Genomic DNA, 49,348 nt, shown 5'->3' with positions numbered 1-49,348 from the left:
AGGGCGAGCGAGGGCATCAGCACTCGCGGGATGCAGAGAGCCCTGTTCAGTCAGACGCGATGAGCGCATCAGCGCCGGAACATGTCAAACGTCCCCCTCTCCCCCCGGGAGAGGGCCGGGGTGAGGGCGAGCGAGGGCATCAGCACTCGCTCGACATTCGGGCATTCAACTTCCACGACGTGATGCAGTGGCCGGCGTCGACGTTGCGCGCGATGATGGACGCACTGCAGTTGCCGCCGCCGCTCGATACCGCGACCGAAGAGCTGCTGGCGGAAATCCGCACGCGGCTGGGTTATCTGTGCACCGTGGGTCTGGGCTACCTGAACCTCGATCGCCAGTCGCGCACACTGTCCGGCGGCGAAGTGCAGCGCATCAACCTCACGACGGCACTCGGCACCTCGCTGGTGAATACCCTGTTCGTGCTCGACGAGCCGTCGATCGGTCTGCACCCGCGTGACATGGAACGCGTGATCGGCGTGATGCGGCGCCTGAAGGACGCCGGCAATACGCTGGTCGTGGTCGAGCACGACCCGCAGATCATGCGCCATGCCGACCGCCTGCTGGACATCGGCCCGGGCGCCGGCAGCCGGGGCGGCGAGGTGGTGTTCGACGGCCCGCCGGCCGGCATCGCGACCGCCGACACGCTCACCGCCGACTACCTTGCCGGGCGTCGCACGGTCGATGCCGCGCTGGCCACCCGGCGTGCGGTGAAGAAGACCGGTCCGAAACTGCGGCTGGTGGGGGCCCGCGCGCACAACCTGAAACGGATCGACATCGCGATTCCGCTCGGCCATCTGGTCGCCGTGACCGGCGTGTCCGGTTCGGGCAAATCCACGCTGATCCAGGATGTGCTGTATCCGGTGCTGCTGAAGCACTTCGGCCGGCCGACCGAAAGCGCGGGCGAGCACGACGCGCTCGCAGGCGTCGAGCAGATCGCAGACGTCGTGATGGTTGACCAGTCCGCCATCGGCAAGAGCGCGCGCTCAAATCCGGTCACGCACGTCGGCGCCTTCGACCCGATGCGCGAACTGTTCGCACTGCAGGCCGAGGCGAAGCAGCGCGGCTACACCGCCGGCACCTTCTCTTTCAACGCCGGCAAGGGCCGCTGCGCGACCTGCGGCGGCACAGGATTCGAACACGTCGAAATGCAGTTCCTGTCCGACGTGTATCTGCGCTGCGCCGACTGCAACGGCACGCGCTACCGCGCCGAAGTGCGTGAAATCACGCTCGATGGGCGCAGCATTTCGGACCTGCTGGCGATGACGGTGCGTGATGCGCTGGACTGGCTGCGCGACCTCGCCGACCTTGAACCCAAACTCCGTCGATACGCGGACAGCGCGATGGCCGGCCTGCAAGCGCTGGTCGATGTCGGCCTGGATTACGTGACACTGGGCCAGCCGGTGCCGACCCTGTCCGGCGGCGAAGCGCAGCGGCTCAAGCTGGCCGGTTTCCTCGCCGAAGCGGCCACGAAGAAGAAGAACCAGGCCACCGGCAGCAAGCTGTTCCTGCTCGACGAACCCACCACCGGTCTGCATTTCGACGACATCGCACGCCTGCTTGGCGCCTTTTCGAAACTGCTGGATGCCGGCCACACGGTACTGGTGATCGAACACAATCTTGACGTGATCGCCGCCGCCGACTGGCTGATCGACCTCGGCCCGGAAGCGGGCGAGGACGGCGGCCAGCTCGTGTTCGAAGGCACGCCAGCGCAGATCGTGACCTGCGCAGCCTCGCACACGGGGCGGGCGCTGGCAGCGTACCGTCTGACGGAGGTCTTTGCCCCTCACGCCGACCCCCTCCCCGTGATCGGGGAGAGGGAGAGCAGCGGGGAGCCGGGCGAGGGTTTGCTCCCTCTCCCGCATCAGCGGGAGAGGGTCGGGGTGAGGGAAGAAAGGGCCTCCTTCGGCCAGACCCCCAGCCTGCGCGCCCGTGCCGCGCACTCGATCGTCGTGCACCGCGCGCGCGAGCACAATCTGAAGAATATCGAGGTCGACATCCCGCGCGACCGCTTCACGGTGGTGACCGGCGTATCCGGGTCGGGCAAATCGACGCTGGCGTTCGACATCGTGTTCGGCGAAGGCCAGCGTCGCTATCTTGAGTCGCTCAACGCGTACGCGCGCCAGTTCGTGCAGCCGGAAAGCAAGCCGGATGTCGACGGCGTGTTCGGCATTCCGCCGGCCGTGGCGATCGCCCAGCGCACCAGCCGCGGCGGCCGCAAGAGCACCGTGGCGACGCAGACCGAGATCTACCACTTCCTCCGGCTGTTGTATGTGAAGCTGGGCGTGCAGCACTGCCCCGACTGCGGCTGTGCGATCGCACCGCAGACCGAGGACGCGATGGTGGCGCGCATCCTGCGCGAGCGCCGAGGCCAGCACATCGGCCTGCTGGCGCCGCTGGTGATCGGCCGCAAGGGCTACTACACCGAACTGGCGCGCTGGGCGAAGTCGCACGGCCACACCCATCTGCGCGTGGACGGCGAATTCCTGCCGACCTCGCCCTGGCCGCGGCTGGATCGCTTCAAGGAACACACGATAGAGCTGCCAATCCGCGATTTCGTGGTCAGCGAGCGCGACGAAAAGACGCTGCGCGACGCGGTGCGACAGTCGCTCGAACACGGCAAGGGTGTGCTGCACCTGCTCGCGCCACTGGACCGGCTGGGCCAGCCGGACGCGCCGGCCCCGACGGTCGAGGTGTATTCGACCCAGCGCGCCTGCCCGAGCTGCGGCACCGGTTTTGCCGAGCTCGACCCGCGGCTTTTTTCGTTCAACTCGAAGCATGGCTGGTGTCCGAAATGTATGGGCACCGGTCTGCAGCTGACCGGTTTTGACGGCGATCAGACCGGCGAAGAAGCGACCTGGAACGAGTGGCAGCAGGACGAGCCTGAAGCCTGCCCGGCCTGCGAAGGCGAACGGCTCAATCCGGTGGCGCGCCATGTGAAGCTGTTCGGCCAGTCGATCGCACAGCTCACGGCGCAGCCGGTCAGCACGCTGTCGGCGGCGATCGGCAGCTGGTCACTGGCGGGACGCGATGCCGACATCGCCCGCGACGTCGTGAGCGAGCTGGGCAGCCGGCTGCACTTTCTGAGCGAAGTCGGACTCGGCTACCTGTCGCTGGATCGCGCCGCGCCCACGCTATCCGGTGGCGAGGCACAGCGCATACGGCTGGCCGCCCAACTGGGCTCGAACCTGCGCGGCGTGTGCTACGTACTCGATGAACCGACCATCGGCCTGCACCCGCGCGACAACCAGGTGCTGCTCGATACGCTGGTGAAGCTGCGCGACAAGGGCAATACGCTGCTGGTGGTCGAGCACGACGAAGACACCATCCTGCGCGCCGACCACGTGATCGACCTCGGCCCCGGCGCCGGCCGGCTGGGCGGAGAAGTGATCGCTCAAGGCCACGCGTCGGTGCTGGCGCAGCAGCCGAAGTCGATCACCGGCCAGTATCTGGCGCGCCCGCTGCCGCACAGTTTCGTGCCGCGGCGCCCGGTCGATGACGACACGCCGTCGCTCTGGGTGCGTGCGGCGACGCTGCACAACCTCAAGGGTATGGACGTCCGCGTGCCGCTCGGCCGGCTGGTCGTGATGACCGGTGTGTCGGGTTCCGGCAAGTCGTCACTGGCGCGCGACGTGCTGCGCGACAACGTGGCGGCCAAACTGGCGGGCCACGACGGCCATTTCATCGGCTGCGCAGACATCGAAGGCTGGGGTGCGCTCGGCCGCGTGATCGAGGTCGACCAGACGCCGATCGGCAAGACGCCGCGCTCCTGCCCGGCGACCTATATCGGCTTCTGGGACGGCATCCGCAAGATCTACGCCGAAACGCAGGACGCACGCGAACGCGGCTTCACCGCAGCACGCTTTTCGTTCAACACCGGCCCAGGCCGGTGCACGCTCTGTGAAGGCCAGGGACTGAGGCAGATCGAAATGTCCTTCCTGCCCGATGTGCGGGTGCCGTGCGAAGCCTGCGGCGGCGCGCGCTTCAACAGCGAAACGCGCGCCGTCATGTGGCGCGGCAAGTCGATTTCCGATGTGCTGGCGATGAGTGTGGACGAAGCGGTGGATTTCTTTGCCGCGCACCGCACGCTGTCGGCAACGCTCAGACTGATGCAGGAGGTGGGACTCGGCTATCTGACGCTGGGTCAGCACAGCCCGACACTGTCCGGCGGTGAGGCACAGCGCATGAAACTGGTGACCGAACTGGCCAAGTCACCAGCCAGTGCTGAAAACTCGAACGACCCGGCGAACGCCCGACGCGGCCGCGGCAATCCGCACACGCTTTATGTGCTGGACGAACCGACGACCGGACTGCACATGGCCGACATCGCAAAGCTGATCGGGGTACTGCACCGGCTGGTTGATGCCGGGCACAGTGTGGTGGTGATCGAGCACGATCTCGATCTGATGGCCGAAGCCGACTGGATCATCGACCTTGGGCCGGAAGGCGGCGGCGGCGGCGGTCAGGTCGTGACCGCCGGCTCACCGGAGGCGCTGGTCGCGCAGGCGGCGCAAGTGACTGATTCGCACACCGCCCACGCGCTGGCCCGGTTCAGCGTCAGACGGCAGCGCTGAAAGTCTTGCGACGACGCGCGGCAAACAGCGCACCGAATCCCAGCGCGGCCAGCGCCAGAGTGCCCGGTTCCGGAACACCCTGCGCGGGCTGCGGCAGGCGGGGCGGAAGCATGTCGAACACCACCAGATCCTGATGGGTGCTGCTCGTCCATACGTTGAAGCCGTAAAGCGACTCGGCAGGCAATGCATCGAGCCAGGTTTGTGCGAGCACCATGGCGTCGTTGGCATTGGAGGCCTTGAAGCTGCCGCCACCTACATTGAGCGTGCCGCTGGTTTCGTTGGTGATTTCCCAGATCGCAAGCTGGAAGGCGGCGGCGTGGGTGACACTGCTCAGTGCATCGGCGTAGGCCAACGTCGCCAGCTGACCGAGCTGATCGAAGCGAGTGGTCTGGACGCCGAAGAAGGCTTCACCGGTGACCTGCGAAAAGTTGGTCACGGTGGCGCCGATCTGCGTGCGCTGGAAGATGTCGATGCACCACGACGCGAAAGTGTTGCTGCCACTTTCCATTGTCGCGAAGGCGCCGGCATACACCCGCGAATCGACGGCCGGTACGGTATTGGAGATGCGCACCACAGCTGCCGGACCCGGCGAGGCCCAGCCGGTGACCAGAATGGGTTCGGCCTGTGCAGGCAGCGCTGCCATCAGCGCGAGGGCCAGCGACGTACGAAGGGTGTTGATGAGCGGTTGTTTCATGAAGGCCTCTGATCCGTAATCTGCATGGACCGAGAGTACGGACTTCGCGCATGAAGCAATGAGCGACAAATTCAACACTTGTCGTCGATACACACTTTGGCGCAAAGGTGTCGACGTGTTGCGGAATGCAGCGTCAGAGAACGCTGCACGGCTATCTCATCCTGTCCTACAGCCTGCGGCGAGCAACCGGAACAGACTGCCGGCCAACGCCTGCACACCGTGCCGCGCGCCACGGTTACGAATCGAAGCGGGCGATTAACAAACGCCGGCCAGCCCGCAAGACGGCACGATCGTTAACAGGATTCGATCACAACAGGACCTGCACACCATGAAGACATTATTGCTGGCTGCTGCATTCGCTGTCTCGGCCTCATCTGCCCTGGCGGCCGATGTCGGTGTTTCGGTCACGATCGGACAGCCCGGCTTTTACGGTCATATCGATATCGGCGACTACCCGAGACCGCGCCTGATCTATGCCGAACCGAGAATCATCGTGCGCGGGCCGACGATTGTGCCGCCTGTATACATGCACGTGCCGCCCGGTCACGCGAAAAACTGGCGCAAGCATTGCGGCCGCTACGATGCCTGCGGCCGGCCGGTGTATTTCGTGCAGGACAGCTGGTACAACACGGTGTATGTGCCGCGCTACCAGGAGCGGGAACGCAGTCGCGGCAAGGATGGGCGCCACGACGACCGGCGCGGGGATCGCCACGACCATGATGACGACCGCCGCGGCGGCAAGCCCGACAAGGGCTCGAACGGCCACGGTAAAGGGAACGGTCGCGGCAACTGATTGCTGCTTCGCATCAGCAGTTGATGGAATACATCAGCCGCGTTGATACAGGGATTTTTTCCCGTTTCTTACGGGATAATTTCCCATTTTCTCCACCTTTCCGGGAATTCCTCCCGGCCTTGGGTAGACTTCGGTTGTCGCAGCGCAACATGCTGGCCGGCTTTACCCATCCTCCAGGAGACATCCATGAAACTGACTGCTCTAGCCGTCACCCTGCTGGCATTTGCCGGCATCACCCAGGCTGCTGACATGCCGAAAACCACTGCCGGTTTCGAAAAATGCATGAAGTCGGCCCTGAAGGCCAAGGACGGCACCATCGTCAAGGTCGAGCTGAAGAAGGAAGAAGGCGAAGGCCATGTCTACGAGTTCGATATCGAAACTGCCGATGGCAAGGCTTGGGACGTTGAATGCAGTGGCAAGACCGGCAAGGTCGTCGAAATCGAAGAGGAAGTGACCAAGGACCACCCGAAGTTCTCCGGCGCCAAGGTAACCGAAGCGCAAGCACGCGAAATTGCGCTGAAGAAGGTGCCGGGCGAGATTGTCGAAGTCGAGTATGAAATCGAGCCGGACGGCAAGGCGTCGTACGAATTCGACATCAAGTCCGCCGACGGCAAGGAAGTGAAACTGGAAGTCGATACCGAGAGCGGCGCCATCGTGTCGCAGGCGGTCGAAGTCTGGCAGATCGGCAAGGAGTAATTCGGCAGTGGCGGACCGGCGCTCGCCGGCCGTCGCACCGACAGGCCGCTGGCCGCGTCAGCCCCGCTGGCGCGGCCAGCGGCACCACAGGTCGGCGACGTGCGCCACGCCTGACAGCGCGACGAAAAGCGCGACCCACAGCCACGATGCGTCGGTCAGTGCCGAGCGCAGCGCCAGCATCAGACACAGCCCGGCCGCGAGATTGGGCAGCAGCTTGCCACCCGACAGGCCCTTCCCGGTGCGGCGATGCCAGGCAGCGAACGCGAGCCACTCGATCAGCACGAGCACCACGATCAGATCGATCAATCGTCCATCGGACATCCACTCAGCCATTTTTCCTCCGCTGCTGTGCCGGCCGCGCACGTTATCATTTCCGGATGCATGGAGCTCTTGTCACCGCCGGTCTCGCAGCGCGACTTCGTACGGATACCGCACAACTGCATCGGATTGCCGAACGCAGCGGCCTGATGGCCCGGTTGTTGCAGGGTCGCATCGAGACGCGCGCCTACTGCAGCCTTCTGCGCAGCCTTCACCTTCTGTACGACGCACTCGAAAGCGGGCTGGCACGGCACGCCCGACGACCGGACATCGCGCCGCTGTGCCTGCCTGAATTGCCGCGCACCGCGGCGCTGCACGACGACCTGTGCGCGTTGCATGGCAGCAGTTGGTCGGACGACATCCTGCCCAGCTTGGCGGCGGTCGAATACGCGGCCCATCTGAAGGCGCTGTCGACCGACCAGCCGGCGCTGCTCGCCGCGCATTCCTATGTGCGTCATCTGGGTGACCTGCACGGCGGTCAGGTGCTAGGGCGTGTGGTGTCCGGTGCACTGCATCTACAGGATGACCGTGGCACACGCTTTTACGCGTTCCACGGCGAGTTGGGGAGTCTGATCCGTCGTTACCGCGACGGGCTCGACGCACTGCCGCAGGACTCGGCGCGCATCGATGCGCTGGTGGCGGAGGCGCAATCGGGATTTCGGCGGCACATCGCGATGTTCGATGAACTGGCTGCGGCGCAGCCCGGCTGACTTTCACCGTTCGCCAAACGCGGTCAGTGCTCCCGAGTGAAGGCGCGCAACTTGCCGTACAGCGCGGCGGCGCGGGTAGCGGACGCTTCCAGTTCCTCGATGAGCGTCGCCACCGGCATCGAAGCAGCCGTGTCGGTCAGCTCCATGGCAGCCACACTGGCATTGGCAAGAATGGCGCCCACCACCTCGTCCGGCTCGCGCCGCAGCGGCATGGACGGATCGCGCCCGATGCCGGCACGGCCGGCTTCGCTGAGTGACTGTTCGAGATGCCGCCGTGCGGCTTCCGTGCGCTTGGTGTCGGTCAGGTCGGTGAAGATGATGATGTAGCCCAGGACCGATCCACCGGCGCCGGGAATCGCGTCTGCCCTGACCCCCAGCGCCACGGTCTGGCCGGCGCCGGCGCGCAGTTGCCATTCGCCACGCCAGGCGTCGCGCTCGCGGATGAGGTTGCCGACGACTTCGCGCACCTGGGCCGGTACGACAAACAGGGCGCACATTTCGTCGAGTGTGCGTACACGAGGCGGCGAGGTATTGAACAGTGCCGCGAAAGCCACGCTCTGGAACAGCACGCGCCCCTGAGCGTTTGCGACCAGCACCGGCTCATCCGACGTTTCGACGGCTCCGCGGAATTGATCGAGCTGGTGCTGCGCGATCAACAGGCTCACGGCCTGCGTCTGCAGGATGACGTCGCGCAGCGTGGTACCGATGGCGCGCGCCAGCGCCAGATCAGCGCGGCTCCAGGACGCACCCGTGCCACGCACGATCTCCGACCAGGCGGCAAAGGAACGCCGTGGCGAAAGCGTGAGCGGATCGTTGTCGACGAAGGGTTTGGCAGGATCTCCCGCCCAGACGATCGTGGCCGACTGTTCGCGCCGGAACCACATCAGGAAATCCTGCCCGGACGACGACAGTTCGATCGCGAGCACCCCGCATACCACCGGTGTCAGGGATGCCAGCGGCGGATACACGCGAGCGATCGACGCACAGCTGAACAGCGACTGCCGCATTTCGCCGGCAACCCAGCGCGACAGTGCACGCAACTCGGCGGTCGACGGCACGTCACCCACAGTCAGCAATTCACCTTCATGGAACAGTGCGGCGCCGCTTGCATCGAGCGGCTGCAGCAAGGTGCGCGGGTTGCGAACCAGCGCGAGGCGCCAGTCGCCTTCGGTCGAAGTGGCTTCGATCAAGCGCAGTTCAAGGCTGCGCACCAGCACATCGACCTGAGTGCGCACGTAATTTTCGATCGCGGCGATCCGGGTGGACACCACCTCGGCCAGCAGATCGACCGCCGCACGCTGTGCATAGCGGATGTGCCGTGGCGAGTAGTGATGACAGGCGATCAGCCCCCACAGCTTGCCCTCGCGCACGAGCGAAACCACGAGGGTGGCGGTCACGCCCATGTTCCGCAGATACTGGATGTGCAGCGGCGACATGCTGCGCAGATGGCAGCTCGACATGTCGAGCTCTTCGCCAGTGTCCGGCGCGCAGCGCGGCAGTACGGCCGCAGGGTTGTAGCCCGCATCGACGAGTACCCGCACCCGGTTGCGGACATACAGCTCGCGCGCGCGCTGCGGAATATCGGTCGCCGGGTAGCGATGTCCGAGCAGGGATTCAAGTTTTGCCTCGCGCGCCTCGGCGACGATCTCGCCGTGGCCCTCGTCGTCGAAGCGGTACACCATCACACGGTCGTAGCCGGTCAGGTCGCGGACTGACTGAACCACGGCGTCGGACAGCGCAGCAATGCTGAGCGCCTCGCTGAAGCGCCGCACTGACGCCGCAAGCAAAGCCTGCGCTTCCTCGTCGATCGATTCAGTATCGGACTCGGCGGATTCCAGTTCGACGATCACCGTGTCGGACTGGCCGAGATGGGCCATGCCTTCGAACACACTCCAAGCATTCGTCCCGGCTCCGCCGATGTCGCAGTGAAAGGCGGTCAGTTCATCCGTAACGAGCGTGTCCGCGAGTTCGGCAACACGCCGGGCAAGCGAGCCGCCCAGCACATCGAGCGAACAGCCCAGCAGCTGGTCATGGGCCACACCCAGCCAGAGCGCGACGTTGTCGCTCGCCTGTACGATGACGCCATCCGTGCGGCGGACGACCAGCAGCACACCGTGCGGCTGGATCGATCCGGCCAGGTGGATGAGTTCACGTTCGCAATTGGTCAGGTCTGCCTGACCGAAAGCAGGGCTGAATGTCGGATCGTTCAACACTGATCTCCCGCCACCGCGGGCTGAGCGGTGTTCAGTGCACGCTGCCCGGGTGCGGCGCACCCGGACCACGCGGCTGCACCGCGCGAATGATGAAACCGATACTGTTCGAATCTCCGTTATGGATCAATACGGCCGACAGTTCAATATCCGTGGCCATGCCCTTCTCGTCCCACAGACGCGCGCCCATGCGTTTTACGCCTGAGCGGCACACACTGGCGAGAAGATTCGTGAATCCACCGCCGTCACGTTCCAGCCAATCACCGAGGGAACGGCTCTGGACGCCCTTTTCAGCCGAAATCTTGACCAGTTCGGCAAACGCGGCGTTCATGCTCAGCAACATGCCCTGTTCGTTGGTGAACACGATGGCGTCAGGGGTGAGGCGCATCAGTTCGGGCAGCAACGGGTCGTCAGGCGCAATGAGCGACGAGCTGCCATCGGGTGTGGCGCGCAGCAGCAAGAGGCTCTGTCCTTCGCCACGCAGCGGCGATACCCATACGTGGATGGCGCCGCCAAGCCCCGACAACGTGATGTGAGCCTCGCCCGGGCGGCCTGAAACACGCACCGTGCCCAGCAGTTCTTCCAGCGTTCCGAGTGAAGCCGGTGCGACACCATCCGTGGCCTGACGTCCCGGCATGTCCTGCACCGAGCAGCCGAACATGCGTGCTGCGGCGCGGTTGGCGTCGATCACGTGCAAGGTATCGGCGTCGATGATGAGCACTGCATCCGTCGCAATCTGGAACAGCAAGCGATAGCGGGTTTCCGCCTGGCGCATGCGCCAGTAGTCGCGTTCCATCGATTGCTGCGCGTCGACCAGACGTTGCTGCATGACGGACACGGCGCGCAGGTCACGTCCGGCGACCAGAAGCGGGCCGGATTGACCGAGCCGCACCGCCGTATACGCAACCGGAATGTCGGCGCCGGCAGCGGAGGGATGATTGATGTGACGTGTGCGCGATACGCCTGCCACATTGGCTTCGCGCAACAGTTCCTCGACCTTGCGACGGGTGTCGCGCGTCACCGTATCCACCAGCTGGCGGCCCAGCCACTCGCTGGCAGTCGCGCTGACAGGTTCTGCACCACCCAGCGCGACGCTGCGGATGAAGCCCTTGTCGTCGAGCACGAGTGCAATGTCACTGGTGACCGACACCAGCATGTCGGCCAGTTCGGGGGCGACCTCCGAAAACGCGCTCAGATCGCCCGGGTCGTTCGGTAGCTTGTTCATGATACGGAACCGGATGAACGCAGTCGCAAAGCACAGCGTGCGAACCTGCATGAATTGCAAAACCCGGCGCCTACCGGGGGGCACGGCATGTCACATGGACGGGGCGCAAAAGTCTGCACAGGAGCACCCTCGCACTGCATCAGCATTCTCCGCACGCGGCGCGCGTCATTGCGCAGCCTCGCCAGCGGCCTGATGTCATGTCCGACAAGACGGTGCTCCTTACTTCTTCACACCACATCCCCGCATGCTACGGTAACTCATCAAAAAATACATGTCAGCGTGTATGAACGATCGAAAACATCGATATTGATCCGGTCAATTTGCCTCGAACGGCGCATTCAGCTCGACCACCGCGAGGTTGAGCAATGCCGCGAATGCCACCCACGCGAGGTAAGGCAACAAAAGGCTGGCCGCCGTACGTGATGACGCGCGCAGATGAAGCGCCAGCCAGGCCACCGACAGCCAGAGCAGGCCGACTTCATAGAGCGCCCAGTCAGGCCGCTTGAAATGAAAGAACAGCGCACTCCACAACACGTTGAGCCCGCCATTGAGCGCAAACAAGGAAATCATCCGGCGCCGCGCGCTGGCATCGGGCGCATGCACCCATCCCAACACACCGGCCATTGCGGCAAGTCCGAAAATCAGCGTCCAGGCCGGGCCGAACAACCAGGCTGGCGGCTGCCAGGCCGGCTTGTGCAACGCTTCGTACCAAGGGCTCAGATCGGTCGCAGCAGCACCCAGACCGGCCACCAGCATCGCCGCCACAGCGGCCGCAACAACCGGCTGCCAACGCGGGGCGGCGATCGTGTTCACGGCGATACGATGCCGCACAAGTGAGCCAGATCCTTGAAGAAGATGCGCGCATGCGCCATCGGCTTCGCCTTGACCAGCTTCTTGTGCATGTAGGCCTGCCACGTCAGGTGCTGCACATCCGGATCACGGCAGATGCTGACGAAGCGTTCGCGCCGCTTGTCGCTGGCGTACCAGAAGCGCTGCATGATGCCGAGAATCATGAACACCCGGCCGTGCGCCTTCATGAAGCGCTTGCGGGCCGTTGCCAGCGCGCGCGCATCACCCGTTTCGAGAAAGCTGCCGACGGCATCGGCGGCCAGCCGGCCACCGGTCATCGCGTAATACAGCCCCTCGCCGGAGGCCGGCGCCACGACGCCCGCCGCATCGCCGGCGAGCACGACATCGCGGCCGTTGTCCCACTTGCGCAGCGGCTTCATCGGAATCGGCGCGCCTTCGCGGCGGATGGTTTCGGCACCGGTAAGGCCGGCCGCCTCGCGCAGCGCGGTGGTGCCCTGACGGATCGAAAAACCCTTGGTCGCCGTGCCGGTGCCTATGCTGGTTGTGTCGCCGTGCGGGAAAACCCAGCCGTAGAAATCGGGTGACAGGACGCCCTGGTAATACACGTCGCAACGGCTGCCGTCGAAGTCCTGCTTCGGCGAACGGACGATTTCGTGATACGCATATACGCATTGAACCTCGTCGGCACCGGGCACGCACTGGCGACCGACCGCCGACAAGGCGCCGTCTGCGCCGATGATGGCTCGGGCGCGCACACCCACCGTTCCGCCTTCCGCTTCATGGCTGCGGAAATGAACGATGGCCCGGCCGTCGTCATCGCGTTCGACCCGGTCGAAGGTGCCCGTGCGGCGATGCGCACCCGCCAGACTGGCGCGGCAGCGCAGGTATTCGTCGAACTGCTCTCGATCGACCATGCCGACGAAGCCTCCCTCGATCGGCATGTCGGCTTTGCGGCCGGACGGTGAAATCATCCGCGCCGAACGCGCTTTAGCGACCAGTTGCTCGTCGGGAATCGCGAATTCCTCGATCAGACGCGGCGGAATCGCCCCGCCACAGGGTTTGATGCGCCCGGCGCGATCGAGCAGCAGCACCGTGTGACCCAGACGGGCCAGATCCGTTGCTGCGGTCGACCCTGCGGGTCCGCCGCCCACCACCACCACATCGAAACTTTCCATGCTTGCCATGACTAAGCCTTCCCTTCGATACCGGACATGAATGGCGGATCTGCCAACAGCGGATCACGCGCCGCACGCCTGACCGGCGCACCGGCGATGCGCAGCGCCATGACGGCAGACACGACGAACAGCACGCCTTCGCAGGCAAATACCAGCGCGTAGGCAAAACCCGGAGATTCAATGAACGCGCGCGTGACGTCGATCGCCACCGTGCCGGCAAAACCGCCGAGGCCGAATGCGATCGCCTGCGCAGCCCCCCACAAACCCATCCGCACGCCTTCGCGTCCGGCACCGCCGGCACCGGCCAGACTCATCATTGATGCGATGGCCGCGACGGCAAAGGCGCCATTGGCCACACCGAGAACGAATACCGTTTCGCGCAGCGGCCAGTCGCCACTCATGAAACCGCCGGCCGCCAGACCGAACAGGGCAAGCGCGGAGGCAATGCAGCCTCCGACCGTCCATACCTTCAACGATCCGATCTGCCGACCGCCGAATACGCTGCCCATCAGGGCGACCAGCAGCATGCCGGCGAACACGCCGCCATGCTGCAATCCGGCGAGCTGGGTGGATTCACCGGGCGTGTAGCCGAAGACCGTGCCGGCGAACGGCTCGAGTATCAGATCCTGCGCGCTGTAGGCGAGCATCGATACGAATACGAATATTGTAAAAAGACGCGCTTGCGACTCGCCCCAGACCTGGGCGAGCGCAGCGCGAAATGGGGTTCGGGACGGTGCACCGGTCTGGTTGGGTGACACAACATCGGTGGCAGCGCGAGGCGCCGTCGGACGGCCTTCGACACCGCGCACTGCAAGCAGCGCAACGACGAAGGCGATCAGCGAAGTGGCTGCTACGACCTGAACCAGTCGCTGCGTGGTGAAGGGATCCAGCAGTTTTCCGGTGACGCCGGCTGTCAAGGCAAAGCCGAGGATCATCATCATCCACACCACGGTTGCCGCGGCGGCTCGACGGGTCGGGTCGACCCGCTTGGCGAGCAGCACCAGCAGCGAGGTGCCGGCGCAGCCGACGCCGGCACCGATCAGCAGGAAGGCAAACACTGCCAGCGCGATGCCGGCGACCTGATCGGTCGCCATCCAGGCGGTCGCTACGGCGGCCAGTGTGCCCCCGGAAGCGAGCACCGCCATGCCACCGATGATCCACGGTGTGCGCCGACCGCCGACGTCGGACCCATGCCCCATGCGCGGACGCAGCATCTGCACCATGTAGTGCAACGCGACCAGCACACCGGGCAGCATCGCCGGCAAGGCCAGCTCGACCACCATGACGCGGTTCAACGTCGACGTGGTCAGCACCACGATGGCGCCGAGCGCCGTCTGGACCAGACCGAGACGAAAGATGCCGAGCCAGCCGAGTTGGGTCATGTCAGATCTCCGCCACCGCACGCAGCGCAAACGCGCTGACAAGCATGCCGGCGACGTAAAGCGTGATGCCGGTTCCGTTGTACCAGGGGGCGAGTTCGCGCGGACTGTCGAGCAGGCGCACCATCAACATCACTTGCAGCGCTAGCAGCAGGCCGACCACCATCGCATGGCCCATGGCGCCCCAATGTGAAAGCAGGGCGACGACGAACAGCTGTGGCACCACCATGACCAGACACGCAACGCGTCCGGCATTCACCACACCAAGCTTGACCGGCAGCGAGCCGATGCCCATGCGGGTATCACCCTCGACCGACTTGAAATCATTCAGCGTCATGATGCCGTGCGCACCCGCGCTGTACAGACCGGCGAGCAGCAGGCTGCGCATGTCCGGCATGGCGCCGCCAGCCATCACGGCTGCACCGGTGACCCAGGCCAGTCCTTCGTAACAAATGGCGCACGCGGTATTGCCCCACCAGCCGTTCTGTTTCAGACGGAATGGCGGTGCGCTGTAGGCCCAGGCCAGCAGCAGGCCGATCACCGCAGCACCGAAACCCCATACGCCCAGTGTTGCGGCGACCATCAGCGACAGTACGGTCCAGCCGATGGCGATGTATAGACCCCAATAGCCGGGCATGCGACCGGACGGTATGGGGCGATTGGGTTCGTTGATCGCATCGACGTGGCGGTCGAACCAGTCGTTGACCGCCTGACTGGTGGCGCAGACCAGCGGCCCGGCGAGCAGAATGCCGACCACGACGACCTGCCAGCGTTCGGAAGCGGGCAACCCGGATGCAACGACACCACAACCGAAAGCCCACATCGGCGGAAACCAGGTGATGGGCTTGAGGAATTCGGCGACTACGGAAAGGGATGGGCGACTCATGCAGTAACAGTAGGCTGGACGCTTGAATGCGTCAAGTCAAACTTACACTGCAGTGTCAGCCCAGATTGACTCAGGGGTTTTTGAGGTCAAACCCCTGGCCGGGCTGCCGCGCACGCCCCACCAAGGTGCATGCCTTGTCGAGACGGCGGGTCTCGACAAGGCATGCACCGCGGCAAGAGGGTGGGCAGGCTGCGAACAAGAAGTACGCGAGCCCGCTGAGCCACATCACGCACCGGATCTTCCGGCTTGAGCGCACGTCAGCCGCCGTGTGTCCGACTTGATCCAGACGCAGCAGGCCTGGCGAGCGGTCCGCCAGTGCCAACAGACGCTAATCTTCAGTTTCGATGTCTTCGTGCTCGGCGTTGAGATCGCCGATGCTGTAGCGGCGCAGTTTCACGTACAGACTTTGCCGGCTCAGACCGAGCATTTCGGCTGCCGATGCTCGATTGTCATGCGTCAGTTCGAGGGCTGCCTCGATGCACAGCTTCTCGATCAGGTCGGTGGATTCACGCACCAGTTCCTTCAGCGACACGCGGCCGACCAGCCCGGTCAGTTGTTCGACCGACCTGGGCAGTTCGCGGCCCATTCGCGGATCGGCCTCGATGCGCCGACTGATGCCACGCACCGTGAAGCCGAGACATGGCGTTTCGCCATGCGGTACCGACACAGCCGAGATTTCGACTTCGACATCCGAACCATGTTCGCCGCGAACCAGGGTGGAAAACAGTCTGACCGATCCGTGCTGGCGGAGGTTGACCATCAACACCTTGAAATCGACGCCGGGGCGACCCAGCCAGCGTTCGAGCGGCTCGCCGCGCGCCTGCTCGACCGAAGCGAGCTGGGAAAGATCGAGAAACGCGTGATTGGCCGTCAGGATGCGGCCCGAATCATCCGTCAGGACAAATCCGTCCGGCACGTTCTCCATCACGTCAAGCAAGGCCTGATGAAGTCCCGAGGTCGTGTGTTCGACGGCACGTTGCGAAAGGCGCACGAGGAAAAGCGCGGCGTTGTCCTGTCTCACCAGCGAAGCTGCAACCTGCAGCTCGCGTCCATCGTCGGCCAGTCGCACGCGAACGTCGTCGGCACGCCCTGCCGCCCTGACACTGGCCAGAAGATCCTGCGCCGACTGCATGCCTGCTTCGTCGAATCCTTCCGGGAAGGTACGCCCGACCAGTCCCTTGGGTGACGGGCCGAGCAGGCGGAGCGCGGCCGGATTGGCTTCCATGACGCGCTGACTGCCGGCCTCGACGATGAGCACCGCTTCCGATGTCATCTGGAACAGCAGGCGATAGCGGGTTTCAAGTTGCCGTAGCTTGGCGTAGTCACGCTCGATCGACTGCTGCGCGTCAACCAGCCGCTGCTGCAGCGACGACAGGGAGCGCAGATCGCGGCCGAACGCGACAACCCGGCCTTCGTGCCCGACCTTGATGGCCGAATAAAGCACCGGCATGTCGATGCCGCCGGACACCGGATGATTCACGTGCCGCCACTTCTGGGCGGCCTCGGCCGAAGCATCGATGAGCAGGGCTTCGACCTTGGCGCGGCTTTCGACCGTCACGATATCGGTCCAGCGTCTGCCGACCCAGCCCTCGTAACCATCGGGTACGAGTTCATCGTTGCCGAAGGCTACATCGCGGATGATGCCCTGCTTGTCCACCACCAGCGCCAGATCCGACGCGGCGGCGATGAGTTTTGCTGTGGAGTTGGCATCGACGCCTCCAAACGATAGGAGGGGCGATTCAAACGGCTTCACGTTGGCAGCCCCCCACTTCGCGTCGATTCTCGAAAACTCACTGCGCTCCTGCTCCGATCCCAATCGATCACCTCGTCAAACCAGTTCAGCCCTGCGTACATCGCAGTGGCACCAAGGCGTCAGCGCGCCGCACAGCGTCTTTTGCATCACTTGCGGTCGCGTCCGCACCCACCAGTGCCACCCACTCAGGGTGTTCGACAAAGATGGGGCCTCCCACCATCACGATGAGGTCGCGATTGCGGGACGCCAGACGCACGGCTTCAATCAGCCGCTTCAAAGGTTCGATGCGTGCTTCGCTACCGACCGAAAAACCCAGCACATCGAACCACTCATTCTGCGCCGCCAGCACCAGGTCGAGGCTGCGACCGGATGCTTCGGCACAGACCTCCCAGCCACTGTTGCGGAAAAACTCACCGACCATCAACAGGCCCAGCGTGTGCTGATCCCCCGGCGCCGCAGACAGTAGCACCCTGCGGCCATTCGGCGCGAACGGGGCATCCGAGCGGAAGCTCGGCCCCAACTCATGCACCACCTGCTGGATCCGCCAGAGACCCAGCGTGACCTGCGTGAAATCGCACAGGTCCGCTTCCCACAATTCCCCGAGTCGCCGTGCGGCCGGCGCCAGCAACTCAAGAAAAATCGTGTCAGGCGACGCGCCGCGCGCGCGCACCGCCTCCACCCACGTGCGCGCGACGCGCGCGTCCTGCGCGAGAACCAGATTCGCGAACTCGACCACTTCCGGTGAAGACGGTGCCCGGACTTCACAGGCGACCTGCGGTGCCGACGGATCAGCGCCACCGTGCGCGAGCATGAGGCGCGGAATGATTTCGGCTTCGATGGTACGGGCGAGATCACCCATCCAGTCGTCCACCGGAAAAACCAGCTCCCCGCCGTTGTGATTCCCGGACTGCGGATGGCTTCGCTGAAGCGCGTCCGTGTCGGACCAGTATTCTCCTGTCGTGCGCGCCTTGCCGGCGTCTTCCTGCGCTCTTCCGGCCATCTCTCGTCCTTTGGTGTTTGTGTGTGCCGGCTCCGACTCAGGCTTCCCGCGGCACTGCTGGGAAGCAAGGAACGGCCGTGCTTTTTATAACTTCGTACAGCGCTTACCCCAGCGCGCAGCCCATGAAGGCACCAATCACAAGAGCAACCAGCTTATAGAGATAGTTCGCGGCAAGGGCAACTGTCAAGTTTACTTGTCAGTATCGAGAGCCATCATTGCTTTGCGGCGACCATTCACCTCGCGTTATGACAAATTAGCTGCAGCGCTCTTCGCGTGTCAACCATGATGTACGTCAATTTATATTGACACTCCGTCTCCAGACGTCTAGATTTTCAGTCAAAGAAGAAAGACCAAGGAGACGTCACCAATGCACCCGCAGCAGGCCAGACCGCAGCCTCCGCTTTACACGGCAGAAGAACGCCGCCGTCGCGATGCATCACCGTGGACCCTGCTTCAGGGTGTGCTCGCACCCGTGCAGTTCCTCGCCTTTCTGATCAGTCTGGTGCTGGTGGTGCGTTTCCTGATGACCGGCGAGGGGTTGCAGGCCGCCTCGGTGTCCGTGGTGATCAAGACGGTGCTGCTGTACACGATCATGATCACCGGATCGATCTGGGAAAAAGAGGTGTTCGGCGTCTGGTTGTTCGCCCGCCCGTTTTTCTGGGAAGACGTTTTCAGCTTCGCCGTCCTGGCGTTGCACACCTGGTACCTGATCGCGCTGGCAACCGACAACCTCAGCGCGAATGGCCTGATGTGGCTCGCCCTCGCCGCCTATTTCACTTACGTCATCAACGCCGGCCAGTTCATCCTGAAACTGCGTGCCGCGCGTCTGCAGCAGTCGGCCACCACGGCCTTCGGCGACGAACAGCTGGTGCCGTGCAAATGAGCAACCTCCAGGACATTCCGGTCGTAATCACTCAGCGCACCGGCGGCGACCTGCCGGTGCTGCGCGAACGCGGTCAGCGCGAGGTGTTCTGCGGGCTGACCGGCATCGTATGGCTGCACCGCAAATTGCAGGACGCCTTCTTCCTCGTCGTCGGTTCGCGCACCTGTGCGCATCTGGTGCAATCGGCCGCCGGCGTGATGATTTTCGCCGAACCCCGCTTCGGTACGGCCATCCTGACCGACCGGGACCTCGCCGGCATCGCCGACGCCAACGACGAACTCGACCGGGTGTGCATTTCGCTGCTGGAACGCCGGCCGGAAATCAAGGCGCTGTTCCTGGTCGGCTCCTGCCCGTCGGAAGTCATCAAGCTTGATCTCGCCCGCGCGGCGGAACGGCTGAACGAACGGCTGTTGCCGCAGGTGCGGGTGCTCAGCTATTCGGGTTCCGGCATCGAAACGACCTTCACGCAGGGCGAAGACAACGCATTGAAGGCCTTCGTGCCGATCATGCCGCAGACCGATGCCCGCCAGTTGCTGGTCGTCGGTTGCCTGCCGGACGTGGTGGAAGACCAGTTCCGCCGCCAGTTCGAACAACTGGGCATCGGTCCGGTGAATTTCTTCCCGGGCCGCCGCGCCGAAGATGTGCCGTCGATCGGCCCGAATACCCATTTGCTGCTGGCTCAGCCGTTCAACGGCGAAACCGTTCGCGCGCTCACTGCGCGCGGCGCCACCGTACTGGCTGCGCCCTACCCGTTCGGCGTCGAAGGCACGACGGCCTGGCTGCGCGCAGCCGCCCGCGCCTGGCAGACGCCCGAAGCACAGTTCGATGCCGTCACCGCGCCGCTGATCAAGCGCGCACGCGCTGCGCTCGAACGTTACCGCCCGCAGCTGGCCGGCAAACGCCTGTTCATGCTGCCCGATTCCCAACTCGAAATTCCGCTCGCGCGCTTCCTGAATCGCGAAATGGGCATGGAACTGGTGGAGGTCGGCACGCCTTACCTCGACCGCCAGATGGTCAGCGAGGAACTGGCCTTGCTGCCGCCGGACGTCGTGCTCAGCGAAGGTCAGCATCTGGAACGCCAGCTCGACCGCGTGCGCGCCGCGCGCCCCGACCTGACGGTGTGCGGCCTGGGCCTTGCCAATCCGCTGGAAGCGGAAGGCCTGGCCACCAAATGGTCGATCGAACTGGTGTTCTCGCCGATCCACGGCTACGACCAGGCCGCCGATCTTGCCGAACTGTTTGTACGCCCGCTCGCTCGCCGCGAACGGCTGGCGGTCTGAGGAGCAACTGATGCAACTGACCTTGTGGACCTACGAAGGACCGCCTCACGTGGGCGCCATGCGGATTGCCACCTCAATGCGCGACGTGCATTACGTGCTGCACGCCCCGCAGGGCGACACCTACGCAGACCTGTTGTTCACCATGATCGAACGTCAGGACCGCCGCCCGCCGGTGACTTACACCACCTTCCAGGCGCGTGACCTGGGCGGCAGTACCGCGGATCTGGTCAAGACCGCCGTTGCCGAAGCGTACGAACGTTTCAAACCCAAGGCACTGCTGGTCGGCGAGTCCTGTACTGCCGAACTGATCCAGGATCAGTCGGGCTCTCTGGCCTGCGGCATGAACCTGCCGATCCCGGTCATCCCGCTCGAACTGCCGTCCTATTCGAAGAAGGAAAACTGGGGTGCCGCCGAAACCTTCTATCACGTCGTGCGCGCACTGCTCGCCGATCAGGTGCCGCCGCCGGGCACACCGCACCCGGTGCGCGCCGAAGGTCGCCGCCCGCGCGCCAACCTTCTCGGCCCGACGGTGCTTGGCTTCCGCTGCCGCGACGACGTGCAGGAAATCCGCCGGCTGCTCGACCTGCTGGACATCGACGTCCATGTGATTGCGCCGCTCGGTGCCTCGCCGGACGACATCCGTCGCCTGCCTGAGGCCGACTTCAACATCGACCTTTACCCCGAAGTGTCACGCACGACGGCATCCTGGCTGCAACGCAATTTCGGCATGCCTTCCACCCGTGTCATTCCGATGGGCGTCGGCGCCACGCGCGACTTCATCGCCGAGGTCGCACAACTGGCCGGAATCGATGCATCGGCCGTACTGGCTTCGGAACAGCCGGGTGTCGCAGGTTTTTCGTCGTCGCTGTCACGCATGCCCTGGTATGCCCGCTCGGTCGATTCGACCTACCTGACGGGCAAGCGGGTGTTCATCTTCGGTGATGCGACACACGCCATCGCGGCCGCGCGCATCGCCAAGGAGGAAATGGGTTTCACCGTTGTCGGCCTGGGCACCTACAGCCGCGAATTCGCGCGCGATGTGCGCGATGCCGCCAAGCTCTACGGTGTCGAGGCGCTGATCAGCGACGACTACCTCGAAGTGGAACAGGCCATCGGCGCTGCGGCACCGGAACTGGTGCTCGGCACCCAGATGGAGCGCCATATCGCCAAACGCCTCGGCGTGGCGTGTGCGGTGATTTCGATCCCGATCCACGTGCAGGACGTACCGGCGCGCTACAGCCCGGTGTACGGTTTCGAAGGCGCGAACGTCATTTTCGATACCTGGGTCCATCCGCTTGTGATGGGCCTTGAAGAGCATCTGCTGCAGATGTTCCGCGACGACTTTGAATTCCATGATGACGCCGCCGCGTCCCATCTTCCGGCCGTCGCCCGCGATGCACGGCACGCTGCCGCATCTGATGCCGTCGCTGCCGTCGAACCGGTTGCGGCCGCCGTCGAAATCCCTGAACCCGTCATCGCCGCGTCGGGCGAACCGACCTGGAGCGAAGACGGCGAACGCGAGCTGAAAAAGATTCCGTTCTTCGTGCGAGGCAAGGCCAAACGCAATACCGAAGCCTTCGCGCGCGAACACGGCCTGGCAACGATCACGGTGGAGACGCTCTACGATGCCAAAGCTCACTATGGACGCTGAATCCGTGTCCGCCGAATCCGTGCTCGCCGCACGTCACGACAGGGTGATCGAAGCATGACCTCCATCGGACTTCCATCGATGCTGAGAAAACGCGCAGTCGATACGAGTACTGCTTCGGCGGTCACCCATCAGCCCATCAGCATCGTGATCGTCACGATGGACACCCATCTGGCGAGCGCGGTCGAACGCGCCCGGCCGCGTCTGTCGCGCGAATTTCCGGGGCTGACCGTCAGCCTGCACGCCGCGTCGGAATACGCCGGCAACGAATCGGCGATCGCCCGCGTCAAGGCAGACATCGCCAGCGCACACATCATCGTCTGCGGCATGCTGTTTCTCGAAGACCACTTCCTGCCCATCCTCGATGACCTGCGCGCGCGCCGCGACAACTGCGACGCAATGATCTGCATGGCCTCCGCGAGCGAAGTCGTGAAGCTGACCCGCCTCGGCCAGTTCGACATGGACAAGCCGGCCAGCGGCCCGATGGCGCTGCTCAAGCGCCTGCGCGGCAACAAGAGCAAGACCGCCACCGGCGGCGCGGCCCAGATGAAGACGCTGCGCCGCATCCCGCAGATGCTGCGCTTCATTCCCGGCACCGCACAGGACGTGCGCGCCTACTTCGTCACGCTGCAGTACTGGCTCGGCGGCTCGGACGAGAACGTGCTGAACCTGCTGCGTCACGTCGTCGACCGCGGGGCCGATGGCCCGCGCAAGGGGCTGCGCGGCCAGATCAAGGTGCAGCCGCCGATCGAATATCCGGAAGTCGGGGTCTATCACCCCCGCATGCCGGGTCGCTTTGCTTACGAAGCGTCCGCGCTGCCCGACCCGATCGGCCGCGAACTGCGCGGCACAGTCGGCGTGCTCGTCCTGCGTTCCTACCTGCTGTCGGGCAATGCCGGTCACTACGACGGTGTGATCGCCGCGCTCGAAGCGCGCGACCTGCGCGTGGTACCCGCCTTCGCCGCCGGGCTCGATTCGCGCCCGGCCATCGACCAGTTTTTCCTGAAGGACGGCCACAGCATCGTCGACGCGGTGGTATCGCTGACCGGCTTTTCACTGGTCGGAGGGCCTGCCTACAACGACGCCAAGGCGGCCGAGGAAATTCTGGCGCAGCTCGACGTGCCGTACGTCGCGGCACACCCGGTCGAGTTCCAGACACTTGATCAGTGGGGCGAGTCGGAGCGCGGCCTGCTGCCGGTTGAAAGCACCATCATGGTCGCCATCCCGGAGCTCGATGGCGCAACCAGCCCGATGGTGTTCGGCGGCCGCCCGGGTGCGCCCGGCGTCACCTGCACCGGTTGCCACCACGCCTGCACCTTCACTGCATCGGACAACAAGCAGGACATGCACAGCTGCCCCGAACGCGCGCAAACACTGGCCGCGCGGGTCGACAAGCTGGTCGCCCTCAAGCGCAGCGAACGCGCCCACCGCAAGGTCGCCATCGTCATTTTCAACTTCCCGCCGAATGCGGGCAGTGTCGGCACCGCAGCCTATCTGTCGGTGTTCGAATCGCTGCTCCACACGCTGACTGGAATGAAGCAGCAGGGTTACGACGTGGATCTGCCGGACAGCGTCGATGCACTGCGTGACAGCGTGCTGTTCGGCAATGCGTCGAAATACGGCGCCGATGCGAACGTGCATACGCTCATCAGCGCCGAAGATCACGTGCGGCGCGAACCCTGGCTGAAGGAGATCGAGGCACAGTGGGGCCCGGCGCCCGGCAAGCAGCTGAGCAACGGCAGTTCCATCCTGGTGCTGGGCAGGCAGTTCGGCAACATCCTGATCGCCGTGCAGCCCGCTTTCGGTTACGAAGGTGACCCGATGCGGCTGCTGTTCGAAAAGGGCCTGTCGCCGACGCACGCTTTCTCGGCGTTCTACCGCTACCTGCGCGAAGACTTCAAGGCGCACGCCGTGCTGCATTTCGGCACCCACGGCGCGCTCGAATTCATGCCAGGCAAGCAGAGCGGCATGGGTGGCAATTGCTGGCCGGACCGCCTGATCGGCGACATGCCGAACGTCTATCTTTACGCTTCCAACAATCCGTCGGAAGGCGCGATCGCCAAACGCCGCTGTGGCGCCACGCTGATCAGCTACCTCACGCCGCCGATCGCCCAGGCCGGGCTGTACAAGGGCCTGAACGAACTGAAGATGTCCATCGAGCGCTGGCGCACGATGGAACCCGCATCGCCGGAACGCGGTGACCTCGCTGTCGTGCTGCAGGCGCAGGCTGCTGCGCTCGACCTCGCCGCGGCCGAGCCGCTGTGGGACAGCTCGCTCACCGGCGATACCGACACGCGCGTGCTCAAGCTGGCAGAACAGATGCTGGAACTCGAATACACGCTCATCCCGCACGGGCTTCACGTGGCAGGGCGCGCGCCGTCGGAAGCGGAACGCGTCGACATGCTGCTGTCGATGGCCGATGCCTCGCACGGACAGCAGCTGGAACGCGCTTCGATCGAAGCACTGGTGGCCGGACTGAGCATCGACCGGGTACTCAAGCTGTCCGGCCTGCCGCGCGACGACAGCACGGTCGAGCTGTTCAACGAACTGGTCGACATCAACGGCAAGCTGGCCGAAGACACCGAAGTGGCCGCGATGCTGCAGGCGCTCGACGGACGCTACATCCGTCCCGCACCGGGCGGCGACATCCTGCGCACGCCGGCGGTGCTGCCGACCGGCCGCAACATCCACGGCTTCGACCCGTTCCGCATTCCGAGTGCGTTTGCGGTGAAGGACGGTGCTGCGCAGGCGCAGCGCCTGCTCGACCGCTACACCGAAGACGGCTTTCCGCTGCCCGAATCGATCGCCATGGTCATGTGGGGCAGCGACAACCTGAAGAACGAGGGCGCACCGATCGCCCAGGCGCTCGCCCTGATGGGCGCGCTGCCGCGTTTCGACAGCTACGGCCGCATCGCCGGTGCCACGCTGATGCCGCTGCAAGAGCTGGGCCGCCCGCGCGTCGATGTGGTGATCACGCTGTCCGGCATCTTCCGCGACCTGATGCCTCTGCAGATCAAGCTGCTGGCCGAAGCGGCATGGCTGGCCGCCGCCGCCGACGAACCGCTGGAGATGAACTGGATCCGCCGGCACGCGCTGGCCTATCAGCAGGAACACGGCTGCACGCTGGAGATCGCTGCGCTGCGCGTCTATGGCAATGCCGAAGGCGCCTACGGCTCGAACGTGAACAACCTGGTGGAAAGCAGCCGCTGGTCGGACGAAGACGAAATCGCCGAAACCTACACGCGCCGCAAAGGCTTCGCCTACGGTCGCACCGGCCGCGCGTCGCAGCAGACCGCGTTGCTGCAGAGCGCGCTCGCCAACGTGCAGCTGACCTACCAGAACCTCGACTCGGTCGAACTCGGTGTCACCACGGTCGATAACTACTTCGACACGCTGGGCGGCATCACGCAGGCCGTCAAGGTGGCGCGCAACGGCCATACGCCGCCGGTCTACATCGGCGACCAGACCAAGGGCGACGGCGCCGTGCGCTCGCTGCAGGAACAGGTCGCACTGGAAACGCGCACCCGCATGCTCAACCCGAAGTGGTACGAGGGCATGCTCGCGCACGGCTACGAAGGCGTGCGCCAGATCGAAACCCACATTACCAACACCATGGGCTGGTCGGCCACGACGGGTCAGGTTGCGCCGTGGGTCTATCAGCAGCTGACACAGACCTTCGTGCTCGACGACGGCATGCGCAACCGGCTCGCCAGCCTGAATCCGACGGCTGCGGCCAAGCTCGCGAATCGGCTGATCGAAGCGCACGACCGCGACTACTGGCAACCGGACCCGGCCATGCTGGCCAAACTGCGCGCAGCCGGCGAAGAACTGGAAGACCGCCTGGAGGGTGTATTCCAGCCCGCCGGCGCATGAAAACCCATACACCCACGTCCGCCCGTGCGGACACACCCGAGGTCTCAGAGTGAACACAGTCACCACCACCCACGTCCCGCTGTCAGCGCTGAAAACGCGCAACTCGGGCTCGTCACGCAATGACGGAGAGGGCAGCGTGCAGGTCCACCTTGACCCCTCGCTGAAGCTCGGTACCGCGAAGGTTTTCGCGGTGTATGGCAAGGGCGGCATCGGCAAGAGCACGACCTCGTCCAATCTGTCGGTCGCCTTTTCCAAGCTCGGCAAGCGCGTGCTGCAGATCGGCTGCGACCCGAAACACGACTCGACCTTCACATTGACCAAGTGTCTGGTTCCGACAGTGATCGACATTCTCGAAACGGTCGACTTCCATTCGGAAGAACTGCGCACAGAAGATTTCGTATTCCCCGGCTACAACGGCGTCATGTGTGTCGAGGCAGGCGGCCCGCCGGCCGGCACCGGCTGCGGCGGCTATGTGGTCGGCCAGACGGTCAAGCTGCTGAAGGAACATCACCTGCTCGAAGACACCGACGTGGTCATCTTCGACGTGCTGGGCGACGTGGTGTGCGGCGGTTTTGCTGCCCCGCTGCAGCACGCCGATCGCGCACTCATCGTCACGGCGAACGACTTCGATTCCATCTTCGCGATGAACCGCATCGTGGCTGCCATCCAGGCCAAATCGAAGAACTACAAGGTGCGTCTCGGCGGCGTCATTGCGAACCGAAGCGCAGCCACCGACCAGATCGACCGCTTCAACGAACGGGTCGGCCTGAAAACCATGGCGCAGTTCCGCGACCTCGACGTGATCCGCCGCAGTCGCCTGAAGAAATCGACGCTGTTCGAGATGGATGACAGTCCGGAAGTGCTTGAGGTGCAGCAGGAGTACATGCGGCTGGCCGCCTCGCTGTGGGCCGGCACTGATCCGCTGATCGCCGAGCCGATGAAGGACCGCGACATTTTCGACCTGCTCGGTTTTGACTGAGTTTTCGAACGGGACCGATGACACCATGAACAGCTCATACATAGATCGGCGCAGCCAGATCCAGACCTATTTCGATCGCACCGCGGTCGACGCCTGGAAGCGCCTGACCTCCGACGCACCGGTCGGCCGCGTGCGCGCCACGGTGCGCGCCGGACGTGACCGCATGCGCGCCACATTGCTCGACTGGCTACCGCAGGACCTGCGTGGCCGCAAAGTGCTGGACGCCGGCTGCGGTACCGGCGCACTGGCGGTCGAGGCGGCACGGCGCGGCGCCCATGTGGTGGCCATCGACCTGTCGCCCACGCTGGTGCAGCTGGCGCGCGAACGCATGCCGGAAGACCTGAACGGCGGCAAGATCGACTTCCGTTCCGGCGACATGCTCGATCCCGCGCTGGGCTGGTTCGACCACGTGGTCGCAATGGATTCGCTGATCCACTACCAGGCGGGTGACGCGGTGCGCGTGCTGTCCGGGCTTGCAGCGCGCACGGAACATTCGATCCAGTTCACGTTTCCCCCGAGCACGCATGCACTCGAAGCGATGCGCTTCATCGGCAAGTTCTTCCCGCGCGGTGATCGCGCGCCCTCGATCGAACCGGTACGCGAAACACTGCTGCACCGGCTGATCGGCGAAGAACCGGCGCTCGACTGCATGACGGTCGGCCGATCGCAGCATGTGTCGAGCGGTTTCTACAAATCGAAGGCACTGGAGCTTTGCCGCAGATGAAGACGCTGTCCGCCCGCTCGCTCAACGACCGCGCTGCAAAGCTGTGGACCGGTGTGGGCACGCGCTTTTTGCCGTTCGCCGATGTGGCGACGGCAGAGTTGCCGCTCGGGCGTCTGCTGCGTCTGTCGCTGTTCCAGGTGTCGGTCGGCATGGCGACCGTGCTGCTGATCGGCACGCTGAACCGCGTGATGATCGTCGAGATGGGCATGGCGGCCTGGCTGGTCGCGCTGATGGTGGCGCTGCCGCTGCTGTTCTCACCGTTCCGCGCGCTGATCGGCTACCGCTCGGACACGCACCGTTCGGTGCTGGGCTGGAAGCGCGTCCCATACATCTGGATGGGTTCGCTGATCCAGTTCGGCGGCCTGGCCATCATGCCGTTCTCGCTCATCCTGCTGTCCGGCGACACCCAGGGTCCGGCTTGGATCGGGCAGGCCGGCGCCGCACTGGCCTTCCTGATGGTCGGTGCCGGCATGCAGACCGCGCAGACCGCAGGGCTTGCACTGGCCACCGACCTCGCTGCGCCGGCCAACCGGCCGCGTGTGGTGGCCATGATGTACCTGATGCTGCTGGTCGGCATGGTGGTCAGCGGCATTGTGTTCGGTCTGTTGCTGGCCGACTTCACGCAGATGAAACTGATCCAGGTGGTACAGGGCTCGGCCATGCTCACGATGGTGCTCAATGTCATCGCGCTGTGGAAGCAGGAGCCGCGCGGCATGCGCACGACGGCGCAGCAGGCGCCGCGGCTGCCGTTCCGCGAGGTATGGCGCAGCTTTTCGCAGCACGCCCGTGCCACACGCTACCTGTGCGCGGTAGGTCTGGGCAGCGCGGCCTTCAGCATGCAGGACATCATTCTCGAACCGTACGGCGGCGAAATCCTCGGCATGGGCGTCGGCGCCACCACGTCGCTGACCGCCCTGATGGCGCTGGGCGCGATCGCCGCCTTTGCACTGGCCGCGCGCGTGCTGGCGCGCGGCTTCGACTCCTACCGGCTGGCGGCGCTTGGCGCGCTGACCGGCATCATCGCCTTTTCGGCCGTCGTGTTCGCCGAACCGCTGCATTCGGTTCCGCTGTTCCGCATCGGCGTGGCACTGATCGGCTTCGGCGGTGGACTGTTCTCGGTCGGCACGCTGACGGCCGCCATGGGACTGGAAAGTGGCGGGCTGAACGGCCTCGCACTTGGCGCCTGGGGCGCGGTGCATGCCACCTGCACCGGTCTGGCGATTGCACTGGGCGGCGCGCTCCGCGACGTCGTATCGGGACTGGCCACGTCGGGCGCACTGGGTTCGGCGCTGAGCAGTCCCGCAATCGGGTACAGCTTCGTTTATCACTGCGAGATTTACATGTTGTTCGCTAGCCTGATCGCGATCGGCCCTCTGGTCCGCTCTGCGCATCAATCCTCCACACCAAGCAGCACGAAGTTCGGACTGGCCGAGTTTCCCGGCTGATCGTCATTCCAAGAAGGAGAGCAAAATGGGTACTGGTGCCATCACTGCATACATCGACGTCGCGCAGATCACGCTCTACGTTTTCTGGGTCTTTTTCGCCGGCCTGATCTACTACCTGCACCAGGAAAGCAAGCGGGAAGGCTACCCGCTCGAATCCGATCGATCGGGCAGCATCAAGGTCCAGGGCTTCCCGGCCATTCCGGATCCGAAGACCTACAAGCTGCAGGATGGCCGTACCGTGACGGCTCCGAATTTCGCTGTGTCACCGCAGACGCTGAAGGCTGTGCCAAGCGCCAGGTTCCCGGGTGCGCCGCTGAATCCGACCGGCAATCCGATGCTCGATGGGGTCGGGCCGGGTGCGTATGCAGATCGTGCCGACATCCCTGACGTGACCTACGACGGTCGCCTGCGCATCGTGCCGCTGCGCGCGGATACCGCCTACGGCGTGGCGCACCAGGACGCCGATCCGCGCGGCCTCCCGGTGGTCGGTGCCGACGGCAAGGTGGGTGGTGTGGTGCGCGACCTGTGGGTCGACCGCTCGGAAGCGATGTTCCGCTACCTCGAACTCGACGTACCGGTCGGGGGCGGCACGCGCCGCGTGATGCTGCCGATCAACTTCAGTCGCATCGGTGCCCGCCAGGTCAAGGTGGCGTCCATCCTCGGCCACCATTTCTCGAGCGTGCCCGGCCTCGCATCGCCTGACCAGATCACCTTCCTCGAGGAAGAAAAGGTCATGGCCTATTACGGTGGCGGCACGTTGTACGCCGAACCCGGCCGCAAGGAGCCCCTGCTGTGAGCACGCTCAAAGCCGTGCCCAATACCGGGCACGAACACGAGTTCGAACCGCAGCTCGGGCTGCCGGAACGACTGCCGCAGGATGAACGCGTGCTGTGGCAGGGCGCACCGGACTGGAAGCGCATGGCACGCGAGCGCTTCCATCTGCCGGCGCTTACCGGCTACTTCGCCGCCATCCTGATCCTGCGCGCCGGTTTCGTCATGTCCGGCGAGGGCAGCATCGGCGATGCGGCGATGGCCATCGTCATGCTGCTGCCGCTGGTGGTGTTCGCCCTCGGCTCGCTGGCCTTGCTGGCCTGGCTGTCGGCGCGCACCACGGTCTATACGATCACCGACAAGCGCGTCGTCATGCGCGTGGGAATCGTATTGAGCCTCACGTTCAACCTGCCGCTGCGGCGCATCGAATCGGCCGGGCTCAAGCTGCACAAGGACGGTCACGGCAACATTCCGCTGACGCTGGGCGGCACCGAACGCATCGCCGTGCTGCACCTGTGGCCGCATGCCCGCCCGTGGCGCGTGACGAAGCCGGAGCCCATGCTGTGCTGCGTGCCGGACGCTGCTCATGTGGCGCAGGTTCTGCAGAGCGCATGGACGGCCGCTGCCGGCGAAGCCGCTGCATCGGCGGCATTGGCGGCAACGCCCCTGCGTGCCGCCGGCAGCGAAAGTCCGCAGCCCGCCCGCAGCCTGAACGGCGGCACCCCGCAACTCGCGATCGACTGAGGTCAGGACCATGGAAGCCCAAGTTGTCTCGCATCACCCGCTGTCGCGCGGCCCGCTCATTGCCATCGGCGCCATGCTGCTGGTCGTGCTGCTGGCAGTCACCACGGTCAGGCTGTCGGGCGTGAACATCAGCGTGCCCGACGCCGCCGCCGTGGCAACACGCGATCTGCGCTTCGAAGACAGGGCCGACGGCAGCATCGCCGTTATCGATGCGCGAAGCGGCGCCGAGATCGAATCCATCGTCGGAGAACAGGGCTTCATCCGCGGCACGCTGCGCGGGCTCGCGCGCGAACGCAAGCGCCAGGGCATCGGCGCCGATGTGGCCTTCCAGCTGATCGGGCGCGCCGACGGCCGGCTGACCCTGATCGATCCCGCCACCAGCCGACGCGTAGACCTCGATTCGTTCGGCCCGACCAATGCCGGCGCCTTCGTCAAGCTGCTCGACGTTGCGCGCTCGCCCGAAATGCACGCCTCAGGAGCACCGCAATGACTACCGCCACCCACACCGCCGCTGCGGCTGCCGTATCCGAGGAATCGACCGCCAAGGCGCGCGTGAGCACCATGCTCAGCCCGCGCTTCTACACCACCGATTTCGAGGCGATGGACCGCATCGACGTCAGCGCCGTGCGCGCGGAATGGGACGTGATGATGGCCGAGTACGAAGGCGACAACAATCACGACCACTTCCAGCGCACGGAAGACTTCGGCGAGCAGATCAGGCAACTGCCGCCGGAACTGCACCAGGAGTTCATGGACTTCCTGATCAGCTCGATCACGTCGGAGTTCTCCGGCTGCGTGCTGTACAACGAAATCAAGAAGAACGTCGAAAATCCGGACATCAAGGAATTGATGTCCTACATGGCGCGCGATGAAGCCCGGCACGCCAACTTCCTGAACATGTCGCTGAAGGACTACGGTCTGGGCGTCGATCTGGGCGGCCTGAAGCGCACGAAGAAGTACACCTACTTCAAGCCGAAATACATCTTCTACGCAACCTACCTGTCGGAGAAGATCGGCTACGCCCGCTACATCACGATTTACCGTCAGCTGGAACGGCACCCGGAGCTGCGCTTCCATCCGATATTCCGGTGGTTCGAGCGCTGGTGCAATGACGAATTCCGCCACGGCGAGTCGTTTGCGCTGATCATGCGCGCCAACCCGCACCTGCTGCGCGGCGGCAACCTCCTCTGGGTCAGGTTCTTCCTGCTCGCCGTGTACGCCACGATGTACGTGCGCGATCACATGCGTCCGCAACTGCATCAGGCCATGGGTCTGGATGCCGACAACTACGATTACGAAGTTTTCCGCATCACCTCGGAAATTTCCAAGCAGGTCTTCCCGCTCACGCTGGACACCGACAGCGCCGTGTTCCGCGCCGGCTTCGAGCGCCTGTTCGCGCTGGCCCAGGCGAACGAACGCGCCAAGGCGCAGGGCGGCTTAATCGGACTGGTCAAGCGCGGCGCTTGCGCAGTGGCGGCTTTCGGCACCTTTGCCCGGCTCTACCTGCATCCGGTGAAGCGCAACGACATTCCCCAGTCCGTGCGCATGCAACCGGCCTGGTGATGTCGATGAGCGACTGGATGACACCGGCGCTGTTTGCACTCGGCCTGTGGTGGTTTGCCACCGGCGCCATCCTTTATCTGGACGGTCTGCCGCGGCACACCTTCCGCCAGAGTCTGCTGGCGGCCAGCCTGCTGATGGTGGCTGCGCTGTTTGCGCTGAATCACAGCGCAGCCGACACGTCGGTCGCGATGACGTACTGCAGCTTCACCAGTGCGCTGATCGTTTGGGGCTGGCTGGAAATGACCTTCCTGATGGGTTTCATCACCGGCCCGCGCAAGCACGGCTGCCCGGACGGCTGCGGCGGGCCGGCACATTTCTGGCACGCCACGGAAGCCATCATCCATCATGAACTGTCGATTCTGGTCGCCGCCATCGTCATCACCGCCATCACCTGGGGCGACCCGAACCAGACCGGTACGTGGACCTTCATGCTGCTGTGGGGGATGCGGCTCAGCGCCAAACTGAACCTGCATTTCGGCGTGCGCAATTTCAGCGAGGAATTCCTGCCGCCGCACCTGACCTATCTGAAGAGCTTCTTCCGGCGCCGGCGCATGAACCTGCTGTTTCCGTTCTCGGTGACCACCGGAACCATCGTGACCGTGCTGCTGATCCAGCAGATAGGCGCGGCCGGCAACAGCGAGGCGACAACCGTGTGCTTCACGCTGCTGGCCACGATGTCAGGCCTCGCGGTGATCGAGCACTGGTTCATGGTGCTGCCGCTGCCCTTCAATGCGCTGTGGAAGTGGGGCCTGAAGTCACGCGAACTGAAAGCCGCTCCGGCCTTGAAGCCGGGTCATCAATGTTCGACGGCCGTGCACACGCACCGCATCGCCACCATCGACGCCGCCAAACCCTGATCTGCAACAAGGCACCCGTTCGGGCACAGCTCGAACGGGTGCCTTGTCGATGTCTCACTACTCGACCTTCGCCTTGCCCAGCAGCGTCGTGACGTGTTCCTGCACAGCCTGCTGCTGCAGGTGCTGGACCATGCGCTCCTTCACCTGTTCGAGCGGCGGCGGGCCCTTCTTGCGCACGTCATCGAGCAGGATGACGTGAAAGCCGAACTGCGTCTTCACCGGTTCAGTCGTGTACTTGCCCTTTTCCAGCTTGGTCATCGCCTCGCTGAACTCCTTGACGTAGGTCGCCGCATCCGCCCAGCCGAGATCGCCGCCCCGTTCCTGGCTGCCGGTGTCCTTCGAGTACACAACCAGCGCACTGAACTCGATGCCGCTGTTCAGGTTGTCGATGATGGATTTCGCCGCGCCCTCCTGGTCAACCAGGATGTGCCGCGCCTTGTATTCCGTGCCGGTGCCCATCTTGGCCGCTGCGCGGTCATATTCCGCCGTGATCTGTGCGTCGGTGATCGGGTGCTCCTTCGACCAGCCGTCGAGGTAGGCGTTGATCACCATTTCGTCGCGTGCGTACTCGATGCGCTGCAGCAGCGCGGGATCCTTGTCCACCTTGCCTTCGCGCGCCGCCTGCAGCAGCACCTCGCGACGCACCAGGTGATCGCGCACGCGCGAGCGCAGATCCGGGCTGTCGAGCGCCCCCTGGGCCACCTGTTCCTTGATGAATACATTGCCAAGTTCCGACGGGATCGGCACGCCGTTGACCCTGGCAACCTTGTCGGTGAACGCTGGGGTCGTCGCGGCCGCTTCCTGCGCCGAAGCGGGGAGTGCTGTGCCGATCGCGATCGCGGCGGCCAGACAGCTCAAAGTGTGGTTCATCGATGGATCCTTCTGTTTTCAGGTATGGGCTCTGGCCGCAGCGCTGCGGGCACTGGCGAAGCCATGGATTGGCGGGATCACGGGACGCAGCGGTTGCAACCCGGCGATGCGCTTCGGAAACGGATTCTCTCAGGTTCGTGGTCAGCCGCGAACCCCTGCAGCGATGTCCGCGGCGAAGTGCGCAGACTGCTGCCGCGCAGCAGCTCACTTGAAGCAAACGTGCGACAGCACTGCGTGAACGGCTCAGGGCCCCGAAGGGCCCCAAGTGTACTGCCAGGGTCGGGATCCGCCCCCGCAAACGCCGTCTGGCACGGCGGGGGTGATGCAGGAGCGGCCGGACGATCTGTGCCAATCGCCGGCACGCGGCCGGCGATCGAACTTACGGCTTTTCGGCTTCAGCCGGCATTTCGGCAGCTGGCTCGGCCGGCGCCTCGGGTGCGGCTGCAGCCGGCATCGCTGCCAGCGCGCCCGCTGCACTGAGCGCCATGTAGTCCTTGAGCATCGGCGCACCGTACAGCGGCTTGTAGGCCCCTTGGTGGCAGGTTGCACAATTCACCTTGGCCACATCACCCAAGGCGCCGAGGCGATGGACCGGGAAGGTCTGCGTCAGCGGTTCCATATAGGTGTTGTTCAGGTCACGCGACATCCGGATGCCGTGCCAGGCGGTCACGCGCTGCGGCGTGCTGGTTTCCCACGACGAGAAAGCACGCGTGTTGTGGCAGTAGGTGCAATTCACGCCGAGACCATCCGACATGTGCATCATCAGCGCGTAGGTGTCCTCTGTCGCCTGGATCGATCCCACCCGTACATTCGGCAACGCGGTCGTCGCATTCACGGCGATCGTGTTGGCCTTGCTCAGATACGGGGTGAAAGGATCGTAGGGCAACGATGCATAGGCCACCGACTCGGCCGGCGTGTTCTGCCCGCCCTTGCTGCCGACCATGCGCGTTGCGTGCTTCTGCGGCTCAGGTGCGAACCACACATTGGCCGGTACCGGCATGCCGCGGTGGCAGGTGTAGCAGGTGACGCCGGTATCCGCTACGTGCGTCTTGTAGTCGCTGTTGATGGTCTGCGTCATCTGGATCATGCGCCTCGCCACGACCTTGGTGTAGAGCGAATCATCGGCCAGATTCTGCAGGTTGTGGCAGTAACCGCAACCCTGCTCCGGCGAAACCCACTGCGTCATGGCAACCATGATGCGGGTGAATTCCGCCACGCTGACGTCGCCCAGCACCTTGACGTTCTGATACACCTCGGACGCCTTCTGCCCTTCCTGCGGCGCGACGGGAAGCGCCGCCGGTACGGCATGGATTCCTGCCTGCTCGGCGACAATGCGCGGGTTGGCGACCTTGACCATCGCGGTGCCGCGGAAGCCGTGCTGCTCGGTGGTGATCGGCGGCCTTTCGCATGCCGACACCAGAACGCCGGCCGCCAGCAACAGTGCGATGCGTATCGCTGTATAGGACTTCATCATTGTTGCGCTCCTTGCAGCATTGCGGGATCGACAACAGTGCCGAATACCGCCGGGTACATCGGTGCGACGTGGTGCTTGACCGCCCACAGATACCAGTTGTCGACCACGGTGCCGGTGAGCAGGATGCCGATGCCGCCGGTCAGCGGGCACAGCACTGCGAACCACCACGCCCAGCGGTGAATGGATTCCATCGACGCGTTGAAGCCCATCGTCCAGCGCCAGAACAGTGCTGCACGTTCCGATGCCGTACCACGATCGACGATCTGTTCGATTTCGCGTTCGCCACCGAAGCGGCTGACCGCAAGGATGGTTGCACCGTGCATGGCGAACAGCAGCGCCGATCCGTACAGGAAGGCGATCGACAGCATGTGGAACGGGTTGTAGAACAGATTGCCGTAGCGGATCGAGAACGCGGCCGTCCAGTCCAGATGCGGGAAGATGCCGAATGGAACTGCCTCCGACCAGGAACCCATCAGCAGCGGACGGATGAAGCCGAGCACGAGGTAGAGCCAGATCGCCGCGGCGAATGCCCAGGCCACGTGGGTGCCCATGCCGAGCGCCTTGGCGCGGCGGTACATGCGCAGCCACCACAGCATGATCGACAATGTCAGGAAGAAGCCGGCCATCAGCCACCAGCCACCCTGATTGAGCGGCGGCAACTTCAATCCATATTCCGGCGGCGGCGGTTCGAGCCCCAGCCAGAAAAGCTGCCGCACGAATTCGATCGGACTCCAGTTCACCGACGCCAGCATGTTGAGGCCGATGATTTCGAACGCGACCAGGAAGCAGATGATCGATGCTATTCCCAGCCAGCCCAGATAGATCGGGCCGATCTGTGCATCGCCCAGCCTGCCGAACAGATGCACGTCTGTGGGTTTGCCCATCCGCTCACGGTCGTCGCGACCGATCGAGACGCCCGGGAAGGCGGGTCCATGCACCTGGACCTGGGTGAAAATATTCTGGTATTCCGCCATGACTCTACCCTCTCTTTCTTCTGTTAGCGCCACACGGGGAGGTTGAGCCACCAGCTCCACCATTCGGGCCAGCCGCGCGTCCAGAACGGGCCGCTGATGATGATGCACACGGCACTCCAGAAGACCGCCGACAGCGCAAGGAACAGCCCGAGACGGTGCACACCGAGCGTGCCGATCGAGTAGCCGATCGCATCGCGGAAGAAAGTGTTTTCATGATCCGGCGTCTTGACCACTTCGCCCTTGGCAGGGTTGGTCGAGGACAGGATGAGCGCGCCGTGCAGCGACAGTGCGAGGGTGGTGGCAAAGAAGAAGCTCACCGCCAGCATGTGCGCCGGGTTGTAATGGAAGTGCAGATACTGGTAACCGGTATTCGAAACCCAGTCCAGGTGACTCATGATGCCGTAAGGGAATCCGTGGCCCCACGCACCCATCAGGATGGGCCGGAACACGACCAGGGTCACGTAAGCCAGAATCGCGAAACCGAATGCCACCGGAACGTGATAACCGATGCCAAGCTTGCGACATATTTCAACTTCTCGCAGCGCCCAGGACACAAAGGCACCGATTGCACACACCGTGATCAACTGCCAGAGCCCGCCTTCCATCAGCGGAGCCATGCCCAGCCCGTAACTCAGGTCAGGCGGCGCAACGTTGATCTGCCACAGATTCCAGGTCGGCCCCTGCGAGGCACTCCAGACGATGAGCAGCGTTCCCACGAGGGAAAAGAACATCGTGGTGACGCCGAAGAATCCTACATAGAAGGGGCCTACCCAGAAATCGAACAGGTCTCCGCCTATCAGCGTGCCACCGCGGACGCGGTACTTTCTTTCAAAACTGAGCATGGACATGCCAACCCCCTTTTGGGAAGCCTTCGGGCTCCCACTTTTCAAACTTGGCTTCGCAACAAGCGAGGCCGGGCAGGCCCGGTCCTCGCCAGACTTGCGCCTTCCTCTTTACTGCACCTGATTCAGTGCAACCGGTGCCGGCATCGCGACACTCGCCGCAGCCATCGGCTTCTTGCTCGGTCCTTCGATCCAGTTGAAGCGATCGGTACTGAGAAGAATGAAATGAATCACGATCGCGAGCACAAACAGAAAGACGGCCAGAGCCACCAGTGATCTGCGCGGATCGAACAACATCCATATACGCCACATATTTATGCTCCTATGCCTGATAGATGTAAGGGATGACTGAGTACGTCGCTGCCCGGACGCCTTCAATCAGTGACGCATAACCTTCCGAACCCGGCAGCCACGGACGCCAGTTCCAGACTAGGATGTGTGCAACGATTGCGACGACGAGAAACACGATGAAACTCGTCATGAAAATGGCGTGGAATTCACGCGCTTCGGAAGCTGTCAATCCTGACAGGGATCCGCTATTGGCATCAGCCATAACATTTACCTCCTGATGGGCCTTTCGGCCGTATTACCACCGCGCAAATCCCGCGCGGCAGGGACTTTCGAGGCAGGCTGCACCCCGGAAGATCGTGTTCCGGTCAGACCGGACGCATCTTTCGATTTCGGTTACTGCGCCTTGTCGGCCGGCCGGACTCATGTCGGCTCGAGCGCAAGGCGCGCATTCATTACCCGTTCCGCCGTGATGCGTGCTTCATCGGCGCGGCGGGCGTCTTCTTCCGCCCGGTCACGCAGGCGTTTGGCTGCCGAAATGCGGACCAGAAAGGGTTTTTCATTCACGTACTGATCGAGCAGGCGCTGCGCCTCGTCATCCCACGGACGCGTATCGGCGCGCGTGATGCGCGCGGGCGTCGGGTCGACCCGGTCCATGTCGGTGGCCAGCGGCAGGATGTGGAACAGTGCGTCGAACAGCGCGTTGCACACTTCCTGCACCACATACGTCGCACCGGCGTAGCCCATGAAGGGCGTGCCCGTGTGGCGGCGGATGATGGCGCCCGGAAAGGACGACGGGATATAGCTCGCACGTGCGCCGCATTCGGCCATGTACATGCGCTCGTTGTAGCTGCCGAACATCACCAGCGGGGTCTTCTCGCGCACCAGACGGCGCACGTCGTCGTTGTCGGTCTTCTGGCCAGGGCAGCGCGACACCGCGAAGTTGCACGGCAGACCCATGTCTTCTTCGAGGAAGTGGCGCAGACCACGTGCGTAGGTTTCGTTGGCGACCACCGCAAAGCTGGCGGTGCCGAAGAAATCCTGCGTGACCGAGCGCCACAGGTCCCAGATCGGCTTGATCGTGGTGTGCTTTTCGCGCTCGATGAACGGTTCCGGATCGACACCGGTCAGTTCGCCCAGTTTGCGCAGGAAAAGCGTCGTGCTGTGCAGGCCGATCGGCGCCTGCAGGTAGGGACGTTCCAGTGTTTCGCACAGCAGCCGCCCGAACTCGCGGTACATGCAGACATTGACGTCGGCATTGACCAGCTTCGGTATGTCGGCCAGGTGGCTCCCGAGCGGGAACACCATATTGATTTCGCAGCCGATGCCTTCGACCAGGCGGCGTATTTCGGCCAGATCGCTCGGCGTATTGAAGGTGCCGTAGATCGGCCCGATGATGTTCACCCGCGGCTTGTCGCCTTCGGCGCGCGCCTTGCGCTCCGGAATCTTCTTTGTGCCGTACTGCGTCCAGAGCCAGTTGATGGCGCGGTTCGCGCACTGCCACTGGTCCTCATCGATGGTGCGCGGCAGGAAGCGCTGGATGTTCGTGCCTTCGGGGGTCACGCCGCCGCCGATCATTTCGGCGATCGAACCGGTCACCACCACGGCGGGCATGTCGGGATCGAGCACTGCGTGAGCGCGCTTCATCGCCCCTTCAGTGCCTTCGCGCCCGAGCTGCTCTTCGGCCAGTCCGGTCACCACGATGGGCAGTTCATGCGGCGGCAGGCCGTCGGTGTAGTGCAGCACCGAGGTGACCGGCAGGTTTTCGCAACCGACCGGACCATCGATGACCACCTGCAGTCCCTTGACGGCGGTAAACACATACACCGCACCCCAGTAGCCGCCTGCGCGATCGTGATCGAGGACCAACATCAGATGGCCTCCTCTACGCTGCGCGCCTTGGCCAGCTTGGCCATTTTCGCCTTGTAGGCGGTGCGGAACTCGGGATGGTCCTTCGGCGATTCCTGCCACACACCGGCGGTATGCCCGGTGCCCACGCCTTCGAAGAAGTCACTCATGGTGTCGAAACGCGCTTTGTTGCCGATGGCGCTGTTGACCACCGTCGCCAGCGAGCCGGCACCGGCCGGTCCCATCAGCGGGCGGGCGGAAATCAGGTTCGTGAAGTACAGACCCGGAATGCGGGCCTCCTTCGCCGCCTGGACGATGGGCGTCGTGCCGATCGCGAGGTCGGGCTTGAATTCGTGCATCGCCGCCAGATCCTGTTCCAGCGACGCGCGGTACTGAACATGCACGCCGTGCGCGTTCAACCAGTCGAGGTCGGCCGCGCTGTGCACCGTCTGCGGGCAGGCCGTGCCGACGTAGCGCAGATCGGCGCCGCTTTCGACCAGCAGGCGGGCGACCAGCAGTTCGGACCCTTCGTAGCCGCTCAGCGTGATGCGGCCCTTGATCGGATTGGCCGACAGCGCGCCCCGGATGGCCGGCAGGAAGCGGTTTCTGGCCGCATCGATCTGCGCCTGTCCGACATTGCATGCGTTGCCGATGGCCTGCAGCCAGGCGTCAGTGCCGTCGTGCCCGACCGGCGCCGAGCCGACAATGGCGCGCCCTGCGGTTTCGAATTCACGGAAACTCGCGGTGTAGAAAGGGTGGATACCCGCCACCACGGCGCAATCGAGGGCGGCATACAGCTCGCGCCACTCACGCGTCGGGACCACCGGACCAGCCGCCAGGCCAAGGGGTTCCAGCATTGCACCGATGCCGACCGGATCCACCGGAAACATTTCGCCCACCAGGGCGACCGTGGGCTTGTCGCTGATGCCGTTGCGCGGCGCCTGCACCGGACCCTGCTCCGCTTCGGTGCGTGCGTAACGCAGCATCGCACCGGCCAGTACGTCTTTCGCTTCAGCGTGCGTCGGCACGCCGAAACCCGGCACGTCGATGCCGATGATGCGTACGCCGTTGATGTCCTTGGGCAACAGCTGCAGCGGCACGCCACTGGCCGTCGGCACGCACAGGTTGATGATCACCACTGCGTCGTACAGCGCCGGGTCCGCCAGCTTGAACACCGCTTCGCGGATGTCTTCGAACAGCTTGCCGGTCACCAGCGATTCACTGTTGAACGGCACGTAACCGACGCTGCGACGCGCACCGTAGAAATGCGACGTGAAGGTCAATCCATATACGCAGCAGGCGGAACCCGACAGTACTGTCGCGGTGCGGCGCATGCGCAGACCAACGCGCAGCGAACCGAACGCCGGACACATCGACTGCGGCTGATCGTGCGGACCTTTCGGATAATCCAGTGCGTACTGATCCAGCACGCCGCTCTTGCCGGCGGCGCGGGCTGCACCTTCCAGCTGATCGCGACCGGCATGGCAACCCAGACCATCGCTTTTCAGCGCGTCGGCGTTGATGACCTTGATGTCGGATATGTTGGACATGGTGACCACCTCAAACGGTGTCGTACACCACTTCGAGCGTGGGCTTGATCACTTCATCCTTGCCCAGCATGTCGGCCACGGTGGCCGGCGTCATGACATAGTCGCGTCCGGTGACATCGGCAGCGAACAGGCCCAGCAGGCCGTCCTGCGTCATCGGTTTCGGCCGTACCGGCGGCGCTTCGGCCACATTCATCGCCAGTTCCTCGAACAGCGGCGCCCACTGCGAGCCGGGCCGGCCGATGATTTCGTAGCTGGCGCTCTTGCGGCGGATGTCGTCGTTGGCGGGAATCGTGGCCAGCACCGGAATGCCGGCCGCTTCGGCGAACTGCGCGGCTTCGCCCGTTCCGTCGTCGCGGTTGATCACCACGCCGGCCACGCCGACGTTGCCACCGAGCTTGCGGAAGTATTCGACCGCACTGCACACGTTGTTGGCGACATACAGACTTTGCAGGTCGTTGCTGGCCACGACGATGACCTTCTGGCACATGTCGCGGGCGATCGGCAGACCGAAGCCGCCGCACACCACGTCGCCCAGGAAGTCGAGCAGCACGTAGTCGAACCCCCAGTCGTGGAAGCCGAGCTTTTCGAGCGTTTCGAAGCCGTGGATGATGCCGCGACCGCCGCAGCCGCGACCGACTTCCGGCCCGCCCAGCTCCATCGCGAACACGCCGTCGCGGATGAAGCAGACGTCGCCGATCTTCACGTCCTCACCGGCGAGCTTTTTCCTGCTGCTGGTTTCGATGATGGTCGGGCAGGCCTTGCCGCCGAACAGCAGGCTGGTGGTGTCGCTCTTGGGATCGCAGCCGATCAGCAATACCTTCTTGCCCTGTTGCGCCATCATGTAACTCAGGTTGGCCAGCGTGAAACTCTTGCCGATGCCGCCCTTGCCGTAGATCGCGATGATCTGCGTCGTCTTGGTCGCTTCACCGGTCGGGACCGGATCCGGATCGATCGCGGCTTCGGCACGCAGCACCTTGTTCAGGTCGAACTTGATCGGCGAGGTGCCGGACGATGTTCCGCAGGCGTCGCTCATGACAGGGATCTCCAGTCGAGAATCATTTTCAGGCAGGCCGGGTCCGAGAACGCCGTGCGGTAAGCCGCATCCGCATCGGTCGCACTCTGCCGGTGGGTAATCAGACCTTCGAGCGACAGCCGCCCGGCGGCTGCCATGTCGCGCACCGTCACCAGATCGCTTTCCTGCCACTGCGCGGCGATGCGCAGGCGGGCTTCACGCATGAAGGCCGGCGGGAAGTTGAACGACAGTGCGTCTTCGTAAAAACCGGCCAGCACAATCTCTCCGTGCGGGACCAGCCGGGCAATGAGTGCGTCAAGCAGGCTGCCGTCGCCGCTGACATCGCAGATGCAGCGGTAATTGCGGCGCTCGTCGGTTGCGGGGTCGATGACGCGATAGCCTTGGGCGCCATCGGCGCGCGCCGGGTTGCGTTCCCACACGATCGGATCGCCTCCGGCGGCAACGGTCAGCCGGGCGATCATGCGACCGAGCACGCCGTGACCGATGATCAGGTCAGGCAGGTGATCGCCGTCGGCGATGGCGTGCTGTCCAGTCGCTGCAAGGGCCAGCAAAATGCCGCGTTCGCCGAAACTGTCGTCGAGCGTGACGGTGCGGGCAGCCGGCACCACGAGGCGGGATGCCGCTCCGCCGAACAGACCGCGCACTTCGCCGAAGCAGCGTGCACCCGGCACGAATACGTGATCACCCACATTCAGACCGGAGGCGGCGCCGGCGGCACTGACGCGCCCCACCGACTCGTAGCCCGGCACCAGCGGATAACCCATGCCGGGGAACGGCGGCATGCGGCCGGACCACAGCAGGCGCTCGGTGCCGGTACTGATGCCGCTCCACTCGACGTCGACCACGACATCGGCATCGCCTGCCGGTGTCAGTTCGAGCTGGCTCAGCTCCAACTGCTCCGGCTGCTTCAGTACTACGGCAATACTGTTCATCGCGCCTCCGCGTTGAGGACCCCGTCGTTCATGTGTCGCGACGGCTTGTCACCTTGAGTGTCATTCTAGGCTTACTCTGATTAGTGTCAACTAATCATTACATTTATGTCTGTAAATGTTTCGGACGCGCGACCAGCACGCACGTCTGCACCGGAATACGGGTCGGAATCAGGCCAATCTGGCAGAAGCCGGCGGCGCGCAGCATTTCGGTCAGGCGGGCTTCGGAGCGCGGACGACCGCGGCCCATCGCCATCAAATAGAAGCCGAAATAGGCATCGCCCACCGGTTCGGCACCGCGCACCCCGGACATCTGCTCAGCAATGAGCAGCACGCCGTCATCAGGCAGCGCACGGTGGATGGCCCGCAGCAGCGCCATGACGTCTTCGTCGTCGTGGTCGTGAAGCACGCGCACCAGCGATACCAGGTCGGCGCCGGTCGGCAGCTCGCCCGACTGGAAGGAGCCGCCGAACGCCGTGGCTCGCGCGGCAAGACCAGCCGCGTCGAAACGCATGCGGGCGCGTTCGGCGACCGCTGGCAGATCGAACAACTGAAGCTTCAGGTCGGGCGCGCGTTGTGCGGCGGCGGCGAGGAAGCTGCCGTCGCCGCCGCCGACGTCGAGCAGGCAGCGATGCATGCCGACCGGGTAGGCATCAAGCACCTCGGCCGCCACCATAGGCTGCGAGGCCGCCATCAGCGCGGTGTAGTCGCGGATGCGATCGCCTTCCAGTTCCGACGCCTGTTCGTTGCCGGCATACGGCCAGTACTGCGACAGCGCGGTGCGCTGCGACAGGCCGCGCAGCAGCGCCAGCGGATCTTCGAAATCACGATAGATGCGACCGTGGTGTTCAACCATCGCCGCGATGCCCGGGTTGGCGACCATCGCCGTGCCCAGCATGCCCAGCCCGTAACGGCCGCCGGAGCGACGGGCCACCAGGCGTAACGCGACTGCGGCGTCCAGCAGGCGGGTTGCCGCTTCGTCCGACATGCCGATGCGCGTTGCGATCGGATGTGCAGCCATCGGCCCGCCGGCCAGCAGCCGGAACAGGTCGACCCGCACGCAGGCCAGCAATATCTGCGAATAGACGAAGCCGCCGCACAGATCGAACAGCGCACGTGCCTCGCGCCGGGCTTTCCAGCGGGTCAGCGGAAACGCGGACGCCCAGTGATGAAAGCGCGGGCTGCTGAGCAGGCGATCGGCCGCGTCGCGCAGCCGGTCGGCGAGACCGGGCTTGCGGTCGCTGTCGAAAGCCGAAGACTCCATGCTGAAAGGGGTACTCATGTTGTCTGTGCGCGCCGGCCTGAAGCGGGAAGACCCGGCTTCAGAGGACGCTGTCGGCGAGTTCGCGCGGAATCAGCCGCGAAGCTTCCATCGCGATGACCGCACGCAGACCGTCGGCGCCCGAACACACCGGCACTGAATCGATGGCTTCGGCCACCAGCAGGTTGAGGCGGCGGATGGCGCCATGCAGGCCGAGTTCGCGCACCGCGCTCGGACGTCCAAGCGCCACGTCGCGACCGACCGGCTTGCCGATCTTCGTTGCATCGGACGCCGCATCGAGAATGTCGTCGGCGACCTGGAACGCTTCACCCATGCAGTCACCCAGCGCACGCCAGGGGCCGGGATCGGCGCCGGCAGCCGCCGCACCGGCCATCGTGGCCGACGCAAACAGCGAACCGGTCTTGGCCTGCTGGTATTCGCGCAGATTGACGTCCGACTCGCATTCCCACGCCTGACCCGCCACGATGCCCGACGGCACGCCGACACCACGGCCGATGATGGACAGCAGCGGCACCAGGCGGTATGGCGCATTCGCACCCCCACGCGCCAGCGTCTGGAAAGCGAGCACGATCAGCGCATCGCCGGCCAGCACTGCAATGCGTTCGCCGTAGGCACTATGTACGGAAGGCTTGCCGCGGCGCGTCGGCGCATCATCGAAACAGGGCAGATCGTCATGCACCAGTGAGGCGCAGTGCAGCAGTTCGATGGCGGCAGCGGCATGGTCTGCTACCGAAGTATCGTCTTCACCGCAGGCGCAGGCGGCGGCGAGACACAGACGCGGACGGATGCGCGCACCACCGGGGAACACGGCATAGCGGATGGCGGACGCCAGCAGCGGAGGACAGGTCGGACCGTCGGCATGCGACAGTGCGGCCTCCAGCGATTGTTCGACTGCAGCACTCAGGGCCCGCTCGATACGCTTCATGCCGTCCATGTCCGTCTCCTGTTGTTGTCGTCGCGACTGTCAAGCTTGCTTGTCGCGTAGTAGTGTCATGTAATGTAGACATTACACACAGCAACGTCAATCACGATTTACAGGAGCTTCCGTGAGCGCGCATGACAAGGTTGGAAACGGGCGGGATGCGGAGGGCTGCCGGTGCGCAACAGGCGCGTGCGCCTGCGGCACATCGGCCAGGCAATGAACGCGCGCGACTTCTCGGCCCGCGTCCCGCCCGGTGGCTACCAGTGGTGGTATGTGGATGCGATGAGCGACGACGGCCGCTACGGCCTGACCATCATTGCCTTCATCGGCAGCGTGTTTTCACCCTATTACGCCGCCGCACGACGACGCGCCCCGGGTGCGGCCGATCCGCAGGATTTCTGTTCGGTCAATGTCGCGCTGTACGGCGAATGCCGCCGCTGGGCGATGACCGAGCGCGGCGTCGGCGGACTGCGCCGTTCGGCCAATGAACTGGCCATCGGCCCGAGCCGCCTGCACTGGAACGGCGACGAGCTGGTGATCGACCTGGACGAAATCACGACACCGATGCCGCAGCGCCTGCGCGGACAGGTACGCGTGCAGTCGCCGGTGCTGTCGCGCAACGCCTTCGCGCTCGATGCCGAAGGGCGCCACCTGTGGTCGCCGATCGCGCCCTGCGCGCGGGTCAGCGTGCAGCTCGACGCGCCTGCATTGCACTGGCAGGGCGACGGCTACCTCGACAGCAACGCCGGGGAAACGTCGCTTGAGGAAGCCTTCATTCGCTGGCACTGGTCGCGCGCAAGCCTGCACGGCGGCGACACGGCGGTGCTCTATGACGTGACGCGGCGCGATGCGTCGAGCGCGTCACTGGCACTGCGCTTCGATGCCGACGGCGGCTTCAGCAGCTTCGACCCGCCGCCCGAGCAGGCGCTGCCGACCACGATGTGGCGCGTCGGCCGTGCCACGCGCAGCGAGCACGCATCGCCGCAGGCTCAAACGCTGGAAGACACACCGTTCTACGCCCGATCGATGGTACGTACGCAACTGCTCGGCGAGTCCGTCGGCAGCATGCATGAAAGCCTGGACCTCGACCGCTTCCGCAGCCGCTGGGTGCAGACCCTGCTGCCCTTCCGCATGCCGCGCCGCAGCGGTACGCGGGCGCGCGCAGCGCTGTAAGCTCAGTGCGCAGCGTCGTTGTCCTCGGCCGCCGCTGCGGCCCGCGCGCGGTCCTCCCTGATCTGGCGTCGCACCGATACCAGTTGATACACGGCGAATCCAAGCACGCCGCCGATTATCAGGACCGCTTCGATCAGTTTCAACATCGTGGAACTCATGCCCCACCCTCCTTCGGCCATTCATTCTCGGCACCTCTTCCGGTGATGCTGACCCCGCTCCCCGGCGCAGGTTCTGACGCCACACCGTCATGAAGGCGCTTGACTGGACACGCGACGGCAGCGACTGGCCCAACCGAGCATCCAGCCGCTTCGTCGAGGCGGGCGGATTGCGCTGGCATGTCCAGGTGGCTGGCGACGGGCCGGTGCTGCTGCTGCTGCACGGCACGGGCGCCGCCACCCATTCGTGGCGCGCGCTGCTGCCCGAACTGGCGACACGCTACACGGTCGTCGCGCCCGACCTGCCCGGTCACGGTTTCAGCAGCACGCCAGCGCCTCACCGACTGACCCTGCAGGGCATTGCGCGTGCGCTGGGTGGCCTGCTGGCGGCGTTGCAGGCAGAACCGCAGGTGGTCGCCGGGCATTCAGCGGGTGCGGCCATCATGCTGCGCATGAGTATCGACGGGCTGCTGCCGGCGCGCACGCTGGTCAGCCTCAATGGCGCCATGCTGCCGCTGCCCGGTCTGGCCGGACTGCTGTTCCCGCCGGCGGCACGACTGCTGTCCGCCCTGCCCTTCGCGCCGCAGGCCTTCGCCTGGCGTGCCACGCAGCGCGATGCGGTCGATCGACTGATCCGCAGCACCGGTTCGGCGCTCGACCCGGCCGGCGTGGCGCTCTATCACAAACTGGTCAGCACGCCCGCCCATGTCGCCGGGGCACTGGCCATGATGGCGAACTGGGATGTATCGCCGCTGGTGCGCGATCTGCCTTTGCTGCGCGCACCGCTGACGCTGGTGGTCGGCAACGGTGACGAAACCGTGTCGCCGGACGAATCGCGCCGGGTGCACCGCATGGTGCCGGGCTCGCGACTGGTGGAACTGGAAAGTCTGGGGCATCTGGCGCACGAAGAAGCGCCCGCGCTCACCGCGCGGCACATTTTCGCGGCGGACGGATGCCGCGGCACGGCGCACCGCTGAACGAATTCAGCCAGTCGTGCCCTGGGTGCTGCGGTCGCGTTCTTCGCGCTCGAGCCGCTCGAACAGGTCAATCAGCCACTCGATGCGCTGCTGCGGCGTGCGGCGCGGAATGCCGGTCAGCGCCGACATGTCGACGGTGGGCGCCGCCGCGACCGCGTCGGCCAGTGCCGACACTTCGTCGAGCACGTGGTAATGCGCCGCGCCGGTCAGGCTTGGCGCGCCGCTCAGCGCTTCGGCCAGCAGCACGCTCTTGCGCCAGTGCGACACGATGCTGCGCGACGTCACGGAATCGTAGCCCCGGCGTTCGACCCCGCGGCCGATTTCGGCATAGACGCTGCGCGCCGCGCGAATGCCCGGGCGGCAGCCAGAGGGCAGCTTTTCGATGCCGGGCGCGGCACGCGCATAGAGCAGGTCGGCACACTGCAGCAGGCGGCGCACCACCTGCGCGAGCCGGTCGTCGAACACCGGTTCGGCCAGCCAGCCAGCTGGGTCGAGCCCGGCTTCGACCAGCCAGTCGTGCGGCAGGTAGAGTCGGCCACGCCGGGCGTCTTCGCCGACGTCGCGCGCGATGTTGGTGAGCTGCATCGCCAGGCCCAGATCGCAGGCGCGCGCCGCGATTTCACGATCGCGCACCCCCATCAGCAACGCCATCATCGCGCCCACCGTGCCGGCCACGCGGGCGCAGTATTCGAACAGTTCGGACTGCGTCATGTACTGCCGGCCGCGCGCGTCCCACTCGAAACCTTCGATCAGCGCCAGCAGCAGCGATGCCGGAATGTTGAAGCGGGCCACCACGCGCGCCAGCGTGCGGTCGGCCGGTTCCGGATGCGGATGCCCGGCGCAGGCCTGCTCGACCCGCCAGCGCAGGTGCGCGACAGCGTTTGCGTCTGCCTGGCTGTCATCGACCAGGTCGTCGGCGATGCGGCAGAAGGCATACAGCGAACAGGCCGGCTCGCGCACGGCGCGCGGCAGCAGCAACGAAGCCGCAAAAAAGGATTTCGAGCCTTTGCGCAGCAATCTGCGACAGGCCCGCATGTCCTGTGCGTGCGTCGGCTCAGCCATGCAGATCACGCTGCGGCGCAGTGCGACGGACCTGCAATGCCGCAGCACCGGCGGCGTGCGATGAGCGCGGTGCGCAACGACGAAGCGCGTTCGATACAGCGATTCCTGACAGGGCGGAAGGAGGCAGCATTGTGGACCGAGTATAGATTTGTCAATTTCGATTGACAATAAATTTCTCGAAAGATTGACACTCGTCAGCCCATACGCCCGCGTGCCGGTGTAGCCCTGACGCCGACTCAGCCGATCGCGCGGACGATCTTCGAAATGCTGACCGCGTCGGCCGCCGACAGCGGCATGTACATCGCCGCCATGTCGGCCGCCAGCTCGCGGGCGGCCGGCTGCGGCCGCGGCGACGTGTCGATGAACAGCGCCCGGAAGGCGCTCGCACGGACCCGGCGCGCAGCCGAGCGCGCATCCTCTCCGGCCCGGGCGCGGCCGCCTCCGCCGTCACGCGCCACATTGGCACGGCCGTCGGTCAGCAGCACCAGCGTCGGCGTGTCGCCCCGGCGCTGCACCGCATCGGCCAGCAGCCAGCCGGCATCGATGCCGGCGGCCAGCGGCGTGCCACCGCCGCCGGGCAGGCCGGCCAGACTGCGCTTGGCGCGCACCAGCGAACGGGTCGGCGACAGCAGCACTTCGGCGCCGGTGCCGCGAAAGGCGATCAACGCCACGCGGTCGCGCCGCACATAGCAGTCGGCCAGCAGCAGTTCGACCGCACCCTTGGCTTCGGCCAGCCGGTTCAGCGCCGAAGAGCCGGAGGCGTCGACCAGGAAGATGGTCGTGGTTTCCGAGCGCTGCGCGAAGCGGGTGATGCGGAAGTCGTCCGGCCGCACATCGATCAGGCAGTTCGACGGCGTACCGGCGCGCGCGGCGCGACGCAACGGCTGCCAGGGCGCGGCCGCGCGCAGCGTTTCTATCAGGTTCAGTCTTGCGCCATTGCCCGGCGTGCCGCGGCGGATGCCGGCCGGCCGGCCGCGCGTGC

The 49,348-nt window shown here is 64.8% G+C and carries 43 protein-coding genes; 18 read left to right on the top strand and 25 right to left on the bottom strand.

Going from position 1 to position 49,348, the window contains the following annotated elements; genetic code table 11:
* The first annotated feature begins 59 nt into the window (after positions 1-59).
* The gene (locus Q8R75_RS13290; RefSeq protein ID WP_305626849.1) at positions 60-4,571 is read left to right on the top strand and encodes an excinuclease ABC subunit UvrA; all 4,512 of its coding nucleotides are present in this window, start codon (positions 60-62) and stop codon (positions 4,569-4,571) included.
* On the opposite strand, the gene Q8R75_RS13285 is transcribed toward Q8R75_RS13290, so the two are convergent.
* A complete protein-coding gene (locus tag Q8R75_RS13285) occupies positions 4,555-5,265 on the bottom strand; it encodes a PEP-CTERM sorting domain-containing protein (RefSeq protein ID WP_305613288.1) in 711 nt (236 codons plus the stop codon). The genes Q8R75_RS13290 and Q8R75_RS13285 overlap by 17 nt on opposite strands.
* 328 nt (positions 5,266-5,593) lie before the next feature.
* On the opposite strand from Q8R75_RS13285, the gene Q8R75_RS13280 reads away from it, so the two are divergent.
* Together Q8R75_RS13280 and Q8R75_RS13275 are read left to right on the top strand one after the other, a co-directional pair.
* On the top strand, positions 5,594-6,058 hold the full coding sequence (locus tag Q8R75_RS13280) for a hypothetical protein (RefSeq protein WP_305613289.1): 465 nt from the start codon (positions 5,594-5,596) through the stop codon (positions 6,056-6,058).
* Positions 6,059-6,244: 186 nt separating this feature from the next.
* Positions 6,245-6,754, top strand: a complete 510-nt coding sequence (locus Q8R75_RS13275) for a PepSY domain-containing protein (protein WP_305613290.1) — start codon at positions 6,245-6,247, stop codon at positions 6,752-6,754.
* Between the two features lie 57 nt (positions 6,755-6,811).
* Here Q8R75_RS13275 and Q8R75_RS13270 read toward each other — a convergent pair whose 3' ends face one another.
* The gene (locus Q8R75_RS13270; protein WP_305613291.1) at positions 6,812-7,087 is read right to left on the bottom strand and encodes a hypothetical protein; all 276 of its coding nucleotides are present in this window, start codon (positions 7,085-7,087) and stop codon (positions 6,812-6,814) included.
* 44 nt (positions 7,088-7,131) lie between these two features.
* On the opposite strand from Q8R75_RS13270, the gene Q8R75_RS13265 reads away from it, so the two are divergent.
* Positions 7,132-7,782, top strand: coding sequence for a biliverdin-producing heme oxygenase (locus Q8R75_RS13265; protein ID WP_305613292.1), 651 nt, complete (start codon positions 7,132-7,134; stop codon positions 7,780-7,782).
* A 23-nt stretch (positions 7,783-7,805) separates the two neighbouring features.
* Here Q8R75_RS13265 and Q8R75_RS13260 read toward each other — a convergent pair whose 3' ends face one another.
* The 8 genes from Q8R75_RS13260 to Q8R75_RS13225 all read right to left on the bottom strand — a co-directional run bounded on the left by Q8R75_RS13260 (position 7,806) and on the right by Q8R75_RS13225 (position 18,079).
* Positions 7,806-9,995 (bottom strand): GAF domain-containing protein, encoded by a 2,190-nt coding sequence (locus Q8R75_RS13260; protein ID WP_305613293.1) that lies wholly within the window; start codon positions 9,993-9,995, stop codon positions 7,806-7,808.
* Between the two features lie 31 nt (positions 9,996-10,026).
* Complete coding sequence (ppsR, locus tag Q8R75_RS13255) at positions 10,027-11,217, bottom strand: transcriptional regulator PpsR (protein ID WP_305613294.1); 1,191 nt, start codon at positions 11,215-11,217, stop codon at positions 10,027-10,029.
* 315 nt (positions 11,218-11,532) lie between these two features.
* Complete coding sequence (locus Q8R75_RS13250) at positions 11,533-12,030, bottom strand: TspO/MBR family protein (protein ID WP_305613295.1); 498 nt, start codon at positions 12,028-12,030, stop codon at positions 11,533-11,535.
* On the bottom strand, positions 12,027-13,211 hold the full coding sequence (locus tag Q8R75_RS13245; protein WP_305613296.1) for a geranylgeranyl diphosphate reductase: 1,185 nt from the start codon (positions 13,209-13,211) through the stop codon (positions 12,027-12,029). Before Q8R75_RS13245 ends, Q8R75_RS13250 begins: the two co-directional genes overlap by 4 nt.
* 2 nt (positions 13,212-13,213) lie before the next feature.
* Positions 13,214-14,584, bottom strand: coding sequence for a BCD family MFS transporter (locus Q8R75_RS13240; protein WP_305613297.1), 1,371 nt, complete (start codon positions 14,582-14,584; stop codon positions 13,214-13,216).
* Position 14,585: 1 nt separating this feature from the next.
* Positions 14,586-15,467 (bottom strand): chlorophyll synthase ChlG, encoded by an 882-nt coding sequence (gene chlG / locus Q8R75_RS13235; RefSeq protein WP_305613298.1) that lies wholly within the window; start codon positions 15,465-15,467, stop codon positions 14,586-14,588.
* Positions 15,468-15,795: 328 nt separating this feature from the next.
* Complete coding sequence (gene ppsR / locus Q8R75_RS13230) at positions 15,796-17,220, bottom strand: transcriptional regulator PpsR (protein WP_305613299.1); 1,425 nt, start codon at positions 17,218-17,220, stop codon at positions 15,796-15,798.
* Between the two features lie 85 nt (positions 17,221-17,305).
* Positions 17,306-18,079: a cobalamin-dependent protein gene (locus Q8R75_RS13225; protein WP_305663711.1), complete on the bottom strand. Its 774-nt coding sequence runs from the start codon at positions 18,077-18,079 to the stop codon at positions 17,306-17,308.
* Between the two features lie 508 nt (positions 18,080-18,587).
* Between Q8R75_RS13225 and bchF the strand changes: the two genes are divergently transcribed.
* The 12 genes from bchF to puhE all read left to right on the top strand — a co-directional run bounded on the left by bchF (position 18,588) and on the right by puhE (position 32,987).
* Positions 18,588-19,103, top strand: coding sequence for a 2-vinyl bacteriochlorophyllide hydratase (gene bchF / locus Q8R75_RS13220; RefSeq protein ID WP_305613301.1), 516 nt, complete (start codon positions 18,588-18,590; stop codon positions 19,101-19,103).
* Entirely contained in the window at positions 19,100-20,383 is a 1,284-nt protein-coding gene (locus Q8R75_RS13215) for a ferredoxin:protochlorophyllide reductase (ATP-dependent) subunit N (RefSeq protein WP_305613302.1), read from the top strand. The genes bchF and Q8R75_RS13215 overlap by 4 nt, the downstream gene beginning before the upstream one ends.
* 10 nt (positions 20,384-20,393) lie before the next feature.
* Entirely contained in the window at positions 20,394-22,034 is a 1,641-nt protein-coding gene (gene bchB, locus Q8R75_RS13210) for a ferredoxin:protochlorophyllide reductase (ATP-dependent) subunit B (protein ID WP_305613303.1), read from the top strand.
* Positions 22,035-22,112: 78 nt separating this feature from the next.
* Positions 22,113-25,904 carry a magnesium chelatase subunit H gene (locus Q8R75_RS13205; RefSeq protein ID WP_305613304.1) on the top strand — a complete coding sequence of 1,264 codons (3,792 nt, stop codon included), beginning with the start codon at positions 22,113-22,115 and terminating at the stop codon, positions 25,902-25,904.
* 49 nt (positions 25,905-25,953) lie between these two features.
* Entirely contained in the window at positions 25,954-26,883 is a 930-nt protein-coding gene (gene bchL, locus Q8R75_RS13200) for a ferredoxin:protochlorophyllide reductase (ATP-dependent) iron-sulfur ATP-binding protein (RefSeq protein ID WP_305613305.1), read from the top strand.
* A gap of 25 nt (positions 26,884-26,908) precedes the next feature.
* Entirely contained in the window at positions 26,909-27,607 is a 699-nt protein-coding gene (gene bchM / locus Q8R75_RS13195) for a magnesium protoporphyrin IX methyltransferase (protein WP_305613306.1), read from the top strand.
* A complete protein-coding gene (locus Q8R75_RS13190; RefSeq protein ID WP_305613307.1) occupies positions 27,604-29,052 on the top strand; it encodes a BCD family MFS transporter in 1,449 nt (482 codons plus the stop codon). Before bchM ends, Q8R75_RS13190 begins: the two co-directional genes overlap by 4 nt.
* A gap of 25 nt (positions 29,053-29,077) precedes the next feature.
* Positions 29,078-29,848, top strand: coding sequence for a photosynthetic reaction center subunit H (gene puhA, locus Q8R75_RS13185; RefSeq protein WP_305613308.1), 771 nt, complete (start codon positions 29,078-29,080; stop codon positions 29,846-29,848).
* Positions 29,845-30,567, top strand: coding sequence for a photosynthetic complex putative assembly protein PuhB (puhB, locus tag Q8R75_RS13180; RefSeq protein WP_305613309.1), 723 nt, complete (start codon positions 29,845-29,847; stop codon positions 30,565-30,567). Before puhA ends, puhB begins: the two co-directional genes overlap by 4 nt.
* A 10-nt stretch (positions 30,568-30,577) precedes the next feature.
* Positions 30,578-31,057 (top strand): photosynthetic complex assembly protein PuhC, encoded by a 480-nt coding sequence (puhC, locus tag Q8R75_RS13175; RefSeq protein WP_305613310.1) that lies wholly within the window; start codon positions 30,578-30,580, stop codon positions 31,055-31,057.
* Positions 31,054-32,130, top strand: coding sequence for a magnesium-protoporphyrin IX monomethyl ester (oxidative) cyclase (gene acsF, locus Q8R75_RS13170; protein ID WP_305613311.1), 1,077 nt, complete (start codon positions 31,054-31,056; stop codon positions 32,128-32,130). The genes puhC and acsF overlap by 4 nt, the downstream gene beginning before the upstream one ends.
* A 5-nt stretch (positions 32,131-32,135) precedes the next feature.
* Positions 32,136-32,987, top strand: coding sequence for a putative photosynthetic complex assembly protein PuhE (puhE, locus tag Q8R75_RS13165; RefSeq protein ID WP_305613312.1), 852 nt, complete (start codon positions 32,136-32,138; stop codon positions 32,985-32,987).
* 57 nt (positions 32,988-33,044) lie between these two features.
* Here the strand turns inward: puhE and Q8R75_RS13160 are convergent, their stop codons facing one another.
* The 12 genes from Q8R75_RS13160 to Q8R75_RS13105 form a co-directional block, all read right to left on the bottom strand.
* Positions 33,045-33,857: a peptidylprolyl isomerase gene (locus tag Q8R75_RS13160; protein ID WP_305613313.1), complete on the bottom strand. Its 813-nt coding sequence runs from the start codon at positions 33,855-33,857 to the stop codon at positions 33,045-33,047.
* A gap of 379 nt (positions 33,858-34,236) precedes the next feature.
* Positions 34,237-35,328, bottom strand: coding sequence for a photosynthetic reaction center cytochrome PufC (gene pufC / locus Q8R75_RS13155; protein ID WP_305613314.1), 1,092 nt, complete (start codon positions 35,326-35,328; stop codon positions 34,237-34,239).
* Positions 35,328-36,305 (bottom strand): photosynthetic reaction center subunit M, encoded by a 978-nt coding sequence (gene pufM, locus Q8R75_RS13150; RefSeq protein WP_305613315.1) that lies wholly within the window; start codon positions 36,303-36,305, stop codon positions 35,328-35,330. Before pufM ends, pufC begins: the two co-directional genes overlap by 1 nt.
* 23 nt (positions 36,306-36,328) lie before the next feature.
* Positions 36,329-37,153, bottom strand: a complete 825-nt coding sequence (gene pufL / locus Q8R75_RS13145; RefSeq protein WP_069039367.1) for a photosynthetic reaction center subunit L — start codon at positions 37,151-37,153, stop codon at positions 36,329-36,331.
* A gap of 105 nt (positions 37,154-37,258) precedes the next feature.
* The gene (gene pufA, locus Q8R75_RS13140) at positions 37,259-37,459 is read right to left on the bottom strand and encodes a light-harvesting antenna LH1, alpha subunit (protein ID WP_069039366.1); all 201 of its coding nucleotides are present in this window, start codon (positions 37,457-37,459) and stop codon (positions 37,259-37,261) included.
* Positions 37,460-37,469: 10 nt separating this feature from the next.
* A complete protein-coding gene (pufB, locus tag Q8R75_RS13135) occupies positions 37,470-37,700 on the bottom strand; it encodes a light-harvesting antenna LH1, beta subunit (RefSeq protein WP_083224038.1) in 231 nt (76 codons plus the stop codon).
* Positions 37,701-37,858: 158 nt separating this feature from the next.
* Positions 37,859-39,307: a chlorophyllide a reductase subunit Z gene (gene bchZ, locus Q8R75_RS13130; RefSeq protein WP_305613316.1), complete on the bottom strand. Its 1,449-nt coding sequence runs from the start codon at positions 39,305-39,307 to the stop codon at positions 37,859-37,861.
* Positions 39,307-40,833 (bottom strand): chlorophyllide a reductase subunit Y, encoded by a 1,527-nt coding sequence (bchY, locus tag Q8R75_RS13125; protein WP_305613317.1) that lies wholly within the window; start codon positions 40,831-40,833, stop codon positions 39,307-39,309. Before bchY ends, bchZ begins: the two co-directional genes overlap by 1 nt.
* A 10-nt stretch (positions 40,834-40,843) precedes the next feature.
* A complete protein-coding gene (locus tag Q8R75_RS13120; RefSeq protein ID WP_305626837.1) occupies positions 40,844-41,866 on the bottom strand; it encodes a chlorophyllide a reductase iron protein subunit X in 1,023 nt (340 codons plus the stop codon).
* Positions 41,863-42,798 (bottom strand): chlorophyll synthesis pathway protein BchC, encoded by a 936-nt coding sequence (bchC, locus tag Q8R75_RS13115; RefSeq protein ID WP_305615223.1) that lies wholly within the window; start codon positions 42,796-42,798, stop codon positions 41,863-41,865. The genes Q8R75_RS13120 and bchC overlap by 4 nt, the downstream gene beginning before the upstream one ends.
* A 103-nt stretch (positions 42,799-42,901) precedes the next feature.
* The gene (locus Q8R75_RS13110) at positions 42,902-44,077 is read right to left on the bottom strand and encodes a methyltransferase (protein WP_305615225.1); all 1,176 of its coding nucleotides are present in this window, start codon (positions 44,075-44,077) and stop codon (positions 42,902-42,904) included.
* Positions 44,078-44,117: 40 nt separating this feature from the next.
* Positions 44,118-45,011 (bottom strand): polyprenyl synthetase family protein, encoded by an 894-nt coding sequence (locus Q8R75_RS13105; protein ID WP_305615228.1) that lies wholly within the window; start codon positions 45,009-45,011, stop codon positions 44,118-44,120.
* Positions 45,012-45,173: 162 nt separating this feature from the next.
* Between Q8R75_RS13105 and Q8R75_RS13100 the strand changes: the two genes are divergently transcribed.
* Positions 45,174-46,172, top strand: a complete 999-nt coding sequence (locus Q8R75_RS13100) for a carotenoid 1,2-hydratase (RefSeq protein ID WP_305615230.1) — start codon at positions 45,174-45,176, stop codon at positions 46,170-46,172.
* Between the two features lie 2 nt (positions 46,173-46,174).
* On the opposite strand, the gene Q8R75_RS13095 is transcribed toward Q8R75_RS13100, so the two are convergent.
* The gene (locus tag Q8R75_RS13095) at positions 46,175-46,318 is read right to left on the bottom strand and encodes a hypothetical protein (RefSeq protein WP_305615233.1); all 144 of its coding nucleotides are present in this window, start codon (positions 46,316-46,318) and stop codon (positions 46,175-46,177) included.
* A 101-nt stretch (positions 46,319-46,419) separates the two neighbouring features.
* Between Q8R75_RS13095 and bchO the strand changes: the two genes are divergently transcribed.
* Positions 46,420-47,304, top strand: a complete 885-nt coding sequence (bchO, locus tag Q8R75_RS13090; RefSeq protein ID WP_305615235.1) for an alpha/beta fold hydrolase BchO — start codon at positions 46,420-46,422, stop codon at positions 47,302-47,304.
* Between the two features lie 6 nt (positions 47,305-47,310).
* Here the strand turns inward: bchO and Q8R75_RS13085 are convergent, their stop codons facing one another.
* Together Q8R75_RS13085 and Q8R75_RS13080 are read right to left on the bottom strand one after the other, a co-directional pair.
* Positions 47,311-48,366, bottom strand: a complete 1,056-nt coding sequence (locus Q8R75_RS13085; RefSeq protein WP_305615237.1) for a phytoene/squalene synthase family protein — start codon at positions 48,364-48,366, stop codon at positions 47,311-47,313.
* A gap of 236 nt (positions 48,367-48,602) precedes the next feature.
* A partial coding sequence (locus tag Q8R75_RS13080; RefSeq protein WP_305663710.1) for a VWA domain-containing protein occupies positions 48,603-49,348 on the bottom strand: 746 nt, incomplete at its 5' end.

Source organism: Methyloversatilis sp., assembly GCF_030696805.1.
Taxonomy (GTDB): domain Bacteria; phylum Pseudomonadota; class Gammaproteobacteria; order Burkholderiales; family Rhodocyclaceae; genus Methyloversatilis.
This window is presented reverse-complemented; position numbering and strand designations above follow the sequence as displayed.

Excerpts from the sequence above, each read along its gene's own strand:
- Q8R75_RS13290 (WP_305626849.1), top strand. The coding sequence starts at position 60 with ATGAGCGCATCAGCGCCGGAACATGTCAAACGTCCCCCTCTCCCCCCG.
- Q8R75_RS13285 (WP_305613288.1), bottom strand. The coding sequence starts at position 5,265 with ATGAAACAACCGCTCATCAACACCCTTCGTACGTCGCTGGCCCTCGCG.
- Q8R75_RS13280 (WP_305613289.1), top strand. The coding sequence starts at position 5,594 with ATGAAGACATTATTGCTGGCTGCTGCATTCGCTGTCTCGGCCTCATCT.
- Q8R75_RS13275 (WP_305613290.1), top strand. The coding sequence starts at position 6,245 with ATGAAACTGACTGCTCTAGCCGTCACCCTGCTGGCATTTGCCGGCATC.
- Q8R75_RS13270 (WP_305613291.1), bottom strand. The coding sequence starts at position 7,087 with ATGGCTGAGTGGATGTCCGATGGACGATTGATCGATCTGATCGTGGTG.
- Q8R75_RS13265 (WP_305613292.1), top strand. The coding sequence starts at position 7,132 with ATGCATGGAGCTCTTGTCACCGCCGGTCTCGCAGCGCGACTTCGTACG.
- ppsR (WP_305613294.1), bottom strand. The coding sequence starts at position 11,217 with ATGAACAAGCTACCGAACGACCCGGGCGATCTGAGCGCGTTTTCGGAG.
- Q8R75_RS13245 (WP_305613296.1), bottom strand. The coding sequence starts at position 13,211 with ATGGCAAGCATGGAAAGTTTCGATGTGGTGGTGGTGGGCGGCGGACCC.
- Q8R75_RS13240 (WP_305613297.1), bottom strand. The coding sequence starts at position 14,584 with ATGACCCAACTCGGCTGGCTCGGCATCTTTCGTCTCGGTCTGGTCCAG.
- chlG (WP_305613298.1), bottom strand. The coding sequence starts at position 15,467 with ATGAGTCGCCCATCCCTTTCCGTAGTCGCCGAATTCCTCAAGCCCATC.
- Q8R75_RS13225 (WP_305663711.1), bottom strand. The coding sequence starts at position 18,079 with ATGGGTGATCTCGCCCGTACCATCGAAGCCGAAATCATTCCGCGCCTC.
- bchF (WP_305613301.1), top strand. The coding sequence starts at position 18,588 with ATGCACCCGCAGCAGGCCAGACCGCAGCCTCCGCTTTACACGGCAGAA.
- Q8R75_RS13215 (WP_305613302.1), top strand. The coding sequence starts at position 19,100 with ATGAGCAACCTCCAGGACATTCCGGTCGTAATCACTCAGCGCACCGGC.
- bchB (WP_305613303.1), top strand. The coding sequence starts at position 20,394 with ATGCAACTGACCTTGTGGACCTACGAAGGACCGCCTCACGTGGGCGCC.
- Q8R75_RS13205 (WP_305613304.1), top strand. The coding sequence starts at position 22,113 with ATGCTGAGAAAACGCGCAGTCGATACGAGTACTGCTTCGGCGGTCACC.
- bchM (WP_305613306.1), top strand. The coding sequence starts at position 26,909 with ATGAACAGCTCATACATAGATCGGCGCAGCCAGATCCAGACCTATTTC.
- Q8R75_RS13190 (WP_305613307.1), top strand. The coding sequence starts at position 27,604 with ATGAAGACGCTGTCCGCCCGCTCGCTCAACGACCGCGCTGCAAAGCTG.
- puhA (WP_305613308.1), top strand. The coding sequence starts at position 29,078 with ATGGGTACTGGTGCCATCACTGCATACATCGACGTCGCGCAGATCACG.
- puhC (WP_305613310.1), top strand. The coding sequence starts at position 30,578 with ATGGAAGCCCAAGTTGTCTCGCATCACCCGCTGTCGCGCGGCCCGCTC.
- acsF (WP_305613311.1), top strand. The coding sequence starts at position 31,054 with ATGACTACCGCCACCCACACCGCCGCTGCGGCTGCCGTATCCGAGGAA.
- puhE (WP_305613312.1), top strand. The coding sequence starts at position 32,136 with ATGAGCGACTGGATGACACCGGCGCTGTTTGCACTCGGCCTGTGGTGG.
- Q8R75_RS13160 (WP_305613313.1), bottom strand. The coding sequence starts at position 33,857 with ATGAACCACACTTTGAGCTGTCTGGCCGCCGCGATCGCGATCGGCACA.
- pufC (WP_305613314.1), bottom strand. The coding sequence starts at position 35,328 with ATGAAGTCCTATACAGCGATACGCATCGCACTGTTGCTGGCGGCCGGC.
- pufM (WP_305613315.1), bottom strand. The coding sequence starts at position 36,305 with ATGGCGGAATACCAGAATATTTTCACCCAGGTCCAGGTGCATGGACCC.
- pufL (WP_069039367.1), bottom strand. The coding sequence starts at position 37,153 with ATGTCCATGCTCAGTTTTGAAAGAAAGTACCGCGTCCGCGGTGGCACG.
- pufA (WP_069039366.1), bottom strand. The coding sequence starts at position 37,459 with ATGTGGCGTATATGGATGTTGTTCGATCCGCGCAGATCACTGGTGGCT.
- pufB (WP_083224038.1), bottom strand. The coding sequence starts at position 37,700 with ATGGCTGATGCCAATAGCGGATCCCTGTCAGGATTGACAGCTTCCGAA.
- bchZ (WP_305613316.1), bottom strand. The coding sequence starts at position 39,307 with ATGTTGGTCCTCGATCACGATCGCGCAGGCGGCTACTGGGGTGCGGTG.
- bchY (WP_305613317.1), bottom strand. The coding sequence starts at position 40,833 with ATGTCCAACATATCCGACATCAAGGTCATCAACGCCGACGCGCTGAAA.
- Q8R75_RS13120 (WP_305626837.1), bottom strand. The coding sequence starts at position 41,866 with ATGAGCGACGCCTGCGGAACATCGTCCGGCACCTCGCCGATCAAGTTC.
- bchC (WP_305615223.1), bottom strand. The coding sequence starts at position 42,798 with ATGAACAGTATTGCCGTAGTACTGAAGCAGCCGGAGCAGTTGGAGCTG.
- Q8R75_RS13110 (WP_305615225.1), bottom strand. The coding sequence starts at position 44,077 with ATGAGTACCCCTTTCAGCATGGAGTCTTCGGCTTTCGACAGCGACCGC.
- Q8R75_RS13105 (WP_305615228.1), bottom strand. The coding sequence starts at position 45,011 with ATGGACGGCATGAAGCGTATCGAGCGGGCCCTGAGTGCTGCAGTCGAA.
- Q8R75_RS13095 (WP_305615233.1), bottom strand. The coding sequence starts at position 46,318 with ATGTTGAAACTGATCGAAGCGGTCCTGATAATCGGCGGCGTGCTTGGA.
- bchO (WP_305615235.1), top strand. The coding sequence starts at position 46,420 with ATGAAGGCGCTTGACTGGACACGCGACGGCAGCGACTGGCCCAACCGA.
- Q8R75_RS13085 (WP_305615237.1), bottom strand. The coding sequence starts at position 48,366 with ATGGCTGAGCCGACGCACGCACAGGACATGCGGGCCTGTCGCAGATTG.